Annotated in this window: 52 protein-coding genes (1 of these 52 cut by a window edge); 28 read left to right on the top strand and 24 right to left on the bottom strand. The window is 40.3% G+C overall.

The window, feature by feature from the left end; translation table 11 throughout:
• Positions 1-14 carry the start of an aldo/keto reductase gene (locus ACMX3D_RS27295; RefSeq protein ID WP_482752438.1) on the bottom strand. It extends 937 nt beyond the left edge of the window, so 14 of the gene's 951 nt are visible here — the first part of the coding sequence; its start codon is at positions 12-14; the stop codon falls past the left edge of the window.
• Positions 15-156: 142 nt separating this feature from the next.
• The gene (locus tag ACMX3D_RS27290; protein ID WP_482748907.1) at positions 157-1,482 is read right to left on the bottom strand and encodes a PmeII family type II restriction endonuclease; all 1,326 of its coding nucleotides are present in this window, start codon (positions 1,480-1,482) and stop codon (positions 157-159) included.
• An 85-nt stretch (positions 1,483-1,567) separates the two neighbouring features.
• On the opposite strand from ACMX3D_RS27290, the gene ACMX3D_RS27285 reads away from it, so the two are divergent.
• The 5 genes from ACMX3D_RS27285 to ACMX3D_RS27265 all read left to right on the top strand — a co-directional run bounded on the left by ACMX3D_RS27285 (position 1,568) and on the right by ACMX3D_RS27265 (position 6,009).
• On the top strand, positions 1,568-1,825 hold the full coding sequence (locus tag ACMX3D_RS27285) for a hypothetical protein (protein WP_482748906.1): 258 nt from the start codon (positions 1,568-1,570) through the stop codon (positions 1,823-1,825).
• 42 nt (positions 1,826-1,867) lie between these two features.
• Positions 1,868-3,301 carry a BCD family MFS transporter gene (locus ACMX3D_RS27280; RefSeq protein ID WP_482748905.1) on the top strand — a complete coding sequence of 478 codons (1,434 nt, stop codon included), beginning with the start codon at positions 1,868-1,870 and terminating at the stop codon, positions 3,299-3,301.
• 56 nt (positions 3,302-3,357) lie between these two features.
• Positions 3,358-4,164, top strand: coding sequence for an inositol monophosphatase family protein (locus ACMX3D_RS27275; protein WP_482748904.1), 807 nt, complete (start codon positions 3,358-3,360; stop codon positions 4,162-4,164).
• A 206-nt stretch (positions 4,165-4,370) separates the two neighbouring features.
• Positions 4,371-4,940 (top strand): hypothetical protein, encoded by a 570-nt coding sequence (locus ACMX3D_RS27270; protein ID WP_482748903.1) that lies wholly within the window; start codon positions 4,371-4,373, stop codon positions 4,938-4,940.
• 109 nt (positions 4,941-5,049) lie between these two features.
• Positions 5,050-6,009: an MDR/zinc-dependent alcohol dehydrogenase-like family protein gene (locus tag ACMX3D_RS27265; protein WP_482748902.1), complete on the top strand. Its 960-nt coding sequence runs from the start codon at positions 5,050-5,052 to the stop codon at positions 6,007-6,009.
• Positions 6,010-6,130: 121 nt separating this feature from the next.
• On the opposite strand, the gene ACMX3D_RS27260 is transcribed toward ACMX3D_RS27265, so the two are convergent.
• The 4 genes from ACMX3D_RS27260 to petP all read right to left on the bottom strand — a co-directional run bounded on the left by ACMX3D_RS27260 (position 6,131) and on the right by petP (position 9,200).
• Positions 6,131-6,418 carry a hypothetical protein gene (locus ACMX3D_RS27260; RefSeq protein ID WP_482748901.1) on the bottom strand — a complete coding sequence of 96 codons (288 nt, stop codon included), beginning with the start codon at positions 6,416-6,418 and terminating at the stop codon, positions 6,131-6,133.
• A 185-nt stretch (positions 6,419-6,603) separates the two neighbouring features.
• Positions 6,604-7,653 (bottom strand): chlorophyll synthase ChlG, encoded by a 1,050-nt coding sequence (chlG, locus tag ACMX3D_RS27255; protein ID WP_482748900.1) that lies wholly within the window; start codon positions 7,651-7,653, stop codon positions 6,604-6,606.
• A 168-nt stretch (positions 7,654-7,821) separates the two neighbouring features.
• Entirely contained in the window at positions 7,822-8,922 is a 1,101-nt protein-coding gene (locus tag ACMX3D_RS27250; protein ID WP_482748899.1) for a Get3/ArsA fold putative tail anchor-mediating ATPase NosAFP, read from the bottom strand.
• An 86-nt stretch (positions 8,923-9,008) separates the two neighbouring features.
• Positions 9,009-9,200 (bottom strand): cytochrome b6f subunit PetP, encoded by a 192-nt coding sequence (petP, locus tag ACMX3D_RS27245; protein WP_482748898.1) that lies wholly within the window; start codon positions 9,198-9,200, stop codon positions 9,009-9,011.
• Between the two features lie 649 nt (positions 9,201-9,849).
• On the opposite strand from petP, the gene ACMX3D_RS27240 reads away from it, so the two are divergent.
• From ACMX3D_RS27240 to ACMX3D_RS27175, 14 genes are all read left to right on the top strand, one after another.
• Positions 9,850-11,178 (top strand): nucleotide sugar dehydrogenase, encoded by a 1,329-nt coding sequence (locus tag ACMX3D_RS27240; protein ID WP_482748897.1) that lies wholly within the window; start codon positions 9,850-9,852, stop codon positions 11,176-11,178.
• A gap of 14 nt (positions 11,179-11,192) precedes the next feature.
• Positions 11,193-12,152: a Gfo/Idh/MocA family protein gene (locus ACMX3D_RS27235; RefSeq protein ID WP_482748896.1), complete on the top strand. Its 960-nt coding sequence runs from the start codon at positions 11,193-11,195 to the stop codon at positions 12,150-12,152.
• Complete coding sequence (locus ACMX3D_RS27230) at positions 12,145-12,726, top strand: acyltransferase (protein ID WP_482748895.1); 582 nt, start codon at positions 12,145-12,147, stop codon at positions 12,724-12,726. The genes ACMX3D_RS27235 and ACMX3D_RS27230 overlap by 8 nt, the downstream gene beginning before the upstream one ends.
• Positions 12,723-13,883 (top strand): DegT/DnrJ/EryC1/StrS family aminotransferase, encoded by a 1,161-nt coding sequence (locus tag ACMX3D_RS27225; protein ID WP_482748894.1) that lies wholly within the window; start codon positions 12,723-12,725, stop codon positions 13,881-13,883. Before ACMX3D_RS27230 ends, ACMX3D_RS27225 begins: the two co-directional genes overlap by 4 nt.
• Positions 13,884-14,126: 243 nt before the next feature.
• Complete coding sequence (gene wecB, locus ACMX3D_RS27220; protein ID WP_482748893.1) at positions 14,127-15,218, top strand: non-hydrolyzing UDP-N-acetylglucosamine 2-epimerase; 1,092 nt, start codon at positions 14,127-14,129, stop codon at positions 15,216-15,218.
• Between the two features lie 269 nt (positions 15,219-15,487).
• Positions 15,488-16,294, top strand: a complete 807-nt coding sequence (locus tag ACMX3D_RS27215; RefSeq protein WP_482748892.1) for an ABC transporter permease — start codon at positions 15,488-15,490, stop codon at positions 16,292-16,294.
• On the top strand, positions 16,295-17,029 hold the full coding sequence (locus ACMX3D_RS27210) for an ABC transporter ATP-binding protein (RefSeq protein ID WP_482748891.1): 735 nt from the start codon (positions 16,295-16,297) through the stop codon (positions 17,027-17,029).
• A gap of 72 nt (positions 17,030-17,101) precedes the next feature.
• Positions 17,102-18,109, top strand: a complete 1,008-nt coding sequence (locus tag ACMX3D_RS27205) for a sulfotransferase domain-containing protein (protein WP_482748890.1) — start codon at positions 17,102-17,104, stop codon at positions 18,107-18,109.
• Between the two features lie 186 nt (positions 18,110-18,295).
• Positions 18,296-19,222, top strand: coding sequence for a glycosyltransferase family 2 protein (locus ACMX3D_RS27200; RefSeq protein WP_482748889.1), 927 nt, complete (start codon positions 18,296-18,298; stop codon positions 19,220-19,222).
• Between the two features lie 55 nt (positions 19,223-19,277).
• On the top strand, positions 19,278-22,409 hold the full coding sequence (locus tag ACMX3D_RS27195) for a glycosyltransferase family 4 protein (RefSeq protein WP_482748888.1): 3,132 nt from the start codon (positions 19,278-19,280) through the stop codon (positions 22,407-22,409).
• A gap of 8 nt (positions 22,410-22,417) precedes the next feature.
• Positions 22,418-23,623 carry a glycosyltransferase family 4 protein gene (locus ACMX3D_RS27190; RefSeq protein WP_482748887.1) on the top strand — a complete coding sequence of 402 codons (1,206 nt, stop codon included), beginning with the start codon at positions 22,418-22,420 and terminating at the stop codon, positions 23,621-23,623.
• 81 nt (positions 23,624-23,704) lie between these two features.
• Positions 23,705-24,619 (top strand): glycosyltransferase family 2 protein, encoded by a 915-nt coding sequence (locus ACMX3D_RS27185; RefSeq protein ID WP_482748886.1) that lies wholly within the window; start codon positions 23,705-23,707, stop codon positions 24,617-24,619.
• 116 nt (positions 24,620-24,735) lie between these two features.
• Positions 24,736-25,896, top strand: coding sequence for a glycosyltransferase family 4 protein (locus tag ACMX3D_RS27180; RefSeq protein WP_482748885.1), 1,161 nt, complete (start codon positions 24,736-24,738; stop codon positions 25,894-25,896).
• Positions 25,893-26,969 carry a glycosyltransferase family 4 protein gene (locus tag ACMX3D_RS27175; protein ID WP_482748884.1) on the top strand — a complete coding sequence of 359 codons (1,077 nt, stop codon included), beginning with the start codon at positions 25,893-25,895 and terminating at the stop codon, positions 26,967-26,969. The genes ACMX3D_RS27180 and ACMX3D_RS27175 overlap by 4 nt, the downstream gene beginning before the upstream one ends.
• Positions 26,970-26,988: 19 nt before the next feature.
• On the opposite strand, the gene cysC is transcribed toward ACMX3D_RS27175, so the two are convergent.
• Positions 26,989-27,558: an adenylyl-sulfate kinase gene (gene cysC, locus ACMX3D_RS27170; RefSeq protein WP_482748883.1), complete on the bottom strand. Its 570-nt coding sequence runs from the start codon at positions 27,556-27,558 to the stop codon at positions 26,989-26,991.
• Positions 27,559-27,850: 292 nt separating this feature from the next.
• Entirely contained in the window at positions 27,851-28,063 is a 213-nt protein-coding gene (locus ACMX3D_RS27165; protein WP_062293164.1) for a helix-turn-helix domain-containing protein, read from the bottom strand.
• A 157-nt stretch (positions 28,064-28,220) separates the two neighbouring features.
• Here ACMX3D_RS27165 and ACMX3D_RS27160 point away from each other — a divergent pair, with 157 nt between their 5' ends.
• Positions 28,221-28,706, top strand: a complete 486-nt coding sequence (locus ACMX3D_RS27160; RefSeq protein WP_482748882.1) for a hypothetical protein — start codon at positions 28,221-28,223, stop codon at positions 28,704-28,706.
• A 56-nt stretch (positions 28,707-28,762) separates the two neighbouring features.
• On the opposite strand, the gene ACMX3D_RS27155 is transcribed toward ACMX3D_RS27160, so the two are convergent.
• Together ACMX3D_RS27155 and ACMX3D_RS27150 are read right to left on the bottom strand one after the other, a co-directional pair.
• Positions 28,763-29,665, bottom strand: coding sequence for a S1 RNA-binding domain-containing protein (locus ACMX3D_RS27155; protein ID WP_482748881.1), 903 nt, complete (start codon positions 29,663-29,665; stop codon positions 28,763-28,765).
• Between the two features lie 129 nt (positions 29,666-29,794).
• Positions 29,795-30,538 (bottom strand): dienelactone hydrolase family protein, encoded by a 744-nt coding sequence (locus ACMX3D_RS27150; protein ID WP_482748880.1) that lies wholly within the window; start codon positions 30,536-30,538, stop codon positions 29,795-29,797.
• Between the two features lie 198 nt (positions 30,539-30,736).
• Here ACMX3D_RS27150 and ACMX3D_RS27145 point away from each other — a divergent pair, with 198 nt between their 5' ends.
• Positions 30,737-31,720, top strand: coding sequence for a GntR family transcriptional regulator (locus ACMX3D_RS27145; protein WP_482748879.1), 984 nt, complete (start codon positions 30,737-30,739; stop codon positions 31,718-31,720).
• Between the two features lie 78 nt (positions 31,721-31,798).
• Positions 31,799-32,470, top strand: coding sequence for a nitroreductase family protein (locus ACMX3D_RS27140; RefSeq protein ID WP_482748878.1), 672 nt, complete (start codon positions 31,799-31,801; stop codon positions 32,468-32,470).
• Positions 32,471-32,539: 69 nt separating this feature from the next.
• On the opposite strand, the gene ACMX3D_RS27135 is transcribed toward ACMX3D_RS27140, so the two are convergent.
• The 4 genes from ACMX3D_RS27135 to tig form a co-directional block, all read right to left on the bottom strand.
• Positions 32,540-33,460: an alpha/beta fold hydrolase gene (locus ACMX3D_RS27135; protein ID WP_482748877.1), complete on the bottom strand. Its 921-nt coding sequence runs from the start codon at positions 33,458-33,460 to the stop codon at positions 32,540-32,542.
• A 77-nt stretch (positions 33,461-33,537) separates the two neighbouring features.
• Positions 33,538-34,878, bottom strand: coding sequence for an ATP-dependent protease ATP-binding subunit ClpX (gene clpX / locus ACMX3D_RS27130; protein WP_482748875.1), 1,341 nt, complete (start codon positions 34,876-34,878; stop codon positions 33,538-33,540).
• Positions 34,879-34,887: 9 nt separating this feature from the next.
• On the bottom strand, positions 34,888-35,586 hold the full coding sequence (gene clpP, locus ACMX3D_RS27125; protein WP_482748874.1) for an ATP-dependent Clp endopeptidase proteolytic subunit ClpP: 699 nt from the start codon (positions 35,584-35,586) through the stop codon (positions 34,888-34,890).
• Positions 35,587-35,956: 370 nt separating this feature from the next.
• On the bottom strand, positions 35,957-37,378 hold the full coding sequence (gene tig / locus ACMX3D_RS27120; RefSeq protein WP_482748873.1) for a trigger factor: 1,422 nt from the start codon (positions 37,376-37,378) through the stop codon (positions 35,957-35,959).
• Positions 37,379-38,186: 808 nt separating this feature from the next.
• On the opposite strand from tig, the gene ACMX3D_RS27115 reads away from it, so the two are divergent.
• From ACMX3D_RS27115 to ACMX3D_RS27105, 3 genes are all read left to right on the top strand, one after another.
• Positions 38,187-39,230 (top strand): aspartate-semialdehyde dehydrogenase, encoded by a 1,044-nt coding sequence (locus ACMX3D_RS27115; RefSeq protein ID WP_482748872.1) that lies wholly within the window; start codon positions 38,187-38,189, stop codon positions 39,228-39,230.
• A 141-nt stretch (positions 39,231-39,371) separates the two neighbouring features.
• Positions 39,372-40,256 (top strand): 4-hydroxy-tetrahydrodipicolinate synthase, encoded by an 885-nt coding sequence (gene dapA / locus ACMX3D_RS27110; protein WP_482748871.1) that lies wholly within the window; start codon positions 39,372-39,374, stop codon positions 40,254-40,256.
• Positions 40,257-40,515: 259 nt separating this feature from the next.
• Positions 40,516-42,291 (top strand): ribonuclease J, encoded by a 1,776-nt coding sequence (locus ACMX3D_RS27105; RefSeq protein WP_482748870.1) that lies wholly within the window; start codon positions 40,516-40,518, stop codon positions 42,289-42,291.
• Between the two features lie 32 nt (positions 42,292-42,323).
• On the opposite strand, the gene ACMX3D_RS27100 is transcribed toward ACMX3D_RS27105, so the two are convergent.
• From ACMX3D_RS27100 to ACMX3D_RS27085, 4 genes are all read right to left on the bottom strand, one after another.
• A complete protein-coding gene (locus tag ACMX3D_RS27100; protein ID WP_482748869.1) occupies positions 42,324-42,524 on the bottom strand; it encodes a hypothetical protein in 201 nt (66 codons plus the stop codon).
• A gap of 51 nt (positions 42,525-42,575) precedes the next feature.
• Positions 42,576-44,090 carry a peptidoglycan-binding domain-containing protein gene (locus ACMX3D_RS27095; protein ID WP_482748868.1) on the bottom strand — a complete coding sequence of 505 codons (1,515 nt, stop codon included), beginning with the start codon at positions 44,088-44,090 and terminating at the stop codon, positions 42,576-42,578.
• A gap of 370 nt (positions 44,091-44,460) precedes the next feature.
• Positions 44,461-44,949, bottom strand: coding sequence for an SH3 domain-containing protein (locus ACMX3D_RS27090; RefSeq protein ID WP_482748867.1), 489 nt, complete (start codon positions 44,947-44,949; stop codon positions 44,461-44,463).
• 152 nt (positions 44,950-45,101) lie between these two features.
• A complete protein-coding gene (locus ACMX3D_RS27085; RefSeq protein WP_482748866.1) occupies positions 45,102-46,616 on the bottom strand; it encodes an AAA family ATPase in 1,515 nt (504 codons plus the stop codon).
• Positions 46,617-46,953: 337 nt separating this feature from the next.
• Between ACMX3D_RS27085 and def the strand changes: the two genes are divergently transcribed.
• The 3 genes from def (at position 46,954) to ACMX3D_RS27070 (ending at position 48,129) form a co-directional block, all read left to right on the top strand.
• Positions 46,954-47,517: a peptide deformylase gene (gene def / locus ACMX3D_RS27080; protein ID WP_482748865.1), complete on the top strand. Its 564-nt coding sequence runs from the start codon at positions 46,954-46,956 to the stop codon at positions 47,515-47,517.
• Positions 47,518-47,527: 10 nt separating this feature from the next.
• Positions 47,528-47,731 carry a hypothetical protein gene (locus tag ACMX3D_RS27075; protein WP_190687843.1) on the top strand — a complete coding sequence of 68 codons (204 nt, stop codon included), beginning with the start codon at positions 47,528-47,530 and terminating at the stop codon, positions 47,729-47,731.
• Between the two features lie 197 nt (positions 47,732-47,928).
• Entirely contained in the window at positions 47,929-48,129 is a 201-nt protein-coding gene (locus ACMX3D_RS27070; protein ID WP_482748864.1) for a hypothetical protein, read from the top strand.
• A 463-nt stretch (positions 48,130-48,592) separates the two neighbouring features.
• Here ACMX3D_RS27070 and ltrA read toward each other — a convergent pair whose 3' ends face one another.
• The 6 genes from ltrA to ccmM form a co-directional block, all read right to left on the bottom strand.
• Complete coding sequence (ltrA, locus tag ACMX3D_RS27065; protein ID WP_482748863.1) at positions 48,593-50,422, bottom strand: group II intron reverse transcriptase/maturase; 1,830 nt, start codon at positions 50,420-50,422, stop codon at positions 48,593-48,595.
• A 636-nt stretch (positions 50,423-51,058) separates the two neighbouring features.
• A complete protein-coding gene (locus ACMX3D_RS27060; protein WP_482748862.1) occupies positions 51,059-52,690 on the bottom strand; it encodes a mucoidy inhibitor MuiA family protein in 1,632 nt (543 codons plus the stop codon).
• Positions 52,691-52,794: 104 nt separating this feature from the next.
• Positions 52,795-53,724, bottom strand: a complete 930-nt coding sequence (locus ACMX3D_RS27055) for a LysR substrate-binding domain-containing protein (RefSeq protein WP_482748861.1) — start codon at positions 53,722-53,724, stop codon at positions 52,795-52,797.
• A gap of 275 nt (positions 53,725-53,999) precedes the next feature.
• Complete coding sequence (gene ccmO / locus ACMX3D_RS27050) at positions 54,000-54,794, bottom strand: beta-carboxysome assembly protein CcmO (protein WP_482748860.1); 795 nt, start codon at positions 54,792-54,794, stop codon at positions 54,000-54,002.
• 185 nt (positions 54,795-54,979) lie between these two features.
• Positions 54,980-55,723 carry a beta-carboxysome scaffolding protein CcmN gene (gene ccmN, locus ACMX3D_RS27045; RefSeq protein WP_482748859.1) on the bottom strand — a complete coding sequence of 248 codons (744 nt, stop codon included), beginning with the start codon at positions 55,721-55,723 and terminating at the stop codon, positions 54,980-54,982.
• A 195-nt stretch (positions 55,724-55,918) separates the two neighbouring features.
• Entirely contained in the window at positions 55,919-57,601 is a 1,683-nt protein-coding gene (gene ccmM / locus ACMX3D_RS27040; protein WP_482748858.1) for a beta-carboxysome scaffolding protein CcmM, read from the bottom strand.
• Positions 57,602-57,671: the final 70 nt, after the last annotated feature.

Here is a 57,671-nt window from a genome sequence, read left to right as displayed (position 1 = left end):
GTGATGGTTTCCACGATCGCAATATCTATACGTTTACATTTCTTTACTTTTTTAGTGTAGCGTTGGTCAATGCTATGTGATATTTGTGCGATCACTCTTTACTATACCAGTCTTTTTTTACTCAGCTCATAACCGTTCATCTGTGCTAACTACTCTTCAAAATCCAGCGCATCTGCTAAATCTAGAGGTTCTTCTAAATCTGAATCTCTTCCTTCTAGTTCCAAGGTCAACTGTTGAGATACTGTTGAGCTTTGACTTAAAACCACCATACAAAGTTTTAGATATATGTATTGCAAAGCCCTCTAACAAATTGCCAAATATGGTTTCTTCCTGTGAAGAAAGAAATGCACTAATTATACTATCAACAAAATCTTGGGCGCGTTCAATATTTTTCGCCTTGAATAAATAAGGGTTTTTCCGTTTCAGAACATCTTTGAGTTTTAATTTGCTCAATTTCTCAAATCTTTTGTCATAGAAAGGTGTAAGAACATATTTAATCAAATAATCATGATAAATTTCAGAGTTTGAGCCAGTCACATTTAATTCCTCATAGTTTTGATTACTGTTATTTAAAACTTGAGTATGAGAAACTGCCGTTTTAATATTCAGTTCTGCTAATTCACAATATTCTCTTTTAATTTCAATTCCTACATAATTTCTGCCTAGTTCTTTAGCAGCTACGCAAGATGTTCCTGAACCTGCAAAGGGGTCAAGGACTACATCATCTACATCAGTAAATAGCTTGATAAACCATGAGGGAAGAGTTTTCGGAAAAGCCGCACTATGATTTTTATTTCCGCATTCAGTTGCTAAATGTAAAACATTTGTTGGATAGGCCATTTTCCGCTCTACCCAATTAGAAATATTTTTACTAAATCCACTGTCAACTTTAGAATTATCACGTCTTTTATCTGTCTCGCTCAAATTCTTGAGACGTGATTTTGCCCAATCTCCCATAGGAACCATGACAGATTCCTGATACATCTTAAATTTCTTTTGCTTGTTAAAGTGTAAACAACGCTCCCAAGAATCTCGAAAACGATTAGACCATTTGCCAGGATAACTATTTTTTTTATGCCATATATATTCCTCAGTCCATAACCAGCCTTGCTGCTGCATTCCTAAAATTAAATTCAACACGTATGAATGTCTTTGACCATCAACAACTTTCTCTTTAATATTAAGAATGAAGGAACCTTCTGGTTTGAGGACTCTTTTTAGCTCTAAAGCTCTTGCTAGAAACCAATCTGTATATTCATCGGGAGAAATTCCTCCATAGGTTTTTTTCCGACTATCAGCATAGGGAGGCGAGGTGATAATTAAATCAACGCTTGCAGAAGGCAGCTTTTGGAGTACTTCTAAACAATCACCGATAATCAGCTTATTCTTCCAAGTTTGTGGGTGATTCTGGTCAACGAAATCCAACTCTTGAATAAGAATTTCCTCAGATCCCAAGGTAATATTTAGTGCTGCTTCTGCCATTGCCGAACCTATTAGAATTAAATCTTGCTTGACCAAAATATACTAAAGATAAGTATGCAGCACTCTATACTACCTCAAAAGATGTATGAAGCGATGTCAGTCTTTTGATGAACTCAGCTATGATTGGCAATCAATTGCGTGTCGTACCAAATTAGCTGTATATGAAGCTCCACTGCACTGCTATATTACTATTTTAAGCCGTCCAATTACCACATCAAGCTCAGGCGATCGCTTGATTGCAACTACCGCAGTTTACTACCAGTTGACTTTAGCTACCGCCAAAACTCAAAATTCATCACCTGAAATAGCTGGGTTTTTGGAATATCGAACAGTTTATCTTTAATTAAAGAGAGACTATTTTGATAAACCATCAGAAAAAACAGCTATGGCAAGCGGTGAAGTGTTTGATAGTGAAACAAAATACCCAGTTGCGCCAAGAGTCAATTTACCGACTATGTTTCGGCTTGGCTTGTTTCAAATGGGCTTGAGTATGATGTCGATTTTGACTCTGGGAGTACTCAACAGGGTCATGATTCAAGAAATTGCGATTCCGGCGACTTTGGTATCGTTGGTGCTGGCTTTACCTGCGTTTGTGTCGCCTTCGCGGATTTGGTTTGGTCAGATATCTGATGCTAAACCGTTGTGGGATTATCACCGGACAGCTTATGTATGGGTGGGGGCGGCGATATTTGCGATCGCTGCTTTTTTAGCGGTACAAGTAATGTGGCAGTTAAATAGTGCTGCTAACATTTCTGGTGGCTGGAATTGGACAACTGACACTATCGGCTGGACTGCACTGCTATCTTTAATTTTTGCAATTTACGGTTTAGCCACTTGCGCTAGTGGTACAGCTTTTGCGGCTTTATTGGTAGATGTATCGGAAGAAGATAACCGTTCTAAAGTCGTGGGTGTGGTTTGGTCAATGCTGATGGTGGGAATCATTGTCGGCGCAATTATTAGTTCTAGCTTACTCAAGCAATTAACTCCAGAAGCAACTCCAGAAACATTACAGGCATCAATCAACCGATTATTTATGATTGTGCCAGCAATTGTATTTGGATTGGCGATCGCCGCAACTTTTGGCGTGGAAAAAAAATACTCCCAATATTCTAGCCGTTCCACATTAGTCAACCGCGAAGACAGCATTACCCTAGATGCAGCGTGGAAAATCTTAACAGCTAGTCCCCAAACAGGTTTGTTTTTCACCTTTTTAGTGGTGATGACGCTGTGCTTATTTATGCAAGACCCAATTCTAGAACCTTATGCCGGTCAGGTGTTTAAAATGCCGTTGGCGGAAAGCACCAAATTAAACATTTATTACGGTATGGGTTTGCTAGTTGCTTACGCTGTGGCTGGATTTTTGATTGTGCCACGTTTGGGTAAGCGCCGCAGCGCCCGTTTAGGTTGTATGTTGGTGGCTTTATGTGCCGCATTGTTGGGAATTTCGGGATTTACAGCCAATGTAGCTTTCTTAAAATTTGGTTTGGTGTTATTTGGTTTAGCCACTGGTTTCTTAACTACAGCAGCAATTAGCTTGATGTTGGATTTGACCGCAGCCGAAGCCGCAGGGACGTTTATTGGTGCATGGGGTCTGGCGCAGTCTATTTCTAGGGGTATTGCAGTGGTAATTGGCGGTACACTTTTGGATATTGGTCGCAGAACTTTGCCCAGTTTGGAATTAGCTTATGGGCTGGTATTTGCTTTAGAAGCAGTGGGAATGGTACTTTCAATTGGGTTCCTCAACCGCGTCAACATTACAGAATTTCAAACCAATACTAAGCAAGCGATCGCATCTGTTTTAGAAAGCGATCTAGACTGATTTTAAAGTCTGAAGTGTGAAGTCGGAAATGATTATCCCCACTCCCTAGCATTGCAATGAATGATTTTTGGTTAACGGTGCTTGATTTTGCCCAGACTACAACTACCAGGGTGGGCAAACAACTGATGCAAGATTTTGGACAAGTGCAGGCTTTACAAAAAGCTGATGGTAGTTTGGTAACACGCGCCGATAAATGGGCAGATCAAGAAATTCGGGATGCGATCGCCGCTAATTTTTCTGGTTATGGTATTCTCAGCGAAGAAGCTGACAAGACATTTCCCGGTACAGAATGGTGTTGGGTAATTGACCCCCTAGATGGGACAACTAATTTTACGCGGGGTATTCCGATTTGGTCGATTTCTCTGGCTTTGCTATATCAAGGTACGCCTGTTTTTGGATATATACACGTACCGCCATTAGGGCAAACTTTCCACGGGTTTTGGCAAGGTACATCTGGTTTAGCAACACCCACTGGCGCATTTCTCAACAATCATCCTATACATACCAGTGCGGATGCTCCCAGCAGTAATCACTTTTTTAACCTTTGTTCCCGCAGTACAGCAGTTATTCAACCAAAATTTCCCTGCAAAATTCGGATGTTGGGTGTGGCGAGTTATAACTTTCTCACCGTTGCGACTGGCGCAGTTTTAGGTGGAATTGAAGCGACACCAAAAGTTTGGGACTTAGCTGGCGCTTGGGTAATTGTGCAAGCGGCTGGTGGTAGTTGGAATTCTCTCAAATCTGAGCCATTTCCGTTGATTGCAGGAGAAGATTATAGCGATCGCTCTTATCCGACCCTAGTTCTCAGCCGCTCAGAATTGACTCCTGTGTTTGAACCATTTCTCAAAGACTTGAAAATTTAATTTCATCAGGCAACTTATCTGAAAGCCTACACCCAAAAAACAGGTGTAGGCTTTTATGCTCTAATTTAATGAAAATTTGAACTAACAATGTTTTTAGTATGAATCAACTTGTAATTATCCTGATCTATGTGAAAGACTAGTGTAGCTACTAAATTACATAATGTTGTAGTTAATATCACATTGAGTAAATTAGTATAAATAATTTTATGTTGTCTAATTTAGACTTAATTCGTGAGTTTGTAGACAAATCTATTCGGAAACAAGATGTTTTGTTGTCAAATTCTGCTTTAACAGCACAAACTGTCTATAAAACTAATCAACTAACAGCTAAGTCTCAAGGTGTAATTGCTACAGCCCAGTTAAATAATACATTTACTGAGTTTCTGCTTCAGGCAAAATCCTGCCATTGGGAATCAATGAATCAGATATTAGCAGAGTACGGTTATCTTATAAAAGGAGAGATAGATAATCGAGGTTGCTATCAATATCAATATTACGAAGTACCTAAAGGTTATCGGATGCACTGTACTAAATCTGTGTTGTTATGGCGTGCTTGGTGGAAATATCGCAAAAATGTTTTAAGAGGTGGAATTCCTTTAGATCTTTTGATTCAATATCGGGATTCATGGTATCCAATCAGGGATTTAACTATTAGTGATGGACTGCTTTATATCAAAACTTTAGGCAGTGAAATTGCAGTTCATTCAGAAGATTTGATCATTTGGTTAAGTAAAATCGACGTTAATTCTCATCAGGAGATGACTGAGTTGGCTTAGTTTTAAAATATTTTGGAACGCAGAGGAGCGGGGAGTTACGCAGAGTAGAGTTGTTGAAAAATTGTTATACTGTTCACCGATTAGTGCAGTATATACCAGTGAAATAGCGATGAAAGGACTCTGGCTCGAAAACAACCAACTGCAACTACGCACAGATATTCCAATTCCAGAACCGCAGCTAGGAGAAGCTTTGGTGCGTGTTTTGTGTGCAGGGATTTGTAATACTGACCTGGAGTTGAAGAGAGGTTATTATCCTTACACTGGTATTTTAGGACACGAATTTGTCGGTGTCGTGGTACAAGGCCCAAATAACTTGATAAATAGAAGGGTAGTGGGAGAAATCAATGCTGCCTGCGGTCATTGTCGTTTCTGTCGCCGAGGACAGCCGACTCACTGCGAAAATCGCACAGTGTTGGGCATTGTTAACCGTCACGGGGCTTTTGCAGATTATCTGTGTTTACCCGTAGAAAACTTACATCCTGTACCCGATAATGTGTCTACAGACATTGCAACTTTTACAGAACCACTTGCAGCAGCATTGGAAATTCAGCAGCAGGTGGCTTTGGGGGCAGATGACCGTGTATTAGTGGTTGGAGATGGTAAGTTAGGTCAACTGGTAGCACAGACATTGGCGCTAACTGGTTGCGAACTTTTGGTTGTGGGTCGTCATCAAGAAAAACTTGCTAACTTAGCGGCCAGAGGGATTAAAACGGGTTTGGTGGATACAGTTACAGAGAAGGCTTTTGATATTTCTGTAGAGTGTACTGGCAACCCTGAAGGATTTGCGATCGCTCGTCATGCTTTACGCCCTCGTGGTACGCTAGTACTGAAAAGTACTTACGTAGGCAACCTCAGTTTAGATGCGTCTTCTTTGGTTGTCGATGAAATCACTCTGATTGGTTCTCGTTGTGGCCCTTTCCCCACAGCCTTAGAATTGTTGGCAGCAGAAAAAGTGGACGTAAAACCCTTGATTCATGCCCATTATCCCCTAGCAGAAGGTCTTACGGCTTTTGAGGAAGCTCAACGTCGAGGGGTGTTAAAAGTATTGTTGGATGTTAGCGAAGTATGAAGTATGAAGTATGAAGTGTTAAGTATGAAATTTATACTTCATCTTCTTTTGGTCTATCGTTAGTTTGTCATTGATGACTTTCCCCTACACCCTTACACCCTAAACCCTTATACCCTCACCTTTAATACAAATAAGGATTAGTCTTCGGTTGATAGTCCATACAGTTGATTGCGTCTTCTGTGTTAGCAAGGGAAGGGTGTACAGTACACTTGAGGCGGTAGTCGGCTGTAAAAAATTGGCAACCTGGACATGGTATTTGATGCATTTGTTTGGCTGTAGCCACGCTATCCCGTGCCGCAGTCCACAGACTCCAAGCAACAATAATCATCAAAGTCCATGCACCAACAAAACAAATGGGTACTAGAAATTTTTGAATCCCGTGAATGAGAAATATAATTGCTTCCAACACGGCCAAACCTGATAAAAATGAATAGTTAGAAGTTATGTTATCGCGGGCTGAGGACTAAGTGCTGAGTCTTAAGTAGTATTCAAACTTCGTGATTTGTAATTAATCGAAGGGTATGAGAAGTTAAGGGTGTATGGGTGTAAGGATTTTGCTAACTTACAGTCCATACCCTAAACCCCACATTTTGATTAGACTCCAGCATGACCTAAGGCTAAACCTACAACCAGCATTCCAAGGACAAGGAATGGTTGGGCGCTGGCTTGGTATTTCACGTCATTTTTTAAGGGGTCACGCAGGAAATACATATCCTGGAAGGTGATTTGGGGAATGATTAACAGTACCAGGATGGCGGCGTATAAATTCTCGTGGATACTGACGAGATAAGCAGCCATAAAACCTTGAAATACATCAATCATCAATACACAAATCCAGGCGGCGGTGGTGACACCAAACATTACTGGTAATGATTTTAATCCTAACTGGCGATCGCCTTCGACACTCTTGAAGTCGTTAACAATGGCAATCCCCAATCCTGCCAAGCTGTAAATTAAGGTGAGAATCAGAACTTTCCAATTTAGTTCGCCGAACAAAGCATGACCAGCCCACCAAGGTAAGGCAATATAACTTGCGCCTAAAGCATAATTCCCCAGCCAGCCGTTTTGTTTTAGTTTCAGGGGAGGCGCAGAGTAAATGTAGGAAATAAATGAGCCAAAAACTGCTAGGGCTGCAACACTAGGAAATGAGTGACCTGCCCAGATATCCAGAATGTAAGCTAAACCAATCCCAGATACTAATAAGACTAAAATCTGGGTAACAACTTGGGGTACAGAAATTGCGCCGGAAGGAATGGGACGATAAGGTTCGTTGATGGCATCAATTTCGCGGTCGTAAAAATCATTCATGGTCTGGGTGTAACCAGCCAACAACGGCCCGGAAAGTAACATACAAGCTGCGGCTTTCAAGACATTTTCTAGAGTCCAAGTATAGTTACCTGAAGAAGCTGCACCGCAGACTACGCCCCAAATTAAGGGAATCCAAGTAATGGGCTTCATCAATTGCAGGCGGATTTTCCAAATAGAAGTTTCTCCGGGTGCTGCACCTTTCATTCCTAGTAGCTGCCGAGTTTTAGCAGAGCGTTCGCTTGTTGCTACTGTTCCTGCTTCACGAGAATTATCTATTACTGAGTCTACTGCCTCAGCCGGGTTGGAATTGGGGGGTATAGGAGTTGATTCAGACATAAGATTATGTATGGGAAAGTATGAAGTATGAAGTCTGAAGTCTGAAATTTTATAGCAATGACATCAACAGATGATAAAACTTAGACATCAAAAGGCTTTTAACCCTGTCCCCTGTCCCCTGTCCCCTGTCCCCTGCTATATAATTCAGACTTCATCCTTCATCCCAATCTAAAAAGAAATAATCAAATAGTTATTTTGGAATTTTGCTCCAGTTACAGTCCTACCAGTCAAGGCTGGTGGTAGAAAAAGATTACGGCGTTGGTCGCCTGCTTCTATTGTTACTTCTGGCCCAACCTGGGTAAGTTTTACCTGCTTTTTATCAAATCCAGGTAAAAATAAGCGTACCTGACGGTTGTGGACATCAATTTCAATTGGTTTTGGTGCTTGGCGTGCTTGCTCAACAAAGTTGGGTAAAGCATCAATGAGCGGTTGCCAGTTACCTTGGCTCACTTCAGGGACAACAGTTACAGCTAAGGGTGCAAATTCTGCTGTTAAGTTTGCTGTTGTCTGGTCAGAAATCTGAACAACACCACCAACTGTAAGACCAACTTGTTGCGCGCTACCCCACAAATAACGGGCAACTGCCACTTCAATGGGGTCATTGGTTGTCACCAAAAAAGCTGCAACTCTATTGGGGTCAGCTAAAGCAGCTTTCCCCTTATCTAAGAAATCGTTGGCTTGGTTGGTGGGTTGAGCAAAGTTATCTGCTGTCCAATTGACGTTGAAAAAACTGCTAATCAGTGGTTGAATTAATGGCGATTCTACCAGTGTCTTGCCTAAATCGGAGTTGACAAATAACTGTCTAAATCGCCTTACATACCAACTGAGAGATTCTGGCAAACCTAACAGCCGCACAGTCAAAGAATCACCCGTGCCATCGTAAATAATTGCATCATATTTGCCACTAGCATCATATTCACGGATAGCATTTAAGGCGAGGGCGCTGTCCATGCCTGGTAATGCTACCAGTTCTTGACCGTAAACCTCTTTAAAAATGGGTGTACGGAGGTATTGCGCCTCCAGTTTTTTTGCTTCTTCCCAGTTGCGTTCTAGTAGTACAGATGCTGGTAACTGCACTGCTTGCAAATTAGGAGCGATTTGTTGAGGGTCGGCAGAGAGTGCTTGATCTAACAGGAGAGGTAAAACTGGTTCTGCCCGTCCTGCCAATAGTACACGCTTACCTTGACTTGCCAATAGTTTAGCTGCGGCGATCGCAATTTTGCTACGAGCGATGCCGCTATTGCCTAAAAATGTCAATATTAGGGACATTTCTTGATTTCCAATTACCGCCTGTCGTTTCTACTCCAACTTAGCACTAGGCAAATACTCTGAGCTTCCGCCTTGAGTTAGCCCCATTACACAGGTTTGATTTCATCCTCAAAAAACCAAGTGGCAGTGTTATCTTCAAACTTCACCACTACACCAATGCCACGACCATCGGTCACTTTGTAACCTTCTATAACGCCTATTTTGCCGAGTTTTTGAGCAATTGAGTTGGGTACGCGATCGCGTAAACGAAACACCTTAACCTTTTGTCCGATTTCCATACTGCCTGATTACAATGCAATAAACCAAGTCTCAGTTTAGCGGAATCTGGGACTCATCTGTTAGACATACAGCAGATCAGGATGACGTGGGGGTGCAGGGGGAGAATAACTTATGTTATTTATCATGAGTTTTTTTATCCCGGATTTTGAGTCACGACGATATTAATTCTTCCCAAGAAGAAATTTTATCAGTTTGAATTTGGAAACGAGTGTACATCTGCGCCGTAATTAAAGCTTGGTAAATACTACTTGCATCTCCTGGTTCATAGTAAAAAACATTTGTCAGAGAAAATGTTAGATAAACAGGAGAAATAATTGGTATTTAGTACTAACTATAAAAATCCGATTTGATTACTGAAAATCCTTGTTTAGGTAGGGAACAGGGAAGGGGTAACAGATAACAGGAAAGTTATTTGTGTACTAATTTTTTTCCTAATCAAATATTAAAATTCTGCATTTGGCTTCTGTACCAAGCCTAGAGTTACTTTCATATATCCAAAATTTTCTTTTTATCTATTCTTCTTAAAATTTTTACAATAATTTTAAAAGATTTATTTTGTTGTCATCCATATTGTGAAATATTGGAAATACTCTGCATTACAACAGCAAGAAATTCATTTTTATAAATGTAATTATTAGGCGTATAGCTATGCTTGAAAAATCTTCTGTTTTATTAGATTTACAAGAAAAGATTAGAACACATACAGCGATCGTTGGGGTTGTAGGATTAGGATATGTCGGACTCCCCTTTGCTGTCGAAAAAGCCAAAGTTGGTTATCAGGTAGTGGGAATTGAGCAAAATCCCCAAAGGGCTGAAAGAGTCAACATGGCTGACAACTACATCACAGATATTAAAGATGAAGATTTGAAACAAGTTGTCAGCAGTGGCAACTTACAAGCAGTTTTGAATTTTGATCGTGTTTCTGAGATGGACGTGATTGTCATTTGCGTCCCCACGCCATTGACCAAAAATTTAACACCTAATTTGAGTTACGTAGAAAGTGTGACTCATTCTATCGCTAAACGCTTACGACCAGGACAGCTAGTGACCTTAGAATCTACCACCTATCCAGGCACTACGGATGAGGTGATGCGTCCAGTATTAGAACAAATTAGTGGTTTAAAACAAGGACAAGATTTCTTTCTCGCCCATTCGCCAGAACGGGTAGACCCTGGTAATCAGCGCTACACAACAAAAAATACTAATAAGGTAGTTGGCGCATCGGATGCTCATTCCCTGGAAGTGGCGACTTTATTCTATCAGCAGACAATTGATCATGTAGTCCCGGTGAGTAGCGCCAAGGCAGCAGAACTGGTGAAGGTGTTTGAAAATACCTTTCGGGCTGTGAATATTGCCTTAGTGAATGAGTTGGCGTTATTGTGCGATCGCATCGGTCTGAATGTTTGGGAAGTATTAGACGCTGCCAATACCAAACCTTTTGGCATTATGCCTTTTTATCCTGGGCCTGGTGTTGGTGGACACTGTATCCCTATTGACCCCCATTACTTAGAATGGAAAGCCAAAGAAGTTAATTTTAATACTCACTTTATCGCCTTGGCTGGAGAAATTAATCGCGCTATGCCTTTGTTTGTTCGGGAAAAAGCCCGCAGAGTCCTGAATGAATTGGGGTTAGCCCCGGCGAAATCACAAGTATTAGTAATTGGTGCTGCTTATAAAAAAGACCTCGGTGACTGGCGAGAATCACCAGCAATCATGGTAATTAATTACTTACTAGAAGATAAAATGACTGTGACTTACCATGACCCTTATGTGCCGCAAATTGAAGCCCAAGGTCAAAGTTTTGCGAGTTTGCCATTAACTGATGAAAATATCGCGGCGGCTGACTTGGTAATTATTGCCACAGACCATAGTCAAGTAGATTATGTCAATTTAGTTGCCAAAGCCAAAGCAGTTCTAGACACCAGAGGAATCACTCGACATCTAGATTGCCTCCACGATAAAGTAACTTTGCTGTAGGGATAGGTAAAGTGGTGACAAATTCAACGCAAGCACAAGTAATTGTAGTTGGGGCGGGAAACTGGGGTAAAAATTTAGTACGGAATTTCCACGCTTTAGGGGCGTTAGCGGGAGTTGCCGAAGCTCATCCTGGTTTACGAGCAGCGATCGCCACAACGTACCCAGATATTACTACATATACTGATTTTCAAGCAGCCTTGGCAACAAATGTCCCCGCATTAGTCTTGGCCACACCAGCACCCAGCCATTATGAATTGGCAATGGCAGCTTTACAAGCAGGTAAAGATGTGTTTGTGGAAAAGCCGATGACGCTGCGGACAGAGGAAGCTAGAGAATTGGCAGAATACGCCGACAAACATGGGCGAATTTTAATGGTAGGACATTTATTGTTATACCAACCAGCGATCGCTTGGATGCGAGATTATCTAGCTAGTGGGAAAGCCGGAAAAGTGCTGCACGTCGCCACTCGCCGCTTAAAACTGGGCAAAGTCCGCGCAGAAGAAAATGTTTGGTGGTCATTTGCCCCCCATGATGTTTCCGTCGTATTAGATTTGTTGGGCAATCCTAAATTGCAAAGCGTCCAAGCCCAAGGTCATGCTATATTGCAACCCAGTATTGAAGATTACATACAAGTTGACCTGCGCTTTGGCAGTGGTCAATCAGCCCAAATAAATTGTTCTTGGTACTGGCCGTTAACGGAACGTAGTACCGTCGTGATTGCCGAAGCGCAAATGTTGGTTTACGATGAAGTCTCCCAAACGGTCACTATTCATCACAAACATATTGACCAAGATTTAAAACATTACGACCAAGGCAGTGAAATAGTGGAAGTAGCAGCATCAGAACCTTTAAAAATCGAGTGCAGACACTTCCTTGATTGTTTACAAACTCGTCAAACACCCCGTTCTGATGGCTGGAATGGTGTAGCAGTTGTGGAAATTCTAGAGGAGGCGCAGAAATTCCTACATGGCTAATTATTTTGTACATGAATCCAGTTATGTGGATGAAGGCGCAGAAATTGGCGAAGGTACAAAAATTTGGCACTTTTGCCACATCTTCGGCAAAGCGAAAATTGGGCGTAACTGTATCTTCGGGCAGAATGTTTTAGTTTCTCATAACGTAGTTGTTGGTGACTATTGCAAAATTCAAAATAACGTTTCACTTTACGAAGGCGTGATTTTGGAAGACTACGTTTTTTGTGGCCCCAGCATGGTATTCACCAACGTCAAAACACCACGTTGTGAGTACCCACGCAATACCAGTAATGATTACCTGCGGACTTTGGTCAAGCGTGGTAGTAGTATTGGTGCAAATGCCACTATTGTTTGTGGTGTTACTTTGCATGAATGTGCTTTTGTAGCTGCCGGCGCAGTGGTGACAAAAGACGTACCATCTTATGCAATGGTCGCTGGAGTTCCCGCGAAAATCATTGGTTGGATGAGTGCCTACGGAGATGTGCTACAGTTTGATGCTGATGGCTATGCTGTAGATTCTACAGGCGCTAAATATCAACAAGTATCAGAGAAAGAAGTGATAAGGGTTTCATGAGCCAAGATAAAATTCCTGTTCTCGACCTTAAACCGCAGTATGAATCGCTGAAAGCAGAAATTCAAGATGCCATCTCGCGGGTATTGGAATCTGGTCAATTTATTATGGGGCCAGATGTCAAATTATTTGAGCAAGAAGCAGCCCAATATCTGGGAGTGAAACACGCGATCGCGGTAAACTCTGGAACTGATGCTTTAGTAATTGGGTTAAAAGCGTTAGGAATTGGTCAAGGCGATGAAGTCATTACTACACCCTTTAGCTTCTTTGCCACAGCCGAATCAATTAGTAACGTCGGTGCAATCCCAATATTTGCTGATATTAGCGCAGATAGCTTTAATATTGATCCAGCAGCAATTATTGAGAAAATTACACCCCGCACCAAAGCCATCATGCCAGTTCACCTGTATGGTAATCCCGCAGCGATGGCAGCAATTTTAGACATTGCCCAAGCCCATAATCTCAAAGTTATTGAAGACTGCGCCCAATCTTTCGGCGCACGTTATCATGGCACTTGCACCGGATGTAACGATAGTTGCCAAGAAAGTACACGTCAGCGAATTACAGGCAAACAAACAGGCACAATTGGTGATGTCGGTGCTTTTTCCTTCTTCCCTTCCAAAAACTTAGGCGCTTACGGCGATGGTGGATTAATTGCCACCGATAATGACCAAGTAGCCGAAACTGCCCGGATGTTGCGCGTACATGGGGCCAAGAAAAAGTATCATAATGAAGTTTTAGGTTATAACTCGCGCTTAGATACATTGCAAGCCGCAATTTTACGTGTGAAGTTGCCCCATATTGACCAATGGAACGAAGGCAGACGCAGAGTTGCCAAAACTTATAATGATTTACTGGCAAACATTGCAGGTGTAATCACACCACATCTAGCCGATGGTCATGTGTTTCACCAATACACCATTCAGATTTTAGATGGTAAGCGCGATCGCTTACAACAATATTTAGCAGATCAAGGCATCGGTAGTATGATTTATTATCCGATTCCACAAGACCAATTGCCAGTTTATAAAGGTCAATATCCCGCAAATCCTGTGAGTGATTTACTCGCAACTCAGGTTATCAGTTTACCAATTTGGCCAGAACTTGAGGCAGCAAAAATTGAACGCATCGTCAATAATATCAGCAAAGCATTAACCTGAAAAACTAATTAATGCTGCTCAAAATTGCCATAGTTTAAACCATACTGGTAGCTATCAAATGAGTGACTCACTTAGAAACAAAAAAATTCCTTAATTTAAATCCAGTAATAGTTTATAAAGCTGATCGCAAACGATAGGGGATCAATTATCGGAATCATTTGCGGTAATTGTGGCTATGGCTCAGTATCACTAGACCAGAGCATTCCCAAAATTACAAAACCTGTATATACAAATAAAAATACTATGAAAATTGTCACGATTGTTGGCGCTCGTCCCCAATTTATTAAAGCAGCCGCAGTTTCCAGAAAGCTACAATCTCATCCTGACATTCAAGAAGTATTAGTTCATACAGGTCAGCACTATGACGAAAACATGTCTGATGTGTTTTTTCAAGAACTAGAAATTCCTGCACCTAATTACCACTTAGGAATTGGTTCCTCAAGTCATGGCGCACAAACTGGGCGGATGCTAGAGGCAATTGAACAAGTATTGTTAACAGAATCACCAGATTGGGTCTTAGTTTATGGTGATACAAACTCTACTTTGGCAGGAGCGATCGCTGCTGTCAAATTGCATATACCAGTAGCCCATGTAGAAGCTGGTTTGCGTTCCTTCAATCGAAAAATGCCAGAAGAAATAAATCGCGTACTCACCGACCACGCCGCAGATTTATTATTTGCTCCTACCACTGCTGCTGTCGAAAATCTGCAACACGAAGGAATTGCTCAAGAAAAAATTCACTTGGTTGGCGATGTAATGTACGATGCTGCTCTTGATTACGGAATTAAGGCAGAACAGAAAAGCTTGATTTTACAAAAGCTAGGATTGACTTCTAAAAACTACATCTTGGCAACCATTCACCGCGCCGAAAATACTGATGACCTTTCACGACTGCAAGCAATATTTACAGGACTGACAAAAGTTAGCCAAAAAATTCCAGTTCTATTACCGCTTCACCCCCGCACCCGTGCTGCATTATTACGTGCAGATTTATTAGAAACTGTCAGTGACTCTCTCCAAATCATAGAACCAGTGGGATATTTAGACATGGTGATGTTAGAGAAAAATGCCAAACTCATCACCACTGACTCTGGCGGAGTTCAGAAAGAAGCATTTTTTTATCGAGTGCCTTGTGTCACCTTACGAGAAGAAACAGAATGGGTGGAGTTGGTGCAATTGGGATGGAACCGCCTATTACCACCTCTAGAGGCGACGGCAGTATTTAGTGGTATATTAGACACTTTGGTGGTAACTTCTGGTAGCGAAGTTCCAGATAAACTGTACGGTGGAGGTTTAGCAACATCACAAATTGTTGAGTTACTCCAAACAAAATAGCAAGGGAGGTAAAGGTGACAATAAATAATGGTGGATGATTTGTAGAGAGCGATCGCAACAAATTGATCAGTTAGCCAGTCTTACAGATGTACGATATTTTTAGCAGTGGTTAGCAGTTGCAACATAACTTTCACAGTAATGACTTGTCTACAAAACTGTTCATAAGATTTTACTGATCAACTAAAATTCTACTGCTAATTGTTAGTTTGTACCTTTTATAGTATAAAATGCGCGAATAACTTGCCCATAGTGTGTGGTGACTTTTGAGGATGACAATTCTATTAAAAGATGATGCAAAGTGGTTACAAGCGCAACGCTACTGGGAATTAATCTATGTCTTGGTTAAGCGGAATCTGAAAGTCCGCTATCGAGGTTCTGTTCTGGGAGTCTATTGGTCGCTCTTGAACCCACTAATTATGACAGGGTTATATACTGCTATTTTTGGGGCTGCTTTTGCAGCTTATTACAATAATTCGATAATAAACTATGTTTTGGCAGCTTTTACAGGACTAGTGGTAGTCAATTTTTTTTCAGCATCGACATCTCAAGCCTTGGCTAGTGTTGTGGGAAATGGTGCTTTGTTGAATAAAATTCGTTTGCCTGTCAGCATTTTTCCTGTATCGATGATTGCTGCCAATGTATTTCAATTTACAGTTGGGGCGCTACCTTTACTAGTAGTCATGACTTTGATTAATTCCAAAAGTCTAATTAATGTATTTACGTTAATATTTCCATTCCTGTCATTAATTTTAGTTTGTAGTGGTGTCGGATTTTTTGTTAGTGCTTTATACGTATTTTTTCGAGATTTACCTTACTTTTATGAGTTAGTTGTATTTGTACTTTGGTTGAGTAGTCCGGTTTTTTATCCAGCTGCGATCGTACCAAAACAAGTCAAGGCTTTTCTAGGATTAAATCCCTTATCACCAATCATTGAAAGTCTGCGTCAAATTACATTGTCCTCAAATCTACCAGATTTAAGTTTATTGTTAAGTACCATGCTCAGTAGTGTAATTATTTTTGTACTGGGTTGGACTTGTTTTCAGTTGTGGCGGCATCAATTTATGGATTTGCTGTAAATGGAAGTAATTCGTCTAGATCAAGTTTCACTGTGGCGACGTACACAAGAAGAATTTTCCTATGACCTGAAAAAAACTCTTTTATCTGTTTTGGAGGGCAAATATCGGGAACCAGCAAAAAAATTAGTACTAGACAAAATAGATTTAGTAGTTGAAAAAGGAGAAAAAATAGGTATTATCGGGGCAAATGGCTCTGGTAAATCAACTCTTTTAAAAATAATTTCTGGTATTCTTCGTCCAACCAGTGGCTCTTTGAGAGTGCGTGGTAGGATTGCACCTTTGATTGAATTAGGCGCAGGATTTGATCCAGACATTTCTGTAATGGATAACATAATTTATTATGGAGTATTACTGGGTTTTTCTAGAGCCGAAATGAAAGAGCAAGCCCATTCAATTTTAGAGTTTGCAGAATTGCAGGACTATGCGTTCGTTCCGGTAAAGGGTTTATCATCAGGTATGGTTGCAAGATTAGGATTTGCGATCGCCACAGATGTACAACCAGACATTTTGATTTTAGATGAGGTTTTATCTGTTGGGGATGAAAGTTTTAAAAATAAGTGTAAGCAAAGAATTGATAGATTTTGGGATAATAACGCTACAGTTCTAGTGGTTTCTCATGATTTGAGATTTGTGCAGCAATCTTGTACAAGGGTGATTTGGCTTGATAAAGGAAAATTAAGATATATGGGAGATTCAAATGAAACAGTAGACTGTTATTTAAAAGCATTAAATTAGAATCAAAATTAACTTATTATTTGATTGGAAATATCTAGTAAACTCAAACTTATTAAATATTAATAAAATACTATGATTGTCTGGTTAGCCTCTTATCCCCGGAGTGGAAACACGTTTTTAAGAACTATAATATATCAAAATTTTGGATTCAAAACCTATTCAATCTTTAATCATGAAAAAGAACATTCTGGACAAGTAGGAGAAATTACTGGACATATAGAATACGAAAATAGCTGGGAAGACTTTTATGAAAAGGCTTCTTCTTCTAAAGAAATTTTTTTTGTAAAAACTCATTTAGAACCTTTAGATAATCAACCTTGTATTTATGTAATCCGTGATGGAAGAATGGCAACATTATCATATTTTTACTATATTAAAAATTTTAGACAATCTGATAGCAGCCTTTTAGAATTGATTTTAGGCGATGATATGTTTGGTGATTGGTCTAGCCATTTTTATAAATGGAACCCTTTTCATAGAAATAAAACTTTAGTAATTAGATACGAAGATTTATTAAACAATTCAGAATTAGAGATCGAAAAAATATCTAATTTTATTTCAATTGAGAATCCAATCAAGCAATGGGAAAATCCTTTTGATAAGTTAAATGAACTTGAGCCATCATTCTTTAGAAAAGGACATAAAGATTGGAAACCAGATATAAATTGGACACAACCTATTGAACAATTATTTTGGCACAAACATTCTCACCTCATGCAAACTTTAGGATACAAGGAATTAAATTCACAGACAGACTTCAGCGATATTCCAGAATCTTGTATTATAGGCTCCTTCTCAGAGCAAATCTTGAAATTGATAGATAAAAAGAAAGCAATATTAACTGATTTACAACAGTATCAGTCACTATTAAAACAAAATCAAGCTACATTGGCGGTAACTCAAGCACAATTAGAGAAAAGCCAAACACAAGTACAACAGATTCAGGTAGATCTTGATGAAAAGAACTTGCAATTACATCAGGTTCAATTAGAACTAGAAGGAGTAAAATCTAGCAAATTTTGGAAATTGCGAACACAATGGTTTAAACTAAAAAGACTTATTGGTTTAAGTAATAATTGAAGTTGAAAAAATATTAACAAATGTGTTTAATTCATAAAATCTCTTTCATGGATTCTGAACATAAAGATAAGTTCATAATAGATAAGCTTACTCATCAATTACTTCCAACTTAATCCAAACTTATTTCTGAGTTTATAACACTTATTTTTTTCGGAACTTGCCAACAAACGTAAAAGTAATAAATTAATGAAAATATCAATTATCACAGTTTGCAAAAACGCAGATAAATATATTGAAAAAGCTATTAAATCCGTAGCTTGTCAGACTTACAAAGACATTGAATATATAATTATTGATGGTGATTCTCAAGATAGAACCAAAGAAATAGTTTTGCAAAATTCCGACTGTATTAGCAAGTTCGTTAGTGAACCAGATGGCGGAATTTATGCAGCAATGAACAAAGGTATAAAACTTGCTGCTGGAGATTTTATATACTTTCTGGGCGCAGATGACTATTTAATAGATCAAAATGTTATAGAGGATGTGGCTGAGGTTATTAAAAATAAGCCAGATAGCGAATTTATATATGGCAATATTCAAGTTAGAACCGAAGTTGATAATTCAGGACACGTACACAAGCCGCCACACCCAGAATATATTTTAGAAGAACTGCTATGCGGTTGCTTACCCCACCAAGCTAGTTTTACCAAATCTCATTTATTTCATAAAATAGGTTTATTTAATGAATCTTACAAATCTGCTTCAGATTATGAATGGTTTTTAAGATTGGCACAACAAGAAGATATTAATATAGTTTATTATAATAGAATAATTGCTTCTTATTACAGTGGAGGGCAATCCAGTCAATTAGAAATTGCATTGCGAGAAATGTTTGATATACAAGATAAAGCTCCTGTATATCAAACAGAATATTGGTTAAAAGCAAGAATTGCTAAATATCAAAATATTATTATAAATCCCCAAGGGTATTGGGGATTATTTCGTATAGAAGAAAAAGCAAAAGTTTTAGATAACCTAGATAATAACCAAGATAATCTATTGTCTAACCAGTTACAAGCAGCTTTAGCAGAGATTGAAGCTATGAAAACTAGTAAATTTTGGAAGATAAGGTCAGCTTGGTTTAAAGTTAAAGAAGTTCTTCGTTTAAAATAAATAGTTAATGCACAAATTAACATTGGCACAAAAATAGTAAATTTTGGTAATTACTATGTCAAAGCAAATAAATAATACTTCCATTGAGGATTTAATTCCTCCAGAAATAAATGAAGACGAATTATATAAAGCTATTCAAAAATTAGCCAGTGAAGTAAATATTAAAACAGTTCTTGAAATAGGCTCTTCTTCGGGAGGGGGTAGTACAGCAGCTTTTGTGCAAGGAATTAATAATAATCCTCATCAGCCAACACTTTACTGTATGGAAGTTTCCAAAACTAGATTTGGAGAACTTCAGAAACGATATGCAGATTATTCATTTGTGAAATGTTATAACGTATCATCGATTGATGTGGAAAAATTTCCCGATCAAAATGAAGTTATTAACTTTTATTATCAAAAAGATACAGATTTAAAAAAATATCCATTAGAGCAAGTTTTATCATGGCTAGAACAGGACATAGAATATGTCAAAAGTTCTGGCGTATCAGGTGATGGGATAAAAAAAATTAAAGAAGAGAATAATATTGATTATTTTGATGTTGTTTTAATTGATGGCTCAGAGTTTACAGGTAGTATTGAGCTAGATGAAGTATATGGTGCTAATTTCATTATTTTAGACGATATTAATACGTTTAAAAATTTTGATAGCCATCAAAGACTACTAAAAGACGCAAACTATACATTAGTTCACCAAAATATTTATTTAAGAAATGGCTACTCAATATTTAAGAAAAAAGGATTGCAATTTACATACCCTGACTTACCTATTCATTTCTTTACAATAGTTCTCAACGGTGAACCTTTCATCCGTTACCATATTGAAGTTTTTAAACAACTGCCATGTAAATGGCATTGGCATATCGTTGAAGGTGTAGCCAAGCTGCAACATGATACTGCATGGAGCTTAGAATTAGGCGGAAAAATTCTTGACTCAATTCATGAACAAGGACTTAGCAACGACGGTACAACAGAGTATTTAGATAACATATCAAAACAGTACCCAGAAAACATTACGATTTATCGTAAACCTAAAGGTATATTTTGGGACGGTAAACGAGAAATGGTTAACGCTCCTCTTGAAAATATTCAAGAAGAGTGTTTATTATGGCAAGTGGATGTTGATGAATTGTGGACTCTAGAACAAATATGTACAGCTAGAGAAATGTTTATTAAACATCCAGAAAAGACAGCAGCATTTTACTGGTGTTGGTATTTTGTAAGCGAAAAAATTGTTGTTAGTAGCCGTAATTGCTATAGTCAAAATCCTCAACAAGAATGGCTAAGAACTTGGAGATATAAGCCTGGATATGTCTGGGCTGCTCACGAACCTCCTAAATTAGTCGAAAATGTGAAAAATAATCAACAAAAAGATATTGCTCGAATCAATCCTTTTCTACATGAAGAAACAGAAAAGCAAGGGCTAATATTTCATCATTACGCCTACACTACACCTCAACAATTGCAATTTAAGGAAATATATTACGGCTACAAAAGTGCTGAATCGCAATGGATAGCCTTGCAAGAACAAAAGCAGTTTCCATTGTTTCTTAGAGATTATTTTCCTTGGGTTAAAGATGAAACAATGGTGGATCTGGCTGATTCATGCTGTGTAGTACCTATCGCCCAAAAAGAATTCTCAAGTAATAAATGGTGTTTCCTATCGCCAGAAGATGTACAGAAAGCAACAGCCAAAATTGAAAAGATATATCCAAAAATTGCAGTTGATGGGGTATTTTTTCAAATGTTCAACACAGGTATTGCTAGAGTATGGCGATCGCTGCTTGAAGAGTGGGTAAAAAGTGGTTTCAGCAAACATATTATTGTCCTTGATAGAGCAGGGACAGCCCCAAAAATTCGTGGTATTCGCTATCGATTAGCTCCAGAATATAGATACACTGAAACAGGTGTTGATAGTGAAAGACTACAAAAAATATGTGAACAAGAAGGTGCTGATTTATTTATTTCAACATATTACACAACACCGATATCTACTCCATCCATATTCATGGGATATGACATGATTCCAGAGGTGCTTGGTTACGCAAGTATTAATGATTCTGGATGGAAAGAAAAACACTATGGGATTTTACACGCTATTAAATATATAACAATTTCTCAAAATACAGCTAGTGATTTAGTGAAATTTTATCCTGAAATTCCACCAGATTCAGTTACTGTAGCTTATTGTGGTTTAGACAAAACCTTTGCCCCTGCAACTTCTGAAGAAATTAAGCACTTCAAAACCAAACATAATATCAATAAACCTTATTTCATAGTTGTAGGTGAAAGGCTTGGTCTGAATAATTATAAAAATATCATCCATTTTTTCAAAGCATTTTCTCTACTACCAAATTCTAGTGATTTAGCTATAGTTTGTATTGGTGGTCGTCCAGAGCTAGAGCCAGAACTTGCTGCTTTAGTTTCAGCAAGTTCTACTCATATACTTCATGTGAATGATACTGATTTAAAAACAGCTTATTCTGGAGCGATCGCTTTAGTATATCCTTCCTTATATGAAGGATTTGGATTGCCGATTGTAGAAGCTATGGCTTGTGGGTGTCCAGTAGTTACTTGTTACAATTCCTCGATTCCTGAAGTAGCTGGCGAAGCAGCACTTTATGTGAATGAATATAATGTAGATGAACTTGTAAATGCATTGTCTCAAATTCAAAATCCTGATCTCAGAAACTTATTAATTGCTGTTGGGGTAGAGCAATCTAAGAAATTTTCATGGTCAAAAATGGCAGAAACAGTTGCAGAAGTTCTAATACAAACTGCCAAAACACCTACACATGAAAATACTGTACCCGTTTCTAAAATATGGGCAGAATTTCGTCATTTACAAGGCGAACTACAAAAATTGCAATCTCAATCACATAAAAATATAACCTCACATCTAGCCAATCCAGCTCCAGCACAGCTAAAAAATTTCCTGGAATTGATATCTGCTATGGAAAGCAGTAAGTTTTGGAAGTTAAGAACTGCTTGGTTTAAATTAAAAAAAGTAATTGGCTTACCAGTCGATATGTTTGAGCCAAACATAGATCCAAATCTGGATATTGAGATTCAAATTGAACAAGCTAAGGTTACAATAGCCGCAATGCGAAGTAGCAAGTTTTGGCAGTTAAGAACTGCTTGGTTCAAATTTAAGAAAGCAGTTGGTTTACCAACAGATAATGAGTAGCCTATAGTATGTCCGTATCTCCACGAATTGCAATAGATTTAACTCCTCTATTACCTGAAGGCAAAAATGGAGGAGCTAAAATATTAGCTTTAACACTTTTAAAAAGATTTCAACAATTAGTTCCTGATTACCACTTTCTATTACTAACTGCGCCTTGGAATCACCAAGAATTAGCTGAGTATCAAACAGAAAATACTCAGCTAATTTTAATGAAAGAATTAATTACAGATAGTAGCTCTAACGTAAATATTCAAAAAGTAAAAAACTTTTTCAAAAAAATTAAATTTAAATTATCTAGATTAACTTACTTAAAAAATTTTCTTAAAGATAAGCAAGTTGACTTATTATTCTGCCCTTTTTCTGCTCCTAGATTTGCTGAAACTGGTATTCCTGTTGTAGCAATTGTCTATGATACGCAACATCTGGATTACCCAGACTTTTTTGATATTAGAGAACAACAACTCCGTACCAATTTTCTCAATCTTCTTCTTCAAAAATCTCAAAAAATTATTTGTATATCTGAGTTTTGTCGCCAGTCATTGATTAGACATTTCAATGCCTCTGCTGATAAGCTTATTGTTATTCCTGTTTCAATTCATGAGCGTTGGTCAAGATTAAGTGAAGAACTAACGAATCAATATTTATTAGAATTAGGATTATCTCATTGCCGTTATGCTTTCTATCCAGCCAACTACTGGCAACACAAAAATCATCGTCTGCTTTTAGCAGCTTACAAAATATATAAAGAAAAATCTCCTGATTCACCTTTGCATTTAGTTTTCACAGGAGATTTAAAAGATGAAGAAAACCAACTCCGTCAAGAAGTTTTAGCGGCTAATGTCAATGATTCTATTCATTTTTTAGGTTTTCTCGATGAAAAATATTTAGAAGCAGTTTGGCGTGGCTGTGAGTGCTTAGTTTTTCCTTCTCTGTACGAAGGTTTTGGTATTCCTTTATTAGAAGCAATGTATTTTGGTAAACCCGTTGTGTGTAGTCATGCAGGAAGTCTACCAGAAGTTGGAGGAGATGCTGCTATCTATTTTAATCCTAAGAATCCTGATGATTTAGCAAATTGTTTACTCAGAATTAGTTATGATACTAATTTAGTTGCTGAATTAATTGTCAAAGGAAAGGAGCGACTTAAACTATTTAACGGACAAGAAATGGCAAAACAATACATTAATATATTTGAATTAGCCATAGCAAAAAAATAATATAAATGTACTCAATTTCTAATTAAGATTACCCAAAAATATAAATTTTAATGTTCTCGAAAAATTAAATATATATTTTATATGAATATAAAATTTAGTGTGGTTACACCTTCTTTTCGTCAAGGTCGTTATATAGAAAGAACTATACAAAGTGTGTTATCTCAAAATATAGATGATATGGAATATATCGTCTGTGATGGAGGAAGTGATGACGAAACTGTAGAAATTTTAAAAAAATATCATGAACAAATAAGTTGGGTATCAGAAACAGATAATGGACAATCTGATGCTGTAAATAAAGGTATATCGAAAACGACAGGTGATATTATTGCCTGGATTAACTCTGATGATATTTACTATCCAGGAACATTTCATACAGTTAAGCAAATATTTGAGTCAAGCCCAGAAATAGAAATTATTTATGGTGATGCTGACTGGATTGACGAATTAGATAATATTATTTATTCCTATCCAACAGAAAATTGGAATTACAAACGTTTAGTTCAAACTTGTTATATTTGCCAGCCAGCAGTGTTTTTTAGACGTAGTTTAATTGAGCGACTTGGAAACTTAGACACATCTTTAGAGTATTGTATGGATTATGAATTATGGCTGCGTTATGGAAAATATGTTGATTTTTATCATGTACCAAAAAAAATGGCAGGCTCACGGATGTATAAAAATAATAAGACAATAGGTAAAAGATTACAAGCTCATGAAGAAATTAATCAAATGCTCAAGCAGAAATTTGGAAAGGTACCGGATAACTGGATAATGACATTTGCATTTATAAAAGCTGAGGAAACTACAAATCTCAATAAATACGATGATGACCAAGTGAAAAAGCTGATATGGATTAGTTTAAAAGAAATTATGCAATTAAAAAAATGGGTTGCTCCGAAAATAATTATAAAAATAATATTTTGGTGGTTTTTTCCAAATTTATCTTGGTTTAGACGACTTAAAGCCGTAGATCAACAATTTAGTTCTAATTAGAATATAAAATTAATTTTAAATGTGTTTAATAATATTTAATTAAAGAATTGAATAACATAGAGTTATGCTTACCTCATAAAAAATGTTTGATAACTTATATTATTTTATCTAAACTAATGATAACAATAGCTATTGACTCAACATGTTTAAGTCCACAACCTAGCGGCGTTGGTTTATATGTCTATAATTTAATTCATGCTTTATATAGAATACAAAAAGAAGAAAATTTTCAATTGAGAATTGTACGCCAAAATAGGTTAAAAAATACTTTTATATGGAGATTGAATCAGCCTAATCTTTTAAATTTAGATGTTCCTGTATGTACTATACCTATTCCAGTAAGCATTACGAGTATTTTATGTAAGTTTCCTAATTTCATCGTTCCTTATTACGAACGCTGTTTTGGATATCCAGATATTGTTCATGGCACAGATAATTTTGTTTATCCTTGTACTAAAAGTACTAATGTAATGACCATTTATGACTTAACTTTTATTAAGTATCCTAGTTTTTCTAGCCGAATAGTTAAAACTTACACAGGTCGTATTAAGCAATGCCTAAAATGGACAGATAGAATTATAACAATTTCAGAAAGTTCTAAAAATGATATTATTAACTATTTAAATTTTTCTCCAGAAAAAATTTATGTAACACCGCTTGCCAGTCGCTATAATACTAACCCTATATATGAACGAAATATTCACATAATAGAGCAAAAAAAAATCTATGATTTTATTAAACCTTATTTACTTTTTGTTAGTACAATAGAACCAAGAAAAAATATTAATACACTTATTAATGCTTTTAATTTTTTAAAGAAAACTTATAAAATTGAACATCAGCTTATATTAATTGGCAAAAAAGGATGGAGTTACGAACCAATATTTGCAGCTATTGAAAGTTCTCCCTGGAAAAATGAAATACAACATTTGGACTATTTATCTGATGAATTAGTAGCACTGTTTTACTCAAAAGCTGATGTTTTCGTCTATCCATCTTACTATGAAGGATTTGGTATGCCTGTTTTAGAAGCTATGACGCTAGGCGCACCAGTTGTTACTTCTAATACTTCTTCAATTCCAGAAGTTACAGGAAATGCTGCTATACTGATTGACCCTCATGACCCAATCCAACTAGCAGAAGCTATTTTAAAAGTAATTAGTGATTCTCAATTGCGTCAAGAATTAATTTCTCAGGGTAAAGAAAGAGCTAAACTATTTTCTTGGGAAAAAACAGCACGAGCAACCTTGAAGGCTTACAGAAGCATTATTGAATGAACTCAAATTCGTTAATTATAAACTTATCTATACTATTATCTCAACCTACAGGCATAAGTAACTATGCTAAAAATATTTTTCCGTATTTAAAATCTCTTACCCCTACTTTATTAACACCGCAAAAATACCAAAACTTTAACTGTTATTTAGTACCTAATAATCTCACCCCTGCTCATGGTACGAAAGGTCATTTTGACCGCCTATTATGGACGCAATTTAAATTACCAAAAATTTATAGGCAACTGAAATCTCAACTTTTATTTTCGCCTCTTCCGGAAGCACCGCTTTATGCAAACTGTCGTTTTGTGGTGATGTCTCATGATTTGATACCACTGCGCTTTCCTAAACGTTTCTCACCGTTGACACCATATCACCGATACTACGTTCCTCAAGTGCTTCAGCAAGCACAACACATTGTTTGTAATTCCCAGGCTACTGCTGACGATATTATTGATTTTTACCAAATTCCCGCTAGTAAAATTACTCCTATTCGCCTAGCCCACGATCGCACACACTTTCGCTATCTCAACTTACCAACTCGCAACTACTTTCTCTACATCGGTAGACAAGACCCTTATAAAAATTTACAACGCCTGATTGCTGCTTTTGCTGCACTCCCAAACAATAGCAATTATGAACTATGGTTAGCAGGCCCCATCGATCCGCGTTACACCCCAGTCTTACAGATGCAAGTTGAGGAATTCCGCATCACTCATCAAGTAAAGTTTCTCAACTATGTTGATTATCAAGAATTACCCAAAATTATTAATGGTGCGATCGCACTTGTTTTCCCTAGTCTTTGGGAAGGTTTTGGTTTCCCAGTTCTAGAAGCAATGGCTTGCGGTACACCAGTAATTACGTCTAATATTTCTTCTCTACCCGAAGTCGCTGGTGATGCAGCAATTCTAATTAATCCCTACAACAATGCAGAAATTACTGAAGCGATGCAGATGATAGCTTCAGATGCAGAATTGCGATCGCAACTTTCACAAAAAGGTATCGCCAGAGCGAATTTATTTAGTTGGGAAAAAACAGGAAAAGCTACTGCTGAAGTTTTAGCACGCTATCTGTAAATAGCATTCAAACTTATTATCATGCTTTCAAACTTGGTTTTTCACTACTAACAGAAGAGGCTGGAATATATTCCCTTGTTTCTAAGTACTTGATAACTTTATTAATACTTTCTACAATACTTTCTTGCTCAGTATTACAAACAATTTCTGGATTTAAAGGTTCTTCATAGGGACTATCAATTCCTGTAAATTCCGGGATTTTTCCCGCTCTAGCTAAAGCATATAACCCTTTCACATCGCGTTGTTCACAAGCCTCTAAAGATGCTTTGACATAAACCTCAACAAAGTTTTCATTCATCTCTCGAACTTTCTCGCGGCTATCTTTAAAGGGACTAATTGCAGCCACAACAGAAACAACTTGATTACGGCTCAACAAACTGGCGACAAATCCAATCCGACAGACATTTATATCTCGATCTTGTTTGCTAAACCCTAAACCCTGAGATAGATGAGTCCGCACTACATCCCCATCTAATATCTCAACACGATAACCTCTTGTTTTTAACTCCAAAGCTACACCTTTTGAAATTGTGGTCTTGCCAGCGCCAGAAAGACCTGTAAACCACAAAGTAAATCCTAAATTTTCCATTATCATGCCTGAATAGAGATACAAAAAGTCGTCAGGAGTGTGTAAACATGATTCCTTAAGGCGTAGATTGTATCTTAGAACAATTCAGTTTGCCAAGGTAATGGGTAAAAAGCATGGTTTTTGACTATCACCTTTGTTTGACTGATTACTGTAGGCTTTCTCCTACAACTACTAATCAAGCGATCGCATCGCACTTGTCTTTCCTAGTCTTTGGGAAGGTTTTGGTTTCCCAGTTCTAGAAGGAGTTTTTCCACTTCGGCTTTTAAACTTTTTTCAGACTTCAGACTTATCATTATTCTTGAACAACTTCCACCAATTCCTCAATCATCACATCAAAAGTCCTGGCTAACTTCTGAATGGCGGTAAAATCTACAGTTGCTAATCCCGGCGATCGCGCGTAAGTCCTGAGAGTGCTGTAAACTACACCAGAACGGTCAGATACTTCTTTTAATGTCCAGCCCTTCTCCGCAGCAAACTCTCGAATCTTCAGCCGAATCATGCCCATAAGTTACTTGACAACTGACTGATATAAGTCTTTTAATAATTATACTGTATAAAAAGACCGCCTTCCGGCCTGGAAACTGAAAGGCGATCGCATTGTTTACAAAAAGCATCCCGTAAACACCGATAGGGTTAATTCTACCGAAGTTACAGGTATTTTCATGGTATCATCACTCAAGCCACGAGAGCTTGTCATCCGTGCATCAAAAATTGTTCACAAATCTTCACTTCAGCATCCACTAGCGCGATTTGTGACAGAAGAAGCAATTTGTTTGATGTTTCGCATTGGCTTTGGTGATATACATACAATCGAATGCTGGCGTTATGTAGTTTACGTCCACGCCAAAGGTGTTAGCAAATTTGTCAGTTATGCGGATTTTCCGCCGATTTTGGGAGTAGCGCCACCCACTCCGTCCGAGTTTATCAAATGGCGTAGGCGGTGGCGCAAACAACATGATTATGAGCAGAGAAAGCAAGCACCTGAGTGGTGGGCAGAATTTTTTATGAATGAGTTTTGGCAAGCTCTTTCTCAAGATACCTTACAAAGCTGGGGAGAACTTGTTGGCTTAATTAAATTTGCCTTTCCCGAAGAAACTTTGCAGGAATTACGAAAGAGCTATCGCCTAGAAAAATCTTTTTTAAACTAATATACATAAGGTTGCTGACTGTTGAGCATTAACAGTCAACAGTCAACACCATTAAGCTATTCAGCAGCCTTATTAGCAGCACGGTGAGCGCGTGCTTCTGCTGAAGCCATCACTTCATCCATATTTTCCAGGACTTCGCCTGGGAAGTTTTCTAAGATTCTGGTAGAAAGTGCGACTCTACCTTTACCTTCATCCAAGTCAATAATTACAGCTTTAATTGTTTGGCCGACTTGGAAGACTTTTTCGAGAGATTCAATGAATTTCTGGCTGACTTGCTTAATATGCAGCAAGGCACTCATACCATTTAAATCGACAAATACTCCAAATGGTTTAATGCCAGTTACTTTACCTTCTACCAACTGACCAATTTCTAACAAGCTGAAGTTACTTGAACGAGTTGCTAAACGTTGAGAAAGTATCAGTTTTTTATTGTTGCGGTCTACTTCCAAAAAGCCAGCGGTTAAAGTATGACCTTTAAGTGCTTCTAAGTTATCACGTTCCGATAAATGCGATCGCGGAATAAACCCCCGTAAAGATTGAAAATCAACGGTGACACCACCTTTATTCACACCTGTTACCCGGACTTCCACCGTTTGGGAATTTTCCTGCATTTGCGCTACTTTTTCCCAGATATGCTGAATTTCTAACTGCCGTCGAGAAAGAGTTACTTGACCTTCTGCATCTTGTTCGCGGATAATCAAAAACTCTAAATCTTCATGCAACGGCAGCACCTCCGATAAATCGGTTACCGCTCTCAAAGAAGCCTCATCGCGGGGAATATAAGCAGACGACTTGCCACCAATATCGACATAAGCGCCATCCGGGTCAAGTTGGAAAACTTTACCGTGAACTACCTGTCCCTTTTGAAACTGGTAGTCGTGTTTTTCTAGCGCTTGGGCAAAATCGTCCATTGTAAAAGACGAATTGGCTTTTTGAGAAACTTTCGATTCGGAATTCATGACTAATGAAAATTAATTGTTATTTAAGCTAATACCACTGGATTGCTACGCAAAGTCCATAGTCAAAAGTCCAAAGTCCAAAGTAATTAATTTTGACCATTGACCATTGACCATTGACTCTTTTGGATTTCAGTTTAATTGACTAAACAATTGTTGTACCTGAACCCAAGCATCAGTAGCAGCTTTTGGATTATAACTGCCACGACGATCGCAAAAAAATCCGTGGTCAGCTCCATCGTAGCGGAAGACACGATGCGGAATTTTGTATTTTTCTAACTCTGTTTCAATCTCGTCTGTTTGTTCTGGTGGAATGCTGGCATCTTCCATCCCAAAAAAGGCGTAAACTGTGCCTGGAATTTGGGAGGTACGTGTCAAAGTGGCTTCCCCGCCTCCTGGTGTGCTGGTAGTAATCCTAGCACCGTAAAAAGATGCGGTAGCTTTGATATCAGGGAGAGTGGCAGCCAGATAAGCTACGTGACCACCAAAGCAAAAGCCAATACAACCAATGGCATTTTGTTTGACTTGTGGCAGAGTTTTGAGATAATCAATGGCTAATTGAATATCGCTGAGTAACTCTGATGCTGTGGTTTGCTCCCAAGCATATTTTCTCCCAACTTCAATATCTGCTGGAGTGTAGCCTGTTTCAAAACCCGGAGCGAACCGATCAAACAGTGCAGGCGCGATCGCGACATACCCTAACTTAGCAATTCGCTCAGTCACATCTCGAATATGGCTATTAACGCCGAAAATTTCCTGCAATACCACAATTCCAGGGTAAGTACCTGGTGCTTGTGGCTGTGCCAAGTAAGCCGAGATTTGCAAATTATTTTGTGAAAGCTTAACCCATGAGGTGTCTATTGCTAGTTCAGTCATAATAATTTCTACTAATGCTCCGTAATTATTTGATATAACTATGCCAGTATGTTTAGGCTATTTCCTAGTAATTTATCAACTACCAAAAGTAAGTACACTAGAAATTCCTTAAAGAATAAATATTGTTACAAATAAAAAATACTACAAGTAGCAAATGTAGTTAATTACTGATGGCTACTTGATTTAGGAGTTTTGGTAATGATTCAATTCCGTATTCAGCCAGACAGTGAAATTCCGGCATCTACCCAGTTATTTAATCAAATCCGGTTTGCGATCGCGTCCCGCCAATATCCACCAGCTTACAAATTGCCCAGCACACGGGCATTAGCCATGCAAACTGGATTACACCGCAATACCATTAGCAAAGTTTACCGCCAGCTAGAAGATGAAGGTTTGGTGGAAAGTCTGGCTGGTTCAGGAATTTATGTCCGCGCCCAAGGTCATGAGGGCGGTAGCAGATTGCAATCACCAATTCTGCAAGCACACCCGGACGCATATAAAGTTGTACAGCAAGCACTTGACCAACTTCTTGCCCAAGGCTGTTCCCTCAGTCAAGCGCGGGAGCTATTTTTAGCTGAAATGGATTGGCGTTTACGTTGTAGCGCCCAGGTGTTGGTTGCAGTTCCTTCTCAAGACCTTGGTGCTGGGGAGTTGATGGTATATGAATTAGAGCAATCTCTGAAAATACCCATCCAGTTAATTATGATGGAAGAATTAACAGCTGTGTTGGATAAAACTAACTCGGCTACAGTAGTTACCAGTCGCTATTTTATTGCGGAAGTAGAACAAATTGCTGCGCCAAAAGCTGTCAGAGTTATTCCTCTGGATATCTACGACTACAGTAAAGAACTTAATCTAGTCAAAAACCTGCCGAAGGACAACTGCATAGGCATAGTCAGCCTGAGTACAGGCATTGCCCGTGCAGCCGAAGTCATCCTCCACGGTTTACGCGGAGATGAACTATTAGTAATGACTGCCCAACCAAAAGATACTTATAAACTTCAGGCAATTGTGAAGCGGGCTGAAGTCATAATTAGCGACGTAGTAAGTTTTAGAGCGGTACAAATAGCAGTGCAAGCTGCTGCTGAAGATATTATTCGACCACCGAAATTAATTAAAGTTGACAATTACATTGGGATGAATTCAATTAACTTGCTGAAACGAGAACTAGGTTTGAGTTAACCCACAGATAGAAGTGAGAAGTTCAAAGATAGAGGGACAATGGCATAGGCAGACTCACCTAACGAATGTCCTGGGATTATGTTTGTAGAAATGCACCCCTATATCGGCTTAATAGAAGCAATCAAGCAACGTCGAGCAGCCAGAGCTTTTAGGAGCGATCGCATTCCCGAAGTCATTTTACAAGAAATTCTAGAACTAGCAGCACAAGCACCATCAGGCTTTAACCTCCAACCTTGGCGATTTATCATCGTTAAAAGTCAACAAAACAAAGAAAAACTACAAGCTTGTGCTTTTAACCAACACCAAATAGGTGAAGCGCCAGTTGTGTTAATTTGTTGTGGCGACAGAAATGCAGCCCAAATGGCAAATATCACCTCTGTGATTCATCTAGGGGAAGATGAAGGAATCATGACTCCCAGCTACGCTAATTATCTCCGTTCTAGTATTCCTGAATTCTTCACCAACCATCCCAGCTTTGACACAATGGAAGCCTGGACTAACCGCCACACCATGTTAGCAGTTGCTTACATGATGATTGTCGCCAAAAGCTTTGGTGTAGATAGCTGCCCAATGGAAGGATTTGTCAGCGCTCAAGTTAAACAAGCATTTCAAATACCCGAAGAAGTTGATGTTTGTTGTTTACTAGCACTTGGCTACGCGACTGAACCCTTCAAACCTTATGGTGGACGCTTCCCGACAAATCAAGTTTGCTTCAGTGAAACCTATGGCGAACCTTTCGTACTTGAATAGAATTCCTCCTTTCCTTCTCTTTGCGCCTTTGCGCCTCTGAGTGAGATTTTCATAGTACTAGTATAAAAATCAACTCACTTGCGCTTCTAGTGCAGTCACCTCTAAAAACTCTCGCACTCGTCGCAAATAAGTCGGCGCATCTTCCAACATTGGGAAATGTGCTGTATCAGGAATCAACACAAACTCAACTTTGTCATTCAATGCTGCGGCTTGTCTTCCCATCGCTGCTGGAATAATCTGGTCGTATTCGCCAGCCACTAGCAGAGTCGGGACAGTTAACTTAGCAAATTCTTGCGGCATTAATTCAGATTGTGCCTTGCTAACTGAAGTAAAAATTGTACCTAAAGCAGCATCATAATCTGCTTCTAAAAAATCTTGTAAAAAAGCCTGACGTTCCGCTTTGGGAATGGAGCGATGTAGGAATCTCGCCATAAACATCCGATCAACAAATGGGATTTTACCTAACCACTTGGGACGGAATTTAACTACGTACCCACCAAATTTATGAAAGGCTGTAAAAGCTTTCTCGTCGTATTCAAAAATCCCACTACAAGTTAAAATCCCTCGTTCTACCTTTTGGGGATAGCGATTGAAAAATAAAGTTGCAACAGACGCACCCATTGAATGAGCTTGAATGTAAACACGCCCAAGCTGCAACTCATCTAAAAGCACTGCCAAATCATCAGCATATTCTGTCAACTCATAAGTTAACTCTTGAATTGCGGCTGATGTTTCTTGACTTGACTCGGATGTTGCAACAGACTCACTGGCTTGGATGGTATTTGGTTTCCCACCTGAACGCCCAAACCCGCGCATATCATAGAGTAAGCAATCAAATTGGTCTGATAAAGCATTCGCAGTACTTTTCCAGTACCTAGCTGAACCAGCCCAACCGTGAACAAACACCATTACGGGTTTGGTTGCAGAAGCAGATGATTGTTTCACCCACTCGTAGTAATGTTCAACACCACGAACATTAATGTAAGCCATGAGTCAATAGTCCATAGTCAATAGTCCATAGCCAAAAGTCAAAAGCCTATTGACAATTGACTTTTGACTTTTGACTCTTACGCTGATTCTGGTTTGGGTAGTGAGGATGGATGCACTATGAGTTCGGCAGTAGAGCGTTTTTCTACCATTTCCCGTGTAACTGTGCAGCGAGTTACGTCTTTACGAGATGGTAACTCGTACATCACATCTAGCATGAGTTCCTCTACAATGCCTCGCAATGCTCTTGCACCAGTTTTACGGCGGTAGGCTTCTTGCGCGATCGCTCTTAAGGCATCTTGTTTAAAATCTATTTGGACGTTATCCATCTTCAGCAGTTTTTGGTACTGTTTCACCAAAGCACTGCGTGGTTGGGTAAGAATCGCCATTAGCGCTTCTTCATCCAGAGGATCTACCACTGCTACCATTGGTATCCGCCCAATAAACTCTGGAATCATGCCAAATTTTACCAAATCATCAGGTTCCAGATTGTGCAGAACATCTGCGGCTCGTTTTTCTTTTGATTGGCCTTCTCCAGGCTGTACAAAACCGATTGACTTTTTCCCGGCTCTTTGTTCTACAACCTTTTCTAAGCCAACAAAAGCACCGCCACAGATAAATAGAATATTACTGGTATCGATTTGGATACAGTCTTGATACGGATGTTTACGTCCCCCTTGGGGTGGTACGTTGGCGATCGTGCCTTCCAGCATTTTCAGTAAAGCTTGCTGCACGCCTTCGCCAGAGACATCCCGTGTAATTGATGGATTTTCGCTTTTGCGGGCAATTTTGTCAATCTCGTCGATGTAGATAATTCCTCGTTGCGCTTCTTCTACATCTAAATCTGCCACTTGCAACAGTCGCAGCAAGATATTTTCTACGTCTTCGCCGACATAGCCTGCTTCTGTTAATGTGGTGGCATCAGCAACCGCAAAAGGTACATCTAAAATTTTCGCTAGAGTTTGCGCTAATAGCGTTTTGCCGCAACCAGTCGGGCCAATTAACAAAATGTTAGATTTTTGCAGTTCTACCGAGTCATCTACCCCGTTTTTACCACTGCCTTTAGACTGTAAGATTGCCAGCCGCTTGTAATGGTTGTAAACTGCGACTGATAAAACTTTTTTTGCTTCGTCTTGGCCAATGACGTGTTCGTCTAAATACTTTTTAATCTCTCTGGGTTTGGGTATTTGATTGAAAGAGATATTAGCAGAACGATTCCGACGTTTTTGAGGTGCTTCAGACTTTGGTGCTGGTTGCGACGCTACACCGTTGGTGTCCAGTAACTCCTCATCTAGTATTTCATTACACAAGTCAACGCATTCGTCGCAGATGTAAACTCCCGGCCCTGCGATCAACTTACGTACCTGTTCTTGAGACTTGCCACAAAACGAACATTTTAAATGGGAGTCGTACTTAGACATACCAGCCTCTTATTTCAGAATTGTGACGTTTTCCCCTGCTGTGGGAATATTTTGTCGGGAGATGACCTGATCAATCAAACCGTAGTTTTTAGCTTCTTCTGCCGACATAAAAAAGTCGCGGTCTGTGTCTGCTTCGATTCTCTCTAGAGGTTGACCAGTATGATGAGCCAATAACTGATTCAACTGCGCTTTGATATAAAGAATCTCTCTGGCTTGGATTTCTATATCAATAGCTTGACCTTGAGCGCCACCCAGTGGTTGGTGGATCATAATTCGAGAATCAGGTAAAGACATCCGCTTACCTGCAGTTCCTGCGGCTAACAAAAATGCCCCCATGCTTGCGGCTAATCCAAAACAGATCGTAACAACATCGGGACGGATTTGTTGGATTGTATCATAAATTGCCATTCCTGCGTAGACGGAGCCGCCAGGCGAATTAATGTACAGTTGAATGTCTTTTTCTGGATCTTCAGAATCTAAGAACAGCAACTGCGCCACAATTGAGTTGGCAACGGTGTCATCAATGGCAGTTCCCAAAAATATAATCCGCTCGCGTAGGAGGCGGGAGTAGATGTCAAACGCTCTTTCTCCCATACCGGACTGTTCTACCACAGTTGGCACAATGCTGTTGGGGCCATTCATGTGGGAGTTAATAGCTAGGTGGCTGGAACTAATGATGGGGTAATTTCCCGACTGCGATAAAAGCATAGGAGAACATCTGACAATTAGTAGGACTTAGTTTACAGCAGCGATCGCTGCTTTTTTAACGGATGAGATTTTTATTTGAGCTATGTGTTAACCATTATGCCTCATCCAGATTTTTCTCGTGTAACACAGTATCAAGCTCAGGTATTTACAGATATAGGTTTTTGTCTATATATTCCAGCAATATTAAGCCTCCATTAAATCTTGACGACTGAGTGCTGAGTAATAATTTTTCATACTCAAACCAGATACTTACTACCCTAGCCTACTCTACGATTAGCTGTCTTGCGATCGCCCAAAAGTAGAGATAGCCGAAGGGGAGTGCTGAGTGCTGAGTGTATATTCTCCCCCTGCACCCTGCACCCCTGCACCCTTAGCCTTCTGCTTCCGATTCTGCCTTAGCTTCGCTGCTACTTGCCTCAGTCTCAGGTGCAGTTGCTTCTGCTGTTTCTTCTTTGGCGCTTAAAGTTCCTTCTGGTACTAGTTCAACGGTTGAGTTGTCTAAGAGCCAATTGATAATTTTTTCGCTCAACAGTTCGTTTTCCACCATCGAACTGAGCCTTTCTTCGTCAATATCTTCCTCAGAATATTGCTGCAAAAGTTCTGCGACTCTGGCTTGCAGTTCTTCTGGTGTGACTGTAAGCGACTCACGTTTGCCGATTTCTCGCAAGGATAGAGAACGTTGGAGACGTTCAATGGCCTCAGGGCGCGATCGCTCCCGTAATTGCGGAATAATATCTTGAGTAAACAGCTTTCTCACATCCAACCCCTGCTGTGCCAAGCGCATAGCTGTTTGTGTTAGCATCGCGTCTACTTCTTGGTCAATTAAAGTACCTGGCAAGTCAATTTCTATATGCTTGAGCAGTTCAGCCAGTAGCGCTTCTTGCTTGTTTGTTTTAGTTTTGTCCTCAGCTTCTTTTTGATACCGCTCTTCTAAAGATTTACGTAGTTCTTCTAAGGTTTCAAAGTCGCTGACTTCTTGGGCAAAATCATCGTCCAATTCTGGCAGTTCTTTTTCCTTCAGTTCTTTGAGAGTAACGGTAAAAATTGCTGGCTTACCTGCTAACTCTTGGTTAACGTAAGGATCTGGGAATTGCGCTGAAATTTCCTTGGTTTCGCCAGGATTCATCCCCAATATGCCCGTAACAAAACCGGGGATAAATTTATCTTCCTGTAACTCCACTTGAAAATCAGAAGCATCGCCGCCTGGAATTGGAGTTGGTTCTGTATCGGGGTCTTCGCCTTCAGCTTTGGCTATCACCCCTTGAAAATCTACAACAGCGACATCACCGATTTGGGCTGCTCTTCCTTCTACAGGAATCAAAGTTGCCATTTGTTGGCGTTCTTTTTCGAGAACATTATCTACCTGTGCTGGGTCATACTTAACTTCCTCAGCTTGGGCTTGCAAACCAGTGTACTGCTTGAGATTGACTTCTGGTTCGACATCAACAGCAGCAGAGAATGTCAGGGGTTTCCCTGGCTCATAATTATTGATCAAATCATCAAATGAAGAACGCAATTGCGGTTGACCAATCGCTTGGATGTCTTCTTGTTTGACTGCTTGCTGTATCCCATCTTGAATTAATTCTTCTAGGGCTGCTGCCTTAATGCGAGTTATTCCTAAGCGCTGAAGCAATATTTGCCGAGGCACTTTACCTTTACGAAACCCAGGAATATTTACAGTACTGGATAAGTTTTTAATAACTTGCTCGTAGGTTTGCTGAGTGATTTCTGGTGTAATCTCTATTTCTAGCCCTATTTGGCTGGCGGGAAGTTTCTCCTGGGTAACTTTCATGCTGCGTCTCTATTTGGTATTTTTAACTCCAAGTACATACACACAAACTGCGATTGAACGCTTCTGTGGTTTGATATCTCTAGGTTGGAATGGCAGGTGCCTTCAGTAGATATCCAGTTTACTGCCAATGGCAAAGGACTTGACACTTTACCACAATAATATTTATCTATACACCCTCTAAACTGAACTTAAAGATGTGATTCTCACGTCTGTAAAGATTTCTGATGCTCAAAAAATCAGTTAATCTTTAGTTGGTTGGGAATTTTTCACCCCTCATCTACTGTTGGAGGTAGATTTTCAGATTACAGGGCTGACACTGTGATATCCTGTGGTTCAACCCGCAACTGTAGCATTGTTTTTGATGTTTGTTTGCTTGACAATCCTAAGTCTAACTATGTGCTAAGCATATAGCTTGGTGGTTGGCTGTACTGGCTGAAGCTCATCTCGAATCATAGTACATTGATCGCTTGTCTAAGTCCAACTTACTGTTAAGGCAAAATGTTTGTTAACTGGAAGAATTTTCCAGAATAATGGATGGTTGAGCGGCAAGTGCTGGCAATTTTTCCTTGAGCAGTAATTTGTTGTAGAATAATATATACTTTTTTTATTGGTGGGAAATTTACTGGGTAATTATAAAAAATTGTAAAGGTATTAATTATTTATTAAGTTATGTAACCCAAAAAATAACCTACTGTGATCAAAAAGCAGGAAGAAATAAAGAATTATTCAAAATCTGTGACTGTCAGTTAAATAAATTAAAATTTCAAAACATTACTTATCACTTCTTATATTCAAGGAGAAAGTTCATTTGTCTAAAACATATCGTGTAGCTATTTTGGGTGCGACTGGCGCTGTAGGTACAGAATTGCTGGAATTATTAGAAAGCCGAAATTTTCCGATTGCGGAATTAAAATTACTGGCATCTGAGCGCAGTGTAGGGCGATCGCTAACGTTTAAAGGAGAGAATTTAGTAGTAGAACCAGTCAGCGATCGCGCCTTTGAAAATGTAGATTTGGTATTAGCTAGTGCAGGTGGTTCCACATCGAAAAAATGGGCACCAATTGCAGTCCAAAAAGGTGCAGTCGTTATTGATAACTCCAGCGCCTTTCGGATGAATCCAGAAGTTCCTTTAGTCGTACCAGAAGTTAATCCCCAAGCCGCAGCTTCTCATCAAGGCATAATTGCCAATCCCAACTGCACGACAATTTTGATGACAGTGGCAATCTGGCCATTACATCAAGTAAAACCCATACAACGAATTGTTGCCGCCACCTACCAATCAGCTAGTGGTGCTGGTGCGAAAGCAATGGCAGAAGTCAAAACCCAAGCAAGTGCCATTCTGCAAGGGCAAGAACCAGTCGCCGAAGTATTACCTTACCCATTGGCATTTAATTTATTTCCCCATAACACCCCCATCAACGATTTTGGGTACTGTGAGGAAGAAATGAAAATGGTGAATGAAACTCGGAAAATTTTTGGCACGCAACAAATCAGGATTACTGCAACATGTGTACGGGTTCCCGTACTACGCGCCCATTCCGAAGCAATTAACCTAGAATTTGAGACTCCATTTAGTCCAGATACCGCCAGAGAAATTTTAAGTCACTCCCCTGGAGTGAAATTGGTAGAAGATTGGCGGGCAAATCATTTTCCGATGCCAATAGAAGCCACTGGTCGGGATGAAGTTTTAGTGGGTAGAATTCGTCAGGATCTTTCTCATCCCTGCGGTTTGGAACTATGGCTTTGTGGTGATCAAATTCGCAAGGGTGCAGCGTTGAATGCAGTGCAGATTGCTGAATTATTAGTGGAAAAAAATCTACTCAAGTCAGCAACAGCATACGTTTCTCAGTAGTTTTGTGTCATCAGTCACAATATAGATGACAAAAAATAAATGAGTGCATCACTCTTGAAAGTAATTGGCGAATAAGCTATTACATTATAGAAAACCACCAAGATACAAAAAACCAAGCAGGTAATCAGGAGTAAAAAGAGGGTGGGAGATTTTGGCAGAGTTTTAACCGCTATGATCACGCCGTTCAAAGCAGACGGTAGTGTTAACTATGGTGTAGCGGCAGAACTAGCAGCGCATCTAGCTAACAACGGCACGGACACATTGGTGGTATGCGGTACAACAGGAGAATCCCCTACCCTAACTTGGGAGGAGGAATATCAGCTATTTGTGGAAGTATTGCAGGCCGTGTCCGGCAAAGCCAAAGTGATAGCAGGATGTGGTTCTAATTCCACCAAAGAAGCGATCGCAGCTACCCAAAAGGCGGCTAAAATAGGAGTACATGGTACATTACAAGTTGTCCCCTATTACAATAAACCGCCACAAGCTGGTCTATATCAACATTTTCAGGCAATTGCCAAAGCTTGCCCCGATATTCCACTGTTGTTATACAACATTCCTGGACGCACCGGTCAAAATCTCAGTGCTGAAACAGTTGCCAAATTAGCTGAAATTGATAACATTGTTGGAATAAAAGAAGCCAGTGGTAATTTAGATCAGGCAAGTGAAATCCGTCGCTTGACATCACAAGAATTTCAGATTTACGCTGGAGATGATTCCCTAACCTTGCCCTTGTTAGCGCTGGGGGCAACAGGAGTCGTCAGTGTAGCTTCTCATCTGGTAGGCAACCAAATACAGCAGATGATTCAAGCTTTTAGTGCGGGAAAAATTGCAGAAGCCAAAGACATTCATCTTCAACTCTTCCCGTTGTTTAAAGCTTTATTTATAACTACAAATCCCATTCCCATTAAACAAGCACTCAAACTTCAAGGTTGGGAGGTTGGTTCAACACGTCCGCCGCTATGTGAGGCTGACTCAGAAGTTAGCCAAAAATTAGCAGCGGTGCTGCAAAAACTAAATTTAATTTAGGCAGTAATGGTTGGTAAATTGCCACAAATGTATATGAATAATTGACAGATTGTGAGGATGCACATTATATAGGTGTGCTACCACTGCTGAAAAATATTTACGATGATTCATTCAGTGTAAATTTCGATTTTATTGAACAAACAGTTGAAAATCTAAATGAAATTTGACTGCTTTCTGACAGAAAGCCAGTGTTGTCTTTAATACATGCTTGCTAACCTTCAATTTATTAACACTAAACAACAATTTAACTAAGGAGAAAATGGCTAAAAACGAAGCTAACTCCGCCCTAAAAATTATTCCTTTGGGCGGTTTACATGAAATTGGCAAAAATACCTGCGTTTTTGAATACGATGATGAAATTATCTTATTAGATGCAGGCTTAGCCTTCCCTACAGAAGCTATGCACGGTGTGAACATTGTTCTTCCTGATACAACTTATCTCAGGGAAAACAGGGATAAAATCAAAGGAATGATTGTCACCCACGGTCATGAAGATCATATTGGGGGCATTGCTTTTCACCTGAAGCAATTTGAAATTCCAGTGATTTATGGGCCAAGACTAGCAATGGCCATGCTAGAAGGTAAATTAGAAGAAGCAGGAGTACGCGATCGCACAGAGTTGCGTTCAGTTCTACCGCGTGATGTAGTTAGGATTGGCAAACATTTCTTTGTCGAGTACATCCGCAACACCCATTCAATTGCTGATAGTTTCACGGTCGCTATTCATACTCCCCTGGGTGTCGTGATTCACACAGGGGACTTTAAATTCGACCACACCCCAGTCGATGGGGAAAAATTTGACTTGCAACGCTTAGCAGAACATGGTGAAAAAGGCGTGCTTTGCTTGTTGAGTGATTCCACCAACTCAGAAGTGCCAGGTTTCACTCCTTCGGAACGTTCTGTATATCCCAATTTGGATCGAGTTTTTAGTCAAGCTACTGGGCGGTTGTTTGTCACAACCTTCGCCTCGTCTGTGCATCGCATCAATATGATTTTGCAACTAGCACAGAAACATAACCGCGTGGTGACAGTTGTCGGGCGTTCGATGCTAAATTTGATTGCCCATGCCCGGAATCTGGGTTATGTCAAATGTGAAGATAACTTACTGCAACCACTACACATGGTTCGCAGCCTTCCAGACGAAAACGTGCTGATTCTCACCACAGGTTCTCAAGGTGAGACAATGGCAGCGATGACCCGCATTGCTAATAAAGAACATCCCCACATCAAAATCCGTGAAGGAGACACCGTTGTCTTCTCCGCCAACCCAATCCCTGGCAATACAATCGCGGTTGTAAATACCATCGATAAATTGATGCTTCAGGGTGCCAAGGTTGTCTATGGACGAGATAAGGGAATTCACGTTTCCGGCCACGGCTGTCAAGAAGACCAAAAGCTGATGATTGCTTTAACTCGTCCCAAATTCTTCTTGCCAGTTCACGGTGAACATCGGATGTTAGTCAAACACGCCGAAACTGCCCAAAGTATGGGTATCCCTGCCGAAAACATGGTAATTATCCAGAATGGCGATGTTATAGAACTAACGGAAAATTCCATCCGTGCGGCTGGTAAAGTGCAGTCTGGTATTGAATTGGTGGATACTTCCAGTTCAGGTATGGTGAGTGCCAAAGTTCTGCAAGAACGACAACGTATGGCAGAAGAAGGTATTGTCACCATTGCAGCTGCGATTGATTGGGCTGGTAAACTGATGGCCAAGCCAGAAATTCATCTGCGAGGTGTTGTTACCAGTGTAGAGCGATCGCTCTTGCAAAAATGGGTACAGCAACGCATTGAAGAAATCCTCAGCGTGCGTTGGTCAGAATTTGCATCTTTAGAAGGTGAGCAACCAGAGGTAGACTGGGGTGGATTGCAAGGAACGTTAGAGCGAGAATTAGCGCGTTCGATTCGCCGGGAATTGCAATGTCAACCAACGGTGACTTTGTTAATGCAAATTCCTGATGAACCAGAACAACCTGTGAAAGTTGCCGATGGTAGAAGGCGACGCACTCGGACAGCAGCACAAGTCGCATCGTAGTTTTCAAATAGAGACGTTGCGCTGCAACGTCTCTACAAAATTAATGGTCTAATTAGCTGATATAACAAAACAATCACAATTGGGACAATAATCGGGATAGTTACTAGCAGTCCCCATTTGTCAAAGCGAATTTTTTGTCCTTCTGACTTGAACAACGCAATGACAGCAAAAACTCCCATCGCTACCCAAATAAAGCCAAAGACAATAAAAATAATAAATGCTGAGTCTGGCATTATTTTGCTTTGTGTTTAATATAGCAATTTAGTCTCTAGGCTACCTAAATACTAAAGAAATTGCACTCTGGCATTTAAGCCTTTGGAGCGTAACATTTTTGTGAGATTTTCGGCAACAGCGCGATCGCTAAATGCCCCAGCATTCACATAATTCCCTGTCATAGACATATCTGGAAAAGCATTGGGAACAAAGCGCCGCACTTTGTCGAGGGTATCGCTATTTTGCATCGGCACTGCTGCTACATAATAACGATTACTCACAGGACGATTCAACGCCACAGAATTATCAAAGCCTAATACTTGCCAAGTTTGTCCATCCACCTTTCCAGTGGGATTTAATCGATAATCTTTTTGAAATTCCACTAAAGCAGCCTTGGTATATTCACCAAAAATCCCATCCAAAGAGCGATTAAAGTAACCTAATTCAGATAAACGCTCTTGAACTTTCCTGACATTCTCTCCTCTCGCACCCATTGAGAGAACTACCCTAGTTGGTTGATTAGAATATCTAGCTACCCAGACTTGGCGGACTGCGTTCAAAAGTTGCGTATCAACAATTCCATCAGCCGGGAGTTGATTGTCTCGCTGAAATTGTACAACTGCATCTCGTGTGAGTGCGCCAACAGTACCAGTAGGAGTGCCATTATAGTATCCTAAATCACGCAACAGTTGTTGCACATCTCTGACTTGTTGAGCCGAGGCATTAGTTCTATCTGGAATTTGAGCAGTATTCAATAATGCATCCCAAGTTTGGGCATTAGCAACCCCAGTTGCTGGTATGCCAGCTTTGCGCTGAAATGCAATAACTGCATTTTTGGTAACACTTCTAAAATTTCCGGTGGGATTCATCTTAAAATAGCCCAAATCCCGTAAACGTTGTTGTAGTCTTGTTACAGCTGGGCCATTGCTACCTTCTGCAAGGATGGGATATTCACCACCCACACTCAAATTACTTTGTAGGGCTTGTGCAGTTCTACTGTCAAAAACTCCGTTAGCAGGAATTCGCGAAGCTTGCTGAAATCGGATGAGCGCCTGACGAGTTTGTGAGCCAAAATAGCCCGTCTTGGGGCCGTTAAAATAGCCTAACTGTCGCAAATTTTGTTGTAACTGGGCAACTGCTTGACCACTACTGCCGACTCGCAATTGATTATTAATACTGCCACTAGAAGTTCCACTTTGGCATGATTGTTGCAAAGCTTTCTGGGTGTTAACACCAACAATTCCATCAACAGCTAGTCCTCTAGCTTTTTGAAAACCAATGACTGCTCTTTGAGTTAAACTTGCAAACCTACCAGTCACTGGGCCATTAAAATAGCCTAAATTTTTTAAGCACTTTTGAATATTTGTGACTTCTGTTCCTTGACTACCTACTTGCTGGAGCGCGAAAGTTTGGTCAGCTACGTTCAAAATTCCTATAGTTAGTGCTACAGATAAAAGGCGCATCGCAGCTAGGCTAGACAGTTTCGGCCACTGCAAAAATTTGAACTCAAATTTTATTGGCACAACCTCGATGTTTTCAGATGCTTCGTAGGCTGAAGCGACATGAAGATAACCAATGGCTTCCATGATTTTTTCCCAAGTTTTTGGCGGATGACAATTCCCTGAGTCAAAGAGTTTTTAGGCTCAGCTTTTATCTACTGTTATGAGGGGTGGTATTGATTTACATCACATCGAGCAAATAGTTTTCCGGCAGAAGCGTAAGATTTTTATCTTAATTAATTCACTCTGATTAACTTAAAATTATGAATTTTTTAATTTAATTAAATTAAATAGGATATATAAAATATACCAGATACTCTGGGTAACAAATGTGACTTTTACTAAAAAAGTATGAAGTCTCAAGGATGAAAAATAAAACAAGCAAAAAATAATTTTTTTGATACCTATGCCCAGGCAGGGTAGATAGTTTTATCCTTTATCCTTAATACTTCATACTTTAGTTGACACGTTCAATATTGCCTACTTTTACCCAACCTTCTTGTTCGCCACCTTCTACGCGGATTTTGACCCAAGTTTTATCTGGGTTTTCTTCTAAAACGATGATTTTTTGATTGAAAGTAACTCCGCCTACCTTTTCAGCATCCTGGCTTGGTTGTGCGCGTAAACTCAACCCTTCAGACCAAGTAACGCGTCCTTGATAAGCTCCTGGTGGCAATTCTTTAGCAGAATTTGTGGGAGTTGGCGTTGGCGTTGGTGTTGGAGAACTTTCCGGCTCAGGTTTAGTTGTAAGTGCAGGTGCAGATTCGTCTTTAGCTTCTTTGGTGGTTTGGTTTTTCGACGAAGGGTTATCGTTGGCAAAAATAGGTTTAGCAGGTGGTATGGCAGTTCGATTCACGAAATAAAGCGCCACTGTTAGACCTGTACCTAATAAAACAGCGATCGCTAAGATAAAACCTAGTATTAACTTTAGTAAACCAGAAAGCATAGTTAAATTAATAGTCAGTAGTCAATAGTCAATGGTCAACGGTCAATGGTCAATAGTCAATAGTGAAGTGTGAAGTATGAAGTATGAAAATTAATACTTCATACTTCGTTGATTTTAGTCAAAGAACTATTGACTTTTAACCTGTTCCCTGTTTACTGCAATTGTCGCTGAATACGGTCACTCAAAGGGCTGTGTTTTGAGGCTAGACGCGCTCTCCCAGCCGCAGCCCATTCTTGCAGTTTTTGAATTTGTTCCACAGCAGTTCGTGCCAAAGGGATGATTTGACTGGCGGCTTCTAAAATATCGTCAGTATTAAAATCACGGTTTTGACTAAATCCGATGTGCATGGCTTCAATCAGAGTTTGCTCAATCTCCGCCCCAGAAAAATCGGGTGTTTCGTAGGCTAATCTATCAATGTCATAGGTTTTCAAGTTATGGGGGCGTAATCGGGATAAATGGACGTTAAAAATTGCTTTTCTTTCTTCTTGGGTAGGTAAACCAACAAAGAAAATTTCATCAAATCGCCCTTTTCGCAGCATTTCTGGAGGTAGGGCTTGAATGTCGTTAGCTGTAGCAACAACAAATACAGGTGAGGTTTTTTCGGCTAACCAGGTAATAAAAGTCCCAAACACCCGGCTAGTTGTTCCCGCGTCACCTTTGCTACCTAGCCCGGAAAATGCTTTGTCTATTTCATCAATCCACAATACGCAGGGGGCGAGGGCTTCTGCTACCTGAATCATTTGGCGTGTGCGCGATTCCGATTCACCTACCAAACCGCCAAATAAGCGCCCTACATCTAAGCGTAGCAGTGGTAAATGCCAATGATGAGCGATCGCTTTTGCTGTTAATGATTTTCCCGTTCCTTGAATTCCTACCAACAATAAGCCACGAGGATGGGGTAAGCCATACTGACGCGCTCTTTCGGTAAATGAACCACCACGCCGTAATAGCCAATCTTTCAAGTTATCTAAACCACCAATGTCAGAAATTTGCTCAGTGGCTGGGTAAAAATCGAGAATTTGAGTTTGGCGGATAGTTTGGCGCTTTTCTTCTAAGACTAAATCTACGTCTTCTGGTTGTAATTCGCCATGAGTGGCGATCGCTCTGGCTAAAACTCGCCGAATCCGTTCCATTGAAAGCCCTTGACAGGAACGCACTAAATCATCTAAAACCTTGCCAGAAAGCGAGTTACCAGTGGCTTGCAGTAAACGTTCTATCTCGGTTTTAATTTCTGGTGCGGACGGTAAAGGAAACTCTACAACTGTTAAAACTTCGGTTAAATCGTCAGGAATGGCGATGCGAGGGGATAGTAAAACAATATTTTTCGGCTGCGATTTGAGGAGTCGGGCAAAATTGCGGAGTTTACGTGCGATCGCCACATCATCTAAAAAGCGATGGTAGTCTCGTAAAATCAGAACTGCGGGTGCTGAGGCTGGTAATTTCTCCAGAAATTCCAACGCTTGCAAAGGATTGCGTCGTCCAAATCCGGCATCATTGGGATTACCTTGGTAGCCATCAACAAAATCCCAAGTATAAACTGGGCGATTACCTTGATTAGCTGCTTCTTCCCGGATGGCTGTTTCTACCCGCTCCTCTTCATAGGTGGGAATGTAAATTAAAGGGTAACGGGCGCGTAGCAGCAATTTAAACTCTTCACGGAAGTTCATATATAGCTGTTAGTGGTTAGTTGCTCTTGATGGCAATGTACAACTTTCTTTAACCAATGAGCTATGAGTTCTGCCAAGCCGTTGTAGAGTTTTTTAACGCGGAGGTACTCAGAGGTAAGCGCAGCGAAAAGTTGAGCCAGTGCGTTGGGCGGGTTCCCCGACTTGAAGCAACTGGCGTTGCGTGGGGGGGTTCCCCCCGTTGAGCAAACTTTTCAAGACAAAGGTACGCTAAAGAATTCAATAGATGAGAGTGTTGCAAAGGAAAAACATGATACCTAACTGAGATTGATAGAATTAAAGTAGTAGGAATTTGCACAATTGAGCCATTAAAATAATCATGCCCTCTGAAATTGCTGTTGAGAAAAAAAAGTTAAAAAATCCGCCGTTGAAGCTGCATTACCTGGGCGATCGCGCATTGCGTCAACCTGCAAAACGCATCACAAAAATTGATGACGAACTGCGTCAACTGGTACGTGAAATGTTGCAAACAATGTACAGCAGTGATGGCATTGGTTTGGCTGCGCCCCAGGTAGGAATTAATAAACAACTAATTGTCATCGACTGCGAACCAGATAACCCAGCAAATCCGCCACTGGTATTAATTAATCCGGTCATTAAACAGGTAAGCAAAGAAATCTGCGTTGCTCAAGAAGGATGTTTGAGCATTCCTAACGTTTACATGGATGTGAAGCGTCCGGAAGTGGTGGAAGTTGCTTATAAAGATGAATATGGTCGTCCCAAAATATTAAAAGCTGGCGACCTTCTCGGACGCTGCATTCAACACGAGATGGATCACCTCAACGGTGTGGTATTCGTAGACCGTGTAGAGAATTCCTTGACTTTGGCACAGGAGTTATCTAAAAATGGCTTCTCGTATCAAGCGGTGAAACCAGTAGCATAGGGGGCTAGTAGTGTATTTAACTCCAAAAAGCGGTTTGTTTCTGGCTGGGTCTTGTATAACAGCGATCGCCGCCGTCGGTTCGGTGTTTGAACTCAGCTATGGACAACCAGATTTAGGCTTTCAAACCACTGCGATTATCTTAGGATTAAGTATTCCTCTAACAGGATTATTTTTTATTGCCGCAGTGAGGGATGCAAGGGCTAACATTAAATAAGCATCAGGTATATGAAAAGGTAAAAGGATGACAAAAACCAAAGTTCACCCTTTTACCTTTTATTTTTCTGGATAGCAGTTCCCTAGCCTCATTCTCCTGTTCTCAACTTCGGTAACTCAGCACTCAATTCTTTTCCAGAGAGCAGGTAAAATTTATCTTGTGGGTAGGAAAACGCCCTAATTTGAGAGGAATCGACTGTGGAGCAGAAAATTAACTGCGCGGAAGCCTGCGTTAAAGGTTGCGTTTTGGGGGATAAATGCCCCAACATCGAGTTTAGAGAAGCCGCCTCACAATTCATTAAAGAGACTTCTTTAGACGAAATGCTGGCCATTGCTGAAGAACGTTTGCGTAAAAAAATGATGGAACCACCAAAATGGGTGCTACCTGAAGATTTGTAGCTGCTAAATAGCGTCTGGATCGATATTTATAGCAATAGCCAAGACAGTTAGAACATCAGCAAATGATAAAACGTAGACAGAAAAAGACTTTTAACCCTGTCACCTGTGACCTGTCCCCTGCTATAGTTCTCGCAGTTTTGCAGCTAGGCGATCGCTGCATTGTTTTTCTTAGAAGAAATCGGTGCTATAATTCATTCTTACTACTCTAGGAGAAAGCTTGAAATAGCTCTGTTATATTTGTTTTCAGAGCAGCGAACGCTTCTTCTAAAGTTTCACAAGGCTCTGTATTAATTAGGTGTGCATCACCTAAATCAGCACTTGACCATAGATACCATAGCGTTTCATAGCAATTTCGTCTAATTACTTATCTTAACGCTCAGAAAACCCTCTACACCTTTGCGTCTCTGCGTGAGCTTTCATAATAACTTTTTTGCCGAAAGGTCAATATCTATATATCATTAAACTAAGCAACACCCTCACGAGTGGTACTCGTCTCCAGAACCGGACATGAGACTTTCATCTCATCCGGCTCCTCAGAAAACATACCCTTGTCATGGGAGCTACTCAGACTACCATCTTTGGCGGTCTTTTGGTCGTGGCAATGTCTATGCAATGCTTGAATATTATCGAACTTTCTTTTCCCGCCTAAACTGGTTGGTATAATGTGGTCAATTTCAATTTGGTCTTCTAGTGTAAAAGTTAGACCGCAATAAGCACATTTACCTTTTTGCTTGTGAAGGGTTTTTGCAAGTAAAGAAGGAATTTCTTTGCTCTTTCCAGTTCTTGTTCCCCAGTAGACGAAATCACCGTTGAATGGTGAAGCATCGCCTTTAACCTTAGTGTGGCGGACGATTTTTCTCCATGTATGCTTTGAAAGGATATATCTTTCTTCTGTGTCTGGGTTATTGTAGGCAAATACCCAGTTATCGCCATTTAGGGTTATCCAGTATTTGTCAACTACCCATTTAGCACCTTTGTTAGGGTGTCTGTATCTTGCCCATGATGTTAATTTGGTATAAATCATGTGATTTAAGTCACGAAAAGCATCAGTGGAGCAAGTGGATGAGTAGTAGTTTGCCCAACCTTGAATAATGGGGTTGAGTTTCTGGATAAGCACCTTTTGCGGTGCTGCCTTATGGGAGTTGATGATTTTAGATATAACCTGATAGTGACGCTGTAATGCTTTCTTGCTGGGTTGGATGATTGTCTGGAATCCCAAAATTTCACCTGACCTTGGTGCTTTTGCGCTCATCCCATCATTGACCGGGAATTGTCGAATATTAAAACCTAAGAAGTCAAATCCAGGGTGTTTCCCATCATATTCTTCAAAGGTGTGACAAATTCTGGTCTTGCTTGGCTTGAGTTCCAATCCGATGTCTTTTAAGAAACCTTCGATTACAGCTTTTGCCCCTAATACAACATTGATGTCTTTGTGGATAATCACAAAGTCGTCGGCGTAACGAATTAAACTGAGGGCATTACGGTTTTGCTTTCTCCCATGATTCCTGTTAGTAGGTAGGGTGTTGGCATATTCCTTAATTGCCTCTTCCATACCGTGGAGTGCGATATTTGCCAGTAGCGGAGAGATGACCCCACCCTGTGGTGTACCCATTTCAGTCGGGAACATATCGCGTTCATCCATAAATCCTGCTTTTAACCAGTTGCGGATTAACCGTCTCATGGATGGGTATGTGTTTAATTTGTCCAGTAGCTTTCGATGGTCAATATTGTCAAAACATTTGGATATATCGGCATCTAACACGTACTTAGCTTTACAGTGTATTGCTAAGTATATTGCTTCGATGGCATCGTGTACCGCCCTTCCTGGCCTGAACCCGTAACTGTTCGGCTCGAATTTTGCTTCCCATTCTGGCTCTAGGGCTAACTTGGCTAGTGCCTGTAATGCTCTATCTGCCATTGTGGGAATTCCCAAGGGTCGCTTTTCGTCTGTTCCTGGCTTAGGAATCCAGATTCTACGGGTTGGTTTTACCTTAAGCGCATTCCCTAGATTTCTAGCTAGTGCCAGACGTTGAGTGTATCCTAGTGATTTTACTCCGTCTACCCCTGCTGTATTCTTACCCTTATTGTCTTGGGTTACTGTTCGCGTTGCTAGTAGCTTGGCGTACCAGGATTTCATCAAGGTTTTCTGGAGTCGTCGCATTGCTTTGACATCCCCACGTTGAGCAGCTTTATGTATGCGCTTTTGCAACTTAAACACCATTCTCTGGATTTTCTTCCAGTTGATGTTGTTCCATACCACCGTAGTCTTAAAACTCGTTTTAGTCCTCTTCATTGCTACTTGTACCTACATATATCTGTTTTCCGTGAGTCCGTCAGCATATCCTACGCATTACCGCAGGCGTTAGCTTCTGACTCAATCTCGCCACACAGTTCATCCGGTTAGCACCTACTCAGGTATCGACCTGCCTGAGAGAATCTATGTGGTTACTTCGTTCCTGATAGTCATTGGTTGAGAGTTTAGGTTTCTACTGTTCACCGGGGCTATGAGTGGTGCAGACCGAACGGATGCGATTCCGGTCACTCTACCCTTGCCTTTTGGCACAGCCTATTAGTCCACTAGGCTGTTTTGTATGATCACGATGATTCAGACGTAGATTCGCTTTCGCTAACCATGTTCTCCTGCTAGTTGGAGTCGAAGCCTGGACTGGCTTTTTACCACCGTTCATTCCCGCTTCACGGATTGATGACTAGTCGCTACCGTGGGGAACGTGCTTTCACCCTTGCACTGAGGGGGTTGGACTTCATCGAGTTTAATTATGTCTTTTGGGTTAACCATTGGATTTTTCTATAGATTTACCCTTTGTTAATTTCGATGTCACCAACATGACTATCAAGTTGTCAAGGCTCTTACCTTTTGGGTAGATTTACCTTGCGGCTAATCCTCCAAAACCCTTATCAGGCTTGGTTTCTAGCCAACGAATCGCACCAATCCAACCACTGTTAACTCAGGCGGATGCTCAATTGTAAATTGATAATATATCTCTCGTCGCTCTTGAGGTAAAGTGCTTAACTCCCATTCTAAAATTCCCATTTCTCCAAGTTGAATTTGCGGTTGAATGCGAGTGAGCCGAACTTTAATATGCTCGTTGCGGCTAACAGGTAATTGATCAGTAATTTTTAAATTAGCTTCTTGATTGAGTAAGTTGGTAATTGTTAACCGATAAGCGTAAGTAGTTCGACGTTGATTCACAATCATCTTTTTATCTACTAGACGCTCAACTAAACTACGTTCAATTTTTAAATTTTCATCAATTCCTAAGTTCAAAATAAACTCTTGTCCAGGGGCAATATTTTCTAATTTAGTTACACCAACAAAAACATGATCTCGAAAAATATTAGCTTTACCTGGCAATAAAGTTGCGCCATCAGAACTGTTTTTTACATGAGCTTGCAAATAAGCAAAACTAACCAGGCGCGGCATCGCCACATAATCAAATATACAGGGATAATCGTCATTAAAAATTGTAGTTTTATGGGGTGCGCCATCACTGGGGATTTTCCCTTTACCCTGGAGTTTAAACGTAACTACACTTCCTTCTTTGGAAACTGTTGCTCCCACATTTTCAGATGGAATCAGAGCATCAGTTGCTGATTCCTCTTGCTCTTGAGGAAAAATTGTCTCAGCCTCAGCAGGTGCAGCCGCTATGGTGGGTAGTGATGGACGAGGTAATGCTCGTTGCGCTATGCGTGGACGTAGGGTGTCAATATACCAAGGTTCTAGTTTGGGTGGGAGTGTCCCCAGTCCTGGTTTAGCGGTTGAGAGGGTAAGTGCTATATCTTGCCAATCTTCGCCAGTATTTTGGGTGACTTCTGCAAGGTAGCTTAAATGTACTGTCTGATTGGTACTATCTACCCGCAAGTCATAAAGCGGAGTCCAACTGGCACGATTGACTATGTAGGATACTTCTAGCTCAAACTCGCCTTCTCCAGCAACTTCTACACGAACAACCAAGTTAAAACTTTCTTGAGGATGAGGTGTTTGAATGTTGTGCAATGTGGCGCGGAGTGTGTGCAGTTGCTTGTCTAATTCTTGCTGTTGACTGTGACAATCTCCAGATGCGATCGCATATTCACTATACTGGCTGCCCAAAAAGTTCAAAAAATCTAATGTCTCGCTGAGGCTGAGATTTTTGCGTGACAAACTTTGAGCAAATGGTTCTTCTGTCTTTTCTCGTAAACCTTCAATAAATCTCGTCTGTAATGCTAAGGCATCGATTTGTGCTTGCAAATTGCGTTTTTCGGCTTCTATTTGTTGAATTTGACGTGTTAACTGTGTTACTCGTTCGGCAACAGGTTCAGTGGTGTAAATGCGATCGCTGCTAACTCCCAGCAAACGTACTCCTACCGTACCTGTACCGCTTACCCTCACAGAATCAGTTTCTAGAGTCACTGGCAGTGAAGTAATAACTAATTCCCGTTCTAACCCTGTCAACGAGACTACACCTCGTCTGGTAACTAAGGCTTGATCACTGTACACCGTTACAACTGCTACCTGGGTTTGTACTATTGTTCGCAAAGAAGGTATTTCCGGGTTCACCACTGCCAGTTTTCCCTTGTATCAAATGACTCTGCTGCTTAAGATGCGTTAATTCAGGTTCTACCTATCAAGCAAGTTGAACTCTAGGATAGTTCAGACATAGAAACTTACTCAACTGTACTGTAAACCAGAGATTCTTGATGCTCAACGAACTTTTTCGCTGCATCTAGTAAATACTCATAATAAGTACGAGCAACAATCGATAATTGTTTACCTGCTGGATAAACCATGTACCAAGAGCGTTTAATTGGGAAGTGCTGCACATCTAAAATACTGAATTCTGAGACATCTGAGAGTAAAGTATGACGAGACAAAACAGAAATTCCTAAACCACCTGCGATCGCTTGCTTAATTGCTTCATTGCTGCCTAGTTCCAGCTTAACTTTAACTTTGACCTCGTGTTCCTCTAACAAAGCCTGCACAGCACGACGAGTTCCTGAACCTGGTTCTCGCATAATAAAAGGTTCATCATTCAACCTGTGAATTGGAATATTTCTCTCTTTTGCTAGTGGATGATTAACAGGCGCAAAGACTACCAAAGGATTATCTAAAAATGGCTCACAATTTACATCCATGTGTTCTGGTACTTGACTCATAATATACAAGTCATCCTGATTGTTCGCCATCCGCTCAATAATTTTTTCGTGATTAGTTACTTGCAGCGAAATCTCAATTCCTGGGTAAAGCTGACAAAATGGCCCTAACAAACGCGGGATAAAATACTTTGCTGTCGTAATTACTGCCAAACGTAATTGTCCCTGTTTTAGCCCTTTCAAATCAGCAACTTTCATTTCAAACTGGGCTATTGTCTCAAAAATTTGCCGACAAGTAGCAAATAGTTCTCTGCCCGCTTCTGTCAAGTATAAACGTTTGCCCACCTGCTCAAATAAAGGCAACCCAACAGATTTTGTCAACTGCTTGATTTGCATCGAAACAGTAGGTTGGGTGAGAAATAATTCCTCAGCGGCACGGGTAAAGCTACCATGTCTTGCCGCCGCCTCGAACACCTTCAACTGGTGTAACGTTGCTTGGTTCAAGGGTAATTCTCCTCTAATAGCGATTCTCTAGATATAAAACTAGTATCACTGAACACCTGCAAATGTTGCTGTGTCGCTCATACAAAGTTATGAGTTTTAGTATAGATAAAAATCTATTTTCGCTATTAGAAGAAAGATATTTGATTTATAGTCCGTAAAAGTTATGATCAATACAACAAGCGAAGCGTAAGATGCCTTCCAGCCAAAGATGAATGCTGAATACTGAATGCTGATGAGAATTTTCCCACAATTCATCACTCACAATTCACAATTCATCATTCATCCTTCCATAATTCTTCAGTCACTTTTGCAGGTAACTTAGCTAAATCTGGCAACTGAAGTACTTCTAATTCTGCGACTTGCTCCTTAATATTAACTGGCATCTTTATTGGTTGCCGTTCTTCTATCCAACAACTTGCTACAGGCAAAGTTTGTTCTAATTCATCCAGTGGTCGAGGAATCACCATTACTGCATTTAATTCCCCAATGCGTTCTGCTTCATACATTCCAGCTTCCACTGCTACCGCGACATTAGCCACAGAGCCACGAATGATGGCTGTACATAAACCCGCACCAATTTTTTCATACGCTGCCAACTGTACATCAGCAGATTTCAGCATGGCATCGCAGGCTCCTACCATTGCCGGAAACCCTCTTGTTTCTACCAACCCAATAGCTAAGTTACTCAGACGGCTATAATTACCTTCCTCCATATATTTACTTAATCTATTAGTAATTGGTAGTACTACGTCCAGATTAGGAAAAGGTCGAGGAATCACCAAGCTTGAAACCAATTGACCAAACTGTTCAGCAGTTTGCACACCTGATTCCACTGCTAGACGTACATCAGCAATGCCACCCCGAATAATTGCCGTACAGTGACCACTACCAATTTTTTCATAGCCAACCAGGTGAACCCCGGCTGATTTCAACATCATGTCAGCAGTTCCAACTATTGCTGGAAAGCTGAGGGTAGATACCATGCCCAAGGCAGTGTCCTTGAGGTTATCTCTATCTCGCCGTCGCGATGCCCGAACAGTGCTAAGGGACTGTTGATTATATGTCTCCATGTGAATTCTCCAGGATACTCACAGCCAATAATGTAAATGCCCTTTTTACAGCTTTCCCAAAGGTCAGCTAAAGGTTAAAACTGAAAGGCTGAAGAATAAAGCATAAAGGATGAAATCAAGTTTTATCATCCTTCATAATTCATACTTCATACTTCATACTTTAGGGGACAACTTACAATTAACACTTATTCCGGCGGTTCGTCAGACTTAGGATTATTCAAGGATTGCCTATGGGGAAATAATGTTGTTAACAGCCTGTGAATACTGCCTTGTCCATAAATTTGAGTGCCAAAAATATCAGAGGACTCAGAGTTTTCAGCACTATGTTCTGATGCACTATCCGCAGTTGTGTCTTCCTCAGATGGGGGTGGTTGGGCAGATGGTGTGGGCGAAGGTTGAGGAACAGAAACAGAATGATGCTTTAACTCCAAGAAAGCAGAAGCTGAAAGATTTGTTGAGGAAATGGAAATTACTTTTTCTTCATTTCCTTCTAAATTATTGCCCTCTGCTGGTGGTTGTTGGGCATTCGTAGGAGGATTATTGGTGGGTGGTTCTTGTGGTTCGGCGAGACTAATTTGACGACTAGTATCTCCCAACACAGAGCTTGGTGGTACTACTGTTCCTGGTTCTACAGAACAATTAAATACTGTTGTTGCTGCACCAATACAAGCATTAGTACCAATTTTGCCTCCTCCCACCATCAAAAACCCAGCTCCTAGGTTAGCGCCTGCTTCTACTTCCAGGGTTCCTTCATTGACTTGGAGAATTGACCCCATCCCAATACAAACACCAGGGCCAATAATGATTTTGCTGTTGGTAGCCGCTTGGAGTATCACACCCGGCGCTAGTACTGCACTGGGATGAATAGTCACCTCGCCACTAATGTAAGGCTCAAAGTTATTGTGGAGGCGCAGTGGCGGCACAGACATGGAAAATTAAACCTCGGAAGATAGAAGTGCTGAGTGCTGAGGAGCCAGTGCGTTGCGAGGGTTCTCCGCGTTGTAGCAACTGGCGTTGCTGAGTGCTGAGTATAAATACAACATCTTCAGTTTAGAAATAAGATGGCTAGTTTACTAAACTGACTTGCCTTTAACTCAGCACTCAGCACTTTCAACTCAGCACTTCTATGGACGTTGAATAATTGTTTCTAAAACTCGACGCTTGGCTTTGGGGTCAATACCAATCAACCGCACGTATTCGCCTTCATATTCAGACAGGTATGCTTCTAAAGCTGCGATCGCATCTCTTTCCGATCTTGCCTCAATTTGTCCACAGCTTGTCCAAGAACCTGTACGGAAACGTCTTTGGTCTACGTGTTCCGCACTAATTTTATAACCGCCAGCCAGCAATTGCCGCAGTTGGTCTACAACTTCTGCACTCAAACGTTTGCTGCTTGCAGGTGCTGTTGCGGTTGCTGTAGGCGAACTAGAAATACTTGAGCTAGGGTAAGATTTTTGACCACCAGAAGCCGCAACTGGGCCATTAGGTCTTTGAATAATGCTTTCTAATACCCGACGTTTCGCTTTCGGGTCAATACCAATCAAGCGCACATATTCGCCTTGATGGCTGCTAATACATTCTTCTAACGCAGCCACAACATCATTAGTCGAATTAGCTTCTATCGGCTTACAGCTTGCCCAAGAACCTGTCCGGAAACGACGCTCATCTACGTGTTCCATCCCAATTTTGTAACCACCAGCCAACAGTTTGCGGATTTGTTCTATGGTTTCACCACTAATTGAACCAATACCCGCACCGTTACTATGACCATTACCATTACTATTGTAGCTGCTGTAGCTAGAAGCTCCTGTACTTGCAGGTGCTTTAAAGCTAGATGCGCCTTGAACTACGCCATCAGGACGTTGAATAATTGTTTCTAAGACCCGACGTTTACCTTTGGGGTCAATGCCAAATAAACGCACGTACTCACCACTATGTTCTGCCAGACAGCCTTCCAAAGCTGATAAAGCTTCATTGACAGATCTTGCTTCAATAGGCTGGCAGCTAGTCCAACAACCAGTACGGAAGCGTCTTTGGTCTACGTGTTCTGTACCAATCTTGTAGCCTTGCTCTAATAAATAGCGCACTTGATCTATTGTTTCTGCACCCAAGCTATTGCTTGCCACTTCACTACTCCTTTCCAACTCTAAAACAGTAACACCATTACTTGTATAAGATTTAGCTAATTCATCCCGGATAGGTGCAATACATTTACTATCAGCAGCACAGAGATAACCAGCACGTAGTGCTTGATTAATTCCCACTACATGATGAGCAAATTGCTGGTCTTGGTCTTGCACATCTGGCAGACGGTCAGCTTGTTGTTGGCTTGTAATTATCGCTCCCGAAGGTACATACTTACCTGGGGGAATTTCTACATCTTGAATTAAAGCGTGCATCATCACGATGCACCCCGCCCCCACTCTGGCATTAAATACTGTGGAGCGAAAACCAATAAAGCAATTATCCCCTACATAAGCCGGGCCATGAATCAGAGCCATGTGGGTAATGGAAGCGTTACTACCAATCCAAACCGAGTATTCATTGCCATCATCACCAACTACTCGGCCTTGCTCCAACCCGTGAATCACTACACCATCTTGGATGTTGGTATTTTCACCGATATAAAAAGGTGTACCTTCATCCGCTCTAATCGAAGTTCCTGGAGCGACGATTACATTTGCACCGACTCGCACATCTCCAATAACGTTAGAGAATGAGTGGACAAATGAGGTTTTGTGGATTTCTGGCTCAGCTAAAGTTCTTGACCACGGGGTTGGGGGTGCCGCCGTGCTGCTGACTGCCATCGCGAGATTCCTCCTGAATTAAGCTTTTTGTCAATGGTCAATAGCCCAGAGGAGCCAGTGCTGTGGGCGG

Source organism: Anabaena sp. TISTR 8404 (assembly GCF_056847745.1).
This window is presented reverse-complemented; position numbering and strand designations above follow the sequence as displayed.

What these genes read in the sequence shown, in the direction of transcription:
- ACMX3D_RS27290 (WP_482748907.1), bottom strand. Translation starts at nt 1,482, where the DNA reads ATGGCAGAAGCAGCACTAAATATTACCTTGGGATCTGAGGAAATTCTT.
- ACMX3D_RS27285 (WP_482748906.1), top strand. Translation starts at nt 1,568, where the DNA reads ATGAAGCGATGTCAGTCTTTTGATGAACTCAGCTATGATTGGCAATCA.
- ACMX3D_RS27280 (WP_482748905.1), top strand. Translation starts at nt 1,868, where the DNA reads ATGGCAAGCGGTGAAGTGTTTGATAGTGAAACAAAATACCCAGTTGCG.
- ACMX3D_RS27275 (WP_482748904.1), top strand. Translation starts at nt 3,358, where the DNA reads ATGAATGATTTTTGGTTAACGGTGCTTGATTTTGCCCAGACTACAACT.
- ACMX3D_RS27270 (WP_482748903.1), top strand. Translation starts at nt 4,371, where the DNA reads ATGTTGTCTAATTTAGACTTAATTCGTGAGTTTGTAGACAAATCTATT.
- ACMX3D_RS27265 (WP_482748902.1), top strand. Translation starts at nt 5,050, where the DNA reads ATGAAAGGACTCTGGCTCGAAAACAACCAACTGCAACTACGCACAGAT.
- chlG (WP_482748900.1), bottom strand. Translation starts at nt 7,653, where the DNA reads ATGTCTGAATCAACTCCTATACCCCCCAATTCCAACCCGGCTGAGGCA.
- ACMX3D_RS27250 (WP_482748899.1), bottom strand. Translation starts at nt 8,922, where the DNA reads ATGTCCCTAATATTGACATTTTTAGGCAATAGCGGCATCGCTCGTAGC.
- petP (WP_482748898.1), bottom strand. Translation starts at nt 9,200, where the DNA reads ATGGAAATCGGACAAAAGGTTAAGGTGTTTCGTTTACGCGATCGCGTA.
- ACMX3D_RS27240 (WP_482748897.1), top strand. Translation starts at nt 9,850, where the DNA reads ATGCTTGAAAAATCTTCTGTTTTATTAGATTTACAAGAAAAGATTAGA.
- ACMX3D_RS27230 (WP_482748895.1), top strand. Translation starts at nt 12,145, where the DNA reads ATGGCTAATTATTTTGTACATGAATCCAGTTATGTGGATGAAGGCGCA.
- ACMX3D_RS27225 (WP_482748894.1), top strand. Translation starts at nt 12,723, where the DNA reads ATGAGCCAAGATAAAATTCCTGTTCTCGACCTTAAACCGCAGTATGAA.
- wecB (WP_482748893.1), top strand. Translation starts at nt 14,127, where the DNA reads ATGAAAATTGTCACGATTGTTGGCGCTCGTCCCCAATTTATTAAAGCA.
- ACMX3D_RS27215 (WP_482748892.1), top strand. Translation starts at nt 15,488, where the DNA reads ATGACAATTCTATTAAAAGATGATGCAAAGTGGTTACAAGCGCAACGC.
- ACMX3D_RS27210 (WP_482748891.1), top strand. Translation starts at nt 16,295, where the DNA reads ATGGAAGTAATTCGTCTAGATCAAGTTTCACTGTGGCGACGTACACAA.
- ACMX3D_RS27205 (WP_482748890.1), top strand. Translation starts at nt 17,102, where the DNA reads ATGATTGTCTGGTTAGCCTCTTATCCCCGGAGTGGAAACACGTTTTTA.
- ACMX3D_RS27200 (WP_482748889.1), top strand. Translation starts at nt 18,296, where the DNA reads ATGAAAATATCAATTATCACAGTTTGCAAAAACGCAGATAAATATATT.
- ACMX3D_RS27195 (WP_482748888.1), top strand. Translation starts at nt 19,278, where the DNA reads ATGTCAAAGCAAATAAATAATACTTCCATTGAGGATTTAATTCCTCCA.
- ACMX3D_RS27190 (WP_482748887.1), top strand. Translation starts at nt 22,418, where the DNA reads ATGTCCGTATCTCCACGAATTGCAATAGATTTAACTCCTCTATTACCT.
- ACMX3D_RS27185 (WP_482748886.1), top strand. Translation starts at nt 23,705, where the DNA reads ATGAATATAAAATTTAGTGTGGTTACACCTTCTTTTCGTCAAGGTCGT.
- ACMX3D_RS27180 (WP_482748885.1), top strand. Translation starts at nt 24,736, where the DNA reads ATGATAACAATAGCTATTGACTCAACATGTTTAAGTCCACAACCTAGC.
- ACMX3D_RS27175 (WP_482748884.1), top strand. Translation starts at nt 25,893, where the DNA reads ATGAACTCAAATTCGTTAATTATAAACTTATCTATACTATTATCTCAA.
- cysC (WP_482748883.1), bottom strand. Translation starts at nt 27,558, where the DNA reads ATGGAAAATTTAGGATTTACTTTGTGGTTTACAGGTCTTTCTGGCGCT.
- ACMX3D_RS27165 (WP_062293164.1), bottom strand. Translation starts at nt 28,063, where the DNA reads ATGGGCATGATTCGGCTGAAGATTCGAGAGTTTGCTGCGGAGAAGGGC.
- ACMX3D_RS27160 (WP_482748882.1), top strand. Translation starts at nt 28,221, where the DNA reads ATGGTATCATCACTCAAGCCACGAGAGCTTGTCATCCGTGCATCAAAA.
- ACMX3D_RS27155 (WP_482748881.1), bottom strand. Translation starts at nt 29,665, where the DNA reads ATGAATTCCGAATCGAAAGTTTCTCAAAAAGCCAATTCGTCTTTTACA.
- ACMX3D_RS27150 (WP_482748880.1), bottom strand. Translation starts at nt 30,538, where the DNA reads ATGACTGAACTAGCAATAGACACCTCATGGGTTAAGCTTTCACAAAAT.
- ACMX3D_RS27145 (WP_482748879.1), top strand. Translation starts at nt 30,737, where the DNA reads ATGATTCAATTCCGTATTCAGCCAGACAGTGAAATTCCGGCATCTACC.
- ACMX3D_RS27140 (WP_482748878.1), top strand. Translation starts at nt 31,799, where the DNA reads ATGTTTGTAGAAATGCACCCCTATATCGGCTTAATAGAAGCAATCAAG.
- ACMX3D_RS27135 (WP_482748877.1), bottom strand. Translation starts at nt 33,460, where the DNA reads ATGGCTTACATTAATGTTCGTGGTGTTGAACATTACTACGAGTGGGTG.
- clpX (WP_482748875.1), bottom strand. Translation starts at nt 34,878, where the DNA reads ATGTCTAAGTACGACTCCCATTTAAAATGTTCGTTTTGTGGCAAGTCT.
- clpP (WP_482748874.1), bottom strand. Translation starts at nt 35,586, where the DNA reads ATGCTTTTATCGCAGTCGGGAAATTACCCCATCATTAGTTCCAGCCAC.
- tig (WP_482748873.1), bottom strand. Translation starts at nt 37,378, where the DNA reads ATGAAAGTTACCCAGGAGAAACTTCCCGCCAGCCAAATAGGGCTAGAA.
- ACMX3D_RS27105 (WP_482748870.1), top strand. Translation starts at nt 40,516, where the DNA reads ATGGCTAAAAACGAAGCTAACTCCGCCCTAAAAATTATTCCTTTGGGC.
- ACMX3D_RS27100 (WP_482748869.1), bottom strand. Translation starts at nt 42,524, where the DNA reads ATGCCAGACTCAGCATTTATTATTTTTATTGTCTTTGGCTTTATTTGG.
- ACMX3D_RS27095 (WP_482748868.1), bottom strand. Translation starts at nt 44,090, where the DNA reads ATGGAAGCCATTGGTTATCTTCATGTCGCTTCAGCCTACGAAGCATCT.
- ACMX3D_RS27090 (WP_482748867.1), bottom strand. Translation starts at nt 44,949, where the DNA reads ATGCTTTCTGGTTTACTAAAGTTAATACTAGGTTTTATCTTAGCGATC.
- ACMX3D_RS27085 (WP_482748866.1), bottom strand. Translation starts at nt 46,616, where the DNA reads ATGAACTTCCGTGAAGAGTTTAAATTGCTGCTACGCGCCCGTTACCCT.
- def (WP_482748865.1), top strand. Translation starts at nt 46,954, where the DNA reads ATGCCCTCTGAAATTGCTGTTGAGAAAAAAAAGTTAAAAAATCCGCCG.
- ltrA (WP_482748863.1), bottom strand. Translation starts at nt 50,422, where the DNA reads ATGAAGAGGACTAAAACGAGTTTTAAGACTACGGTGGTATGGAACAAC.
- ccmO (WP_482748860.1), bottom strand. Translation starts at nt 54,794, where the DNA reads ATGGAGACATATAATCAACAGTCCCTTAGCACTGTTCGGGCATCGCGA.
- ccmN (WP_482748859.1), bottom strand. Translation starts at nt 55,723, where the DNA reads ATGTCTGTGCCGCCACTGCGCCTCCACAATAACTTTGAGCCTTACATT.
- ccmM (WP_482748858.1), bottom strand. Translation starts at nt 57,601, where the DNA reads ATGGCAGTCAGCAGCACGGCGGCACCCCCAACCCCGTGGTCAAGAACT.